52 protein-coding genes and 1 pseudogene (1 of these 53 only partly in view) are annotated in these 57,097 nt (G+C 65.3%); 30 read left to right on the top strand and 23 right to left on the bottom strand.

The features are described from left to right. Nucleotides 1-216: the 5' portion of a hypothetical protein gene (locus tag ACVJ19_RS19285; protein ID WP_453955164.1), read on the bottom strand. Its footprint begins 51 nt before the window's first position; only the first 216 of its 267 coding nucleotides appear in the window; it begins with the start codon at nt 214-216; the stop codon falls past the left edge of the window. Nucleotides 217-429: 213 nt separating this feature from the next. Between ACVJ19_RS19285 and ACVJ19_RS19280 the strand changes: the two genes are divergently transcribed. Next, on the top strand, nt 430-927 hold the full coding sequence (locus ACVJ19_RS19280) for a GNAT family N-acetyltransferase (RefSeq protein ID WP_453950597.1): 498 nt from the start codon (nt 430-432) through the stop codon (nt 925-927). Between the two features lie 8 nt (nt 928-935). Here the strand turns inward: ACVJ19_RS19280 and ACVJ19_RS19275 are convergent, their stop codons facing one another. Continuing rightward, complete coding sequence (locus ACVJ19_RS19275) at nt 936-1,307, bottom strand: cupin domain-containing protein (protein ID WP_456739413.1); 372 nt, start codon at nt 1,305-1,307, stop codon at nt 936-938. A 316-nt stretch (nt 1,308-1,623) separates the two neighbouring features. On the opposite strand from ACVJ19_RS19275, the gene ACVJ19_RS19270 reads away from it, so the two are divergent. Further along, nucleotides 1,624-1,857: a hypothetical protein gene (locus ACVJ19_RS19270; protein ID WP_453950595.1), complete on the top strand. Its 234-nt coding sequence runs from the start codon at nt 1,624-1,626 to the stop codon at nt 1,855-1,857. Nucleotides 1,858-1,997: 140 nt separating this feature from the next. Here ACVJ19_RS19270 and ACVJ19_RS19265 read toward each other — a convergent pair whose 3' ends face one another. Then, nucleotides 1,998-2,225: a hypothetical protein gene (locus tag ACVJ19_RS19265; protein WP_453950594.1), complete on the bottom strand. Its 228-nt coding sequence runs from the start codon at nt 2,223-2,225 to the stop codon at nt 1,998-2,000. Nucleotides 2,226-2,376: 151 nt separating this feature from the next. Continuing rightward, the gene (locus ACVJ19_RS19260) at nt 2,377-3,273 is read right to left on the bottom strand and encodes a LysR family transcriptional regulator (RefSeq protein WP_453950593.1); all 897 of its coding nucleotides are present in this window, start codon (nt 3,271-3,273) and stop codon (nt 2,377-2,379) included. Nucleotides 3,274-3,423: 150 nt separating this feature from the next. Between ACVJ19_RS19260 and ACVJ19_RS19255 the strand changes: the two are divergent. Both ACVJ19_RS19255 and ACVJ19_RS19250 read left to right on the top strand, forming a co-directional pair. After that, nucleotides 3,424-3,892: pseudogene (locus ACVJ19_RS19255) on the top strand (cyclophilin-like fold protein). A gap of 25 nt (nt 3,893-3,917) precedes the next feature. After that, the gene (locus tag ACVJ19_RS19250) at nt 3,918-4,934 is read left to right on the top strand and encodes a zinc-dependent alcohol dehydrogenase family protein (protein ID WP_453950592.1); all 1,017 of its coding nucleotides are present in this window, start codon (nt 3,918-3,920) and stop codon (nt 4,932-4,934) included. A 122-nt stretch (nt 4,935-5,056) separates the two neighbouring features. On the opposite strand, the gene ACVJ19_RS19245 is transcribed toward ACVJ19_RS19250, so the two are convergent. From ACVJ19_RS19245 to ACVJ19_RS19230, 4 genes are all read right to left on the bottom strand, one after another. Then, nucleotides 5,057-5,299, bottom strand: coding sequence for a hypothetical protein (locus ACVJ19_RS19245; protein ID WP_453950591.1), 243 nt, complete (start codon nt 5,297-5,299; stop codon nt 5,057-5,059). Between the two features lie 67 nt (nt 5,300-5,366). After that, on the bottom strand, nt 5,367-6,491 hold the full coding sequence (locus ACVJ19_RS19240; protein WP_453950590.1) for a DUF2336 domain-containing protein: 1,125 nt from the start codon (nt 6,489-6,491) through the stop codon (nt 5,367-5,369). A gap of 357 nt (nt 6,492-6,848) precedes the next feature. Continuing rightward, a complete protein-coding gene (locus ACVJ19_RS19235; RefSeq protein WP_453950589.1) occupies nt 6,849-10,478 on the bottom strand; it encodes an AsmA family protein in 3,630 nt (1,209 codons plus the stop codon). A 290-nt stretch (nt 10,479-10,768) separates the two neighbouring features. Beyond that, nucleotides 10,769-12,001, bottom strand: a complete 1,233-nt coding sequence (locus ACVJ19_RS19230; protein WP_453950588.1) for a cytochrome P450 — start codon at nt 11,999-12,001, stop codon at nt 10,769-10,771. A gap of 130 nt (nt 12,002-12,131) precedes the next feature. Between ACVJ19_RS19230 and ACVJ19_RS19225 the strand changes: the two genes are divergently transcribed. The 3 genes from ACVJ19_RS19225 to ACVJ19_RS19215 all read left to right on the top strand — a co-directional run bounded on the left by ACVJ19_RS19225 (nt 12,132) and on the right by ACVJ19_RS19215 (nt 14,059). After that, nucleotides 12,132-12,743 (top strand): TetR/AcrR family transcriptional regulator, encoded by a 612-nt coding sequence (locus tag ACVJ19_RS19225; RefSeq protein ID WP_453950587.1) that lies wholly within the window; start codon nt 12,132-12,134, stop codon nt 12,741-12,743. A gap of 208 nt (nt 12,744-12,951) precedes the next feature. Continuing rightward, a complete protein-coding gene (locus ACVJ19_RS19220; protein ID WP_453950586.1) occupies nt 12,952-13,584 on the top strand; it encodes a response regulator transcription factor in 633 nt (210 codons plus the stop codon). Nucleotides 13,585-13,801: 217 nt separating this feature from the next. Further along, nucleotides 13,802-14,059: a hypothetical protein gene (locus tag ACVJ19_RS19215; RefSeq protein ID WP_453950585.1), complete on the top strand. Its 258-nt coding sequence runs from the start codon at nt 13,802-13,804 to the stop codon at nt 14,057-14,059. Between the two features lie 37 nt (nt 14,060-14,096). On the opposite strand, the gene ACVJ19_RS19210 is transcribed toward ACVJ19_RS19215, so the two are convergent. Then, nucleotides 14,097-14,276 (bottom strand): hypothetical protein, encoded by a 180-nt coding sequence (locus ACVJ19_RS19210; protein ID WP_453950584.1) that lies wholly within the window; start codon nt 14,274-14,276, stop codon nt 14,097-14,099. A 247-nt stretch (nt 14,277-14,523) separates the two neighbouring features. On the opposite strand from ACVJ19_RS19210, the gene ACVJ19_RS19205 reads away from it, so the two are divergent. Together ACVJ19_RS19205 and ACVJ19_RS19200 are read left to right on the top strand one after the other, a co-directional pair. Next, nucleotides 14,524-14,922 carry a YybH family protein gene (locus ACVJ19_RS19205; RefSeq protein ID WP_453950583.1) on the top strand — a complete coding sequence of 133 codons (399 nt, stop codon included), beginning with the start codon at nt 14,524-14,526 and terminating at the stop codon, nt 14,920-14,922. A gap of 43 nt (nt 14,923-14,965) precedes the next feature. After that, on the top strand, nt 14,966-18,334 hold the full coding sequence (locus ACVJ19_RS19200) for an AAA family ATPase (protein WP_453950582.1): 3,369 nt from the start codon (nt 14,966-14,968) through the stop codon (nt 18,332-18,334). On the opposite strand, the gene ACVJ19_RS19195 is transcribed toward ACVJ19_RS19200, so the two are convergent. Together ACVJ19_RS19195 and ACVJ19_RS19190 are read right to left on the bottom strand one after the other, a co-directional pair. Continuing rightward, nucleotides 18,331-19,632: an MFS transporter gene (locus ACVJ19_RS19195; RefSeq protein ID WP_453950581.1), complete on the bottom strand. Its 1,302-nt coding sequence runs from the start codon at nt 19,630-19,632 to the stop codon at nt 18,331-18,333. The two genes, ACVJ19_RS19200 and ACVJ19_RS19195, sit on opposite strands and share 4 nt — an antisense overlap. Before the next feature lie 259 nt (nt 19,633-19,891). Beyond that, nucleotides 19,892-22,315 (bottom strand): bifunctional diguanylate cyclase/phosphodiesterase, encoded by a 2,424-nt coding sequence (locus ACVJ19_RS19190; RefSeq protein WP_453955163.1) that lies wholly within the window; start codon nt 22,313-22,315, stop codon nt 19,892-19,894. A gap of 284 nt (nt 22,316-22,599) precedes the next feature. On the opposite strand from ACVJ19_RS19190, the gene ACVJ19_RS19185 reads away from it, so the two are divergent. After that, nucleotides 22,600-23,766 (top strand): ABC transporter substrate-binding protein, encoded by a 1,167-nt coding sequence (locus tag ACVJ19_RS19185; protein WP_453950580.1) that lies wholly within the window; start codon nt 22,600-22,602, stop codon nt 23,764-23,766. Nucleotides 23,767-23,773: 7 nt separating this feature from the next. Here the strand turns inward: ACVJ19_RS19185 and ACVJ19_RS19180 are convergent, their stop codons facing one another. The 4 genes from ACVJ19_RS19180 to ACVJ19_RS19165 all read right to left on the bottom strand — a co-directional run bounded on the left by ACVJ19_RS19180 (nt 23,774) and on the right by ACVJ19_RS19165 (nt 28,479). After that, a complete protein-coding gene (locus ACVJ19_RS19180) occupies nt 23,774-24,751 on the bottom strand; it encodes a hydroxyacid dehydrogenase (RefSeq protein WP_453950579.1) in 978 nt (325 codons plus the stop codon). 12 nt (nt 24,752-24,763) lie between these two features. Next, nucleotides 24,764-26,617, bottom strand: a complete 1,854-nt coding sequence (locus ACVJ19_RS19175) for a TRAP transporter large permease (RefSeq protein ID WP_453955162.1) — start codon at nt 26,615-26,617, stop codon at nt 24,764-24,766. A 34-nt stretch (nt 26,618-26,651) separates the two neighbouring features. Continuing rightward, complete coding sequence (locus tag ACVJ19_RS19170) at nt 26,652-27,683, bottom strand: TRAP transporter substrate-binding protein (RefSeq protein WP_453950578.1); 1,032 nt, start codon at nt 27,681-27,683, stop codon at nt 26,652-26,654. 352 nt (nt 27,684-28,035) lie between these two features. After that, complete coding sequence (locus ACVJ19_RS19165; RefSeq protein ID WP_018640888.1) at nt 28,036-28,479, bottom strand: DoxX family protein; 444 nt, start codon at nt 28,477-28,479, stop codon at nt 28,036-28,038. A 95-nt stretch (nt 28,480-28,574) separates the two neighbouring features. On the opposite strand from ACVJ19_RS19165, the gene ACVJ19_RS19160 reads away from it, so the two are divergent. The 8 genes from ACVJ19_RS19160 to ACVJ19_RS19125 all read left to right on the top strand — a co-directional run bounded on the left by ACVJ19_RS19160 (nt 28,575) and on the right by ACVJ19_RS19125 (nt 37,985). Continuing rightward, nucleotides 28,575-29,495 carry a LysR family transcriptional regulator gene (locus ACVJ19_RS19160; protein WP_453950577.1) on the top strand — a complete coding sequence of 307 codons (921 nt, stop codon included), beginning with the start codon at nt 28,575-28,577 and terminating at the stop codon, nt 29,493-29,495. Nucleotides 29,496-29,638: 143 nt separating this feature from the next. Then, complete coding sequence (locus tag ACVJ19_RS19155) at nt 29,639-31,126, top strand: caspase family protein (protein ID WP_453950576.1); 1,488 nt, start codon at nt 29,639-29,641, stop codon at nt 31,124-31,126. A gap of 312 nt (nt 31,127-31,438) precedes the next feature. After that, entirely contained in the window at nt 31,439-33,118 is a 1,680-nt protein-coding gene (locus ACVJ19_RS19150; RefSeq protein WP_453950575.1) for a SulP family inorganic anion transporter, read from the top strand. A gap of 253 nt (nt 33,119-33,371) precedes the next feature. Further along, nucleotides 33,372-33,551 carry a hypothetical protein gene (locus ACVJ19_RS19145; RefSeq protein WP_453950574.1) on the top strand — a complete coding sequence of 60 codons (180 nt, stop codon included), beginning with the start codon at nt 33,372-33,374 and terminating at the stop codon, nt 33,549-33,551. Nucleotides 33,552-33,697: 146 nt separating this feature from the next. Continuing rightward, nucleotides 33,698-34,963: an ABC transporter substrate-binding protein gene (locus tag ACVJ19_RS19140; RefSeq protein ID WP_453950573.1), complete on the top strand. Its 1,266-nt coding sequence runs from the start codon at nt 33,698-33,700 to the stop codon at nt 34,961-34,963. 155 nt (nt 34,964-35,118) lie between these two features. Then, nucleotides 35,119-35,961 carry a carbohydrate ABC transporter permease gene (locus tag ACVJ19_RS19135; RefSeq protein WP_453950572.1) on the top strand — a complete coding sequence of 281 codons (843 nt, stop codon included), beginning with the start codon at nt 35,119-35,121 and terminating at the stop codon, nt 35,959-35,961. Nucleotides 35,962-35,964: 3 nt separating this feature from the next. Then, nucleotides 35,965-37,038, top strand: a complete 1,074-nt coding sequence (locus ACVJ19_RS19130; RefSeq protein WP_456739412.1) for a carbohydrate ABC transporter permease — start codon at nt 35,965-35,967, stop codon at nt 37,036-37,038. Further along, nucleotides 36,939-37,985 carry an ABC transporter ATP-binding protein gene (locus tag ACVJ19_RS19125; RefSeq protein WP_456739527.1) on the top strand — a complete coding sequence of 349 codons (1,047 nt, stop codon included), beginning with the start codon at nt 36,939-36,941 and terminating at the stop codon, nt 37,983-37,985. Before ACVJ19_RS19130 ends, ACVJ19_RS19125 begins: the two co-directional genes overlap by 100 nt. 161 nt (nt 37,986-38,146) lie before the next feature. Here ACVJ19_RS19125 and ACVJ19_RS19120 read toward each other — a convergent pair whose 3' ends face one another. The 3 genes from ACVJ19_RS19120 to ACVJ19_RS19110 all read right to left on the bottom strand — a co-directional run bounded on the left by ACVJ19_RS19120 (nt 38,147) and on the right by ACVJ19_RS19110 (nt 41,470). Then, the gene (locus ACVJ19_RS19120; protein ID WP_453950569.1) at nt 38,147-38,509 is read right to left on the bottom strand and encodes a hypothetical protein; all 363 of its coding nucleotides are present in this window, start codon (nt 38,507-38,509) and stop codon (nt 38,147-38,149) included. Between the two features lie 114 nt (nt 38,510-38,623). After that, entirely contained in the window at nt 38,624-39,955 is a 1,332-nt protein-coding gene (locus ACVJ19_RS19115; protein ID WP_453950568.1) for a Spy/CpxP family protein refolding chaperone, read from the bottom strand. Between the two features lie 90 nt (nt 39,956-40,045). Then, on the bottom strand, nt 40,046-41,470 hold the full coding sequence (locus ACVJ19_RS19110; RefSeq protein WP_453950567.1) for an FAD-binding oxidoreductase: 1,425 nt from the start codon (nt 41,468-41,470) through the stop codon (nt 40,046-40,048). A gap of 88 nt (nt 41,471-41,558) precedes the next feature. On the opposite strand from ACVJ19_RS19110, the gene ACVJ19_RS19105 reads away from it, so the two are divergent. Beyond that, on the top strand, nt 41,559-42,065 hold the full coding sequence (locus ACVJ19_RS19105) for a thioesterase family protein (protein ID WP_453950566.1): 507 nt from the start codon (nt 41,559-41,561) through the stop codon (nt 42,063-42,065). 196 nt (nt 42,066-42,261) lie between these two features. On the opposite strand, the gene ACVJ19_RS19100 is transcribed toward ACVJ19_RS19105, so the two are convergent. Then, a complete protein-coding gene (locus ACVJ19_RS19100; RefSeq protein ID WP_247559015.1) occupies nt 42,262-42,435 on the bottom strand; it encodes a DUF1328 domain-containing protein in 174 nt (57 codons plus the stop codon). Nucleotides 42,436-42,667: 232 nt separating this feature from the next. Between ACVJ19_RS19100 and ACVJ19_RS19095 the strand changes: the two genes are divergently transcribed. From ACVJ19_RS19095 to ACVJ19_RS19055, 9 genes are all read left to right on the top strand, one after another. Then, entirely contained in the window at nt 42,668-45,256 is a 2,589-nt protein-coding gene (locus ACVJ19_RS19095) for an ATP-dependent helicase (RefSeq protein WP_456739411.1), read from the top strand. Between the two features lie 8 nt (nt 45,257-45,264). Beyond that, entirely contained in the window at nt 45,265-45,549 is a 285-nt protein-coding gene (locus ACVJ19_RS19090) for a type II toxin-antitoxin system HicB family antitoxin (RefSeq protein WP_453950565.1), read from the top strand. 88 nt (nt 45,550-45,637) lie between these two features. After that, a complete protein-coding gene (locus ACVJ19_RS19085) occupies nt 45,638-46,054 on the top strand; it encodes a hypothetical protein (RefSeq protein WP_063689208.1) in 417 nt (138 codons plus the stop codon). Then, complete coding sequence (locus tag ACVJ19_RS19080; protein WP_453950564.1) at nt 46,054-46,725, top strand: OmpA family protein; 672 nt, start codon at nt 46,054-46,056, stop codon at nt 46,723-46,725. Before ACVJ19_RS19085 ends, ACVJ19_RS19080 begins: the two co-directional genes overlap by 1 nt. Before the next feature lie 173 nt (nt 46,726-46,898). Further along, on the top strand, nt 46,899-47,417 hold the full coding sequence (locus tag ACVJ19_RS19075; RefSeq protein ID WP_453950563.1) for an Mpo1 family 2-hydroxy fatty acid dioxygenase: 519 nt from the start codon (nt 46,899-46,901) through the stop codon (nt 47,415-47,417). A 29-nt stretch (nt 47,418-47,446) separates the two neighbouring features. Beyond that, entirely contained in the window at nt 47,447-48,478 is a 1,032-nt protein-coding gene (locus ACVJ19_RS19070; RefSeq protein WP_453950562.1) for an NAD-dependent epimerase/dehydratase family protein, read from the top strand. A gap of 27 nt (nt 48,479-48,505) precedes the next feature. Continuing rightward, nucleotides 48,506-49,132 (top strand): methyltransferase family protein, encoded by a 627-nt coding sequence (locus ACVJ19_RS19065; protein WP_453950561.1) that lies wholly within the window; start codon nt 48,506-48,508, stop codon nt 49,130-49,132. 245 nt (nt 49,133-49,377) lie between these two features. Then, nucleotides 49,378-49,587 (top strand): hypothetical protein, encoded by a 210-nt coding sequence (locus ACVJ19_RS19060; RefSeq protein ID WP_453950560.1) that lies wholly within the window; start codon nt 49,378-49,380, stop codon nt 49,585-49,587. A 419-nt stretch (nt 49,588-50,006) separates the two neighbouring features. Then, complete coding sequence (locus ACVJ19_RS19055; protein WP_453950559.1) at nt 50,007-51,311, top strand: PQQ-dependent sugar dehydrogenase; 1,305 nt, start codon at nt 50,007-50,009, stop codon at nt 51,309-51,311. A gap of 3 nt (nt 51,312-51,314) precedes the next feature. Here ACVJ19_RS19055 and ACVJ19_RS19050 read toward each other — a convergent pair whose 3' ends face one another. Continuing rightward, entirely contained in the window at nt 51,315-52,139 is an 825-nt protein-coding gene (locus ACVJ19_RS19050) for an aspartate dehydrogenase (RefSeq protein ID WP_453950558.1), read from the bottom strand. A 37-nt stretch (nt 52,140-52,176) separates the two neighbouring features. Beyond that, nucleotides 52,177-53,094 (bottom strand): LysR substrate-binding domain-containing protein, encoded by a 918-nt coding sequence (locus tag ACVJ19_RS19045; protein WP_453950557.1) that lies wholly within the window; start codon nt 53,092-53,094, stop codon nt 52,177-52,179. A gap of 132 nt (nt 53,095-53,226) precedes the next feature. Between ACVJ19_RS19045 and ACVJ19_RS19040 the strand changes: the two genes are divergently transcribed. Together ACVJ19_RS19040 and ACVJ19_RS19035 are read left to right on the top strand one after the other, a co-directional pair. Next, nucleotides 53,227-54,525: an MFS transporter gene (locus ACVJ19_RS19040; RefSeq protein ID WP_453950556.1), complete on the top strand. Its 1,299-nt coding sequence runs from the start codon at nt 53,227-53,229 to the stop codon at nt 54,523-54,525. 21 nt (nt 54,526-54,546) lie between these two features. Further along, a complete protein-coding gene (locus ACVJ19_RS19035) occupies nt 54,547-55,620 on the top strand; it encodes a tartrate dehydrogenase (RefSeq protein ID WP_453950555.1) in 1,074 nt (357 codons plus the stop codon). Between the two features lie 35 nt (nt 55,621-55,655). Here ACVJ19_RS19035 and ACVJ19_RS19030 read toward each other — a convergent pair whose 3' ends face one another. Together ACVJ19_RS19030 and ACVJ19_RS19025 are read right to left on the bottom strand one after the other, a co-directional pair. After that, nucleotides 55,656-56,510 (bottom strand): tetratricopeptide repeat protein, encoded by an 855-nt coding sequence (locus tag ACVJ19_RS19030; RefSeq protein ID WP_453950554.1) that lies wholly within the window; start codon nt 56,508-56,510, stop codon nt 55,656-55,658. 12 nt (nt 56,511-56,522) lie between these two features. Then, complete coding sequence (locus tag ACVJ19_RS19025; RefSeq protein WP_453950553.1) at nt 56,523-57,050, bottom strand: FecR family protein; 528 nt, start codon at nt 57,048-57,050, stop codon at nt 56,523-56,525. Nucleotides 57,051-57,097 lie beyond the last annotated feature (47 nt).

Here is a 57,097-nt window from a genome sequence, read left to right as displayed (position 1 = left end):
AAGCCAGGCGTTGATGCCGGAGGACGGGATCAGCCGCTTCGGAAGGTGGGGGTTGATCGTGCCTGCAAAGACGGAAAGTCCCTCATCGCGCTTGGCGCGCGCAAACAGCTTCGCCTCATGCTCAGTCGCAAAGGTCTTCGTCTCACGCGGACTTCGTTGTCTCGGCAGAATGCCTCGCTGTCGCACTTCGAAAGTGACGTACCAGGTCGGAATCATTGCGCACACCAACAGATCACCAGCCCTGAAGTCGCGTTGTGGTGTGGCCGTCATCCGCGTGCTTGATTCAGATCAAGCTGCCACTCGACCAAATCCATGCGAACGTTGGACGCGCCGGGATACGAACTGGGCGTCGGTTGACCCGCCGGGCAGAACAAGGGCACGATGGCATCATCAAGATCGCGACCAGCTCCAAAGCGACGAACTGTCTTCATGGACCAATTCAACACCGACAGACTGATCGCCGAGCGACTGCACGCGGATCACCTCGCCGATCTCGTCGCGCTGCATCTCGATGCCGAAGTGTCCCGCTATCTCGGAGGCGTGCGCTCGGCGGAGGCGACCAAGACCTATCTCGACGTCAACATGGCCCATTGGGACCAGCACGGTTTTGGCCTTTGGGCGCTGCGAACGAAGGACGGCGCGTTCGCCGGGCGGGCGGGCATCCGGCACATCCTCGTCGACGGCATCGATGAGATCGAGATCGCCTACACCTTCAAGCAAGATCTCTGGGGCCAGGGACTTGCGAGCGAGATCGCGAGCGCGCTGACGAACATCGGGCTGACGCAACTCGAGCTGCCGTCCCTCATTGGCCTCGTCTTTGTCGGCCACGGCGCATCCCGCCGCGTGCTGGAGAAATCGAACTACGTTCTCGAGAAGAGCACGACGCATCACGGCGAGGACGTCGTGATCTATCGTACTCGACCGTGAGGGCAGCCTCACGGCTCCATCGTGTAGGAGCGACCGGGTTCGAACACATAGATGGTCAGAAAGCGGAGCGGACGGTCCGGGTCACAATTGCGAAACAGGGTGTGTGGAACATCGGCCCGATCCTGCAACGTCTCGCCCGCCCGGTATTGTCGCGGTTCATCGCTGCCATAGGCGGACTCGGCGACACCTTCGACGATGTAGACCGCACCCGCCACGGGATGCCGGTGAAGCGGCGCGACGCCGCCGGGTGGATAGGTGACCTCGACGACCGTGAGCTCTTGGTGATTGCCGGGCAGCGGGAGACGTTCGAGAACCTTGCGCGTGACACCGGCAAACCCGGCTTGTCGAGCGCCTGCCTGACCGTCGGTAGGTTTATCCATTGGGCACCTGTCTCGTTCGAGAGCTGCAGCCGTTGCGCCAGATCGCGGTGAACGACAGTGGAATGTTTTGCGCAAGACGACAAAGTTGAAGGCGGAACCGCTGTCACATCATTCTGCCTCATATGCGACGATCCGTTCAAAACATCGTTTCATGGGGACAGCTTGGAACAGTGGGACCCACGTTCCATCGGGCTGCAATGAAGCTCTTGAATGCAACCGACCTGAACAGTCATTCAAGAAAGTTTCGTCGCTGTTCCCGCAACAGGCGATGGTGGCGGTCGTTGACTCGCGACGGACGCAAACCAAGGAGGAACAGATGAAGAAGCTGACTTACGCTCTCGCAGCGCTAGCGACGCTTGCAATCGGTACCCCCACCATCGCCAACGCGGCCGGCTTCGGCGTCTATATCGGCGGCGACAGGGACTATTATGATGGCCCCCGCGCGCGCATCTACGAGCATGACCGCGGCTGGCATCGTGGCTGGTACCATCACGACCGCGACTACGACCGCGGCGTCGTGATCCGTCGTTATCATCATTGGGACGATTGATGCGAGCCAGCGATCGTACAAGGAGGCCTCGCTTCGGCGGGGCCTTTTTGTGTTTCGCATTCGGACGTCAGGAAGAGGCCGCCCGGCGAGGCGGCCTCTTGATCGGATCACTTCACGCGACCTATCAAATCGCTTTATCGCTACTTCGTGTAACCCTGGCTCGTACACCACCACATGGCGTCGGCAGAGGTCGAGCCATGCACTATGACGTATTTTCGGCACGCTTCGTAATTGACGGCATAACGCTTGGCACACGGGACGGAGGAAATGGTGCCGCCGCTCCAGGAGCACTTGTATTGAGCATTCGCTGCCGGCATCGAAAGGGTTGCGACAGCGAGCCCGACGACGAGAAACGCGAAGGTCTTCATGACTATCTCTCCCAAATCCAGGGAATAGCGAGCGCTATCCCAGGTGGTACGATAGCATGCTTTCGACCGCGCAAGTTCGACGCATGCCTATTCCGGCAAGCTAGCGAAACGCGATCTACGACGTTTCGTCCTCCGCCGGCAATGCCCGCCATCACTCGCCGCGATGGCGCAGCGCATCGACAATGATCTTGAAGGCGGGCGCGTTCTGGCGGCGGCTCGGATAATAGATATGGTAACCGTCGAATGTCGGCGACCAGTCGTCCAGCACCAGCACGAGGTCGCCCGAGGCGATGTGCTGCTCTGCGATGTTCTCCGGCACGTAGGCGATGCCGTATCCCTTCAGGGCTGCATCGACCTGGACGTAGGAATTGTTGAACGTCAATTGTCCGTCGACGCGGACGCGAAGCTCCTGGCCTGCCTTGGCGAACTCCCACGCATACAGCCCGCCCGCCCGTTCCATGCGCAGGTTGATGCAATTGTGCCGCACGAGCTCGTGCGGATGGTTCGGCGCGCCGTGCTCGGCGAAGTAGCCTGGTGAGCCCACGGCCACCAGCCGCCAGTCCGGTCCGATCCGCACCGCGACCATGTCCTTCTCGACGCTCTCGCCGAGACGCACGCCGGCGTCGAATCCCTCCTCGACGATGTTGCGAAATCCACTGTCGAGGCTGACCTCGAGCTTGATGTCCGGATAGTCCTTCAAAACCGGCTGGAGCTTCGGCCACACCACGCTGTGGAACGCGTGGTTTGAGATCGTCATCCGGATCCGCCCCGAGGGCTTGTCGCGGAACGCCATCAGGTCGGCGATGTCCGCCTCGATCTCGGCAATGCGCGGCGCCATCGACAGCCGCAAGCGCTCACCTGCTTCGGTGAGACCGACGCTGCGGGTCGTGCGCGTCAGGAGGCGGATGCCCATCTGGTCTTCCAGCCGCTTGATGGTGTGGCTCAGGGTCGACTGCGCGATGCCGAGCTTGGCGGCCGCCTTGGTGAAACTGCGCTCCCTGGCGACGGTGAGAAACCACAAGAGATCGTTGAAATCGTGCCTGGCCATCGCTGTCCGCCGCTGAAACCCTCCATTTATGCTGTAGGTCGATCAATGCAAGCGGACTAATCCATCTAATCGGGCTGCGCGCGGGGCGCTATTTCAGACGCCACGAATGGCCCCGGCCTTGCCGCCGGCCCGACCACGGGCGCACGCATCATGTCCAGACACTGTCCCACGCGCCGCATAGTTGTCCGCGGTCTTGTGGCCATCGGCGCGGTGCCCGGCTCCGTCGTCGGCCTGATCGCGACGAAGGCCTCCGGTCAGACGGGAGCAGCACACATGCAGATACGATGCGCCTTCGACCGCCACAGTTTTACGGCGACCCTTCTCGACAACCCATCGGCGCGGGACCTTACCGCCCTGCTGCCGCTCGACCTTGCCATCGAGGATTACTCGACCAACGAGAAGATCGCCTATCTGCCGCGTAAGTTGACCGAGAACGGCGGCGGGCCGTTCACGGGCGAGGCGCCGGGCGATCTCCTTCGCGCCCTGGGGCAATCTCGCCTTCTTCCACGGCAACTACCGCTACTCCAGCGGGTTGATCCGTCTCGGCCGTCTCGACGGTGGCGCTCAGCCCCTGCTCACGCGTGGAAAATATCCGCTGCGGCTCGAGCTCCTCTCCTGACAATCGAACCCGAAAGGATACGACCATGCTGGCAACGCTCATGTACGGCCCCGGCGACGTTCGCTGCGAAGCAGTCGACGACCCCAAAATCCTCAAGCCCACCGACGCCATCATCAAGCTGTCGGCGACCTGCATCTGCGGGTCTGATCTCTGGCCCTATCGCGGCCTGCAACCGACCGAGGGCCCTGCGCATATGGGCCACGAATATTGCGGCGTGGTCGTCGAGGTCGGGAGCGAGGTGAAGACGGTGCGGCCCGGGCAGTTCGTCGTCGGCTCCTTCTGCATCTCCGACAACACCTGCCCGCATTGCCGCTTCGGCTTCCATTCCTCCTGCGTGCAGCGCGAGTTCATGTCCGGCGCGCAAGCCCCCTACGCGCGCGTGCCGCTGGCCGACGGCACGCTGGTGGCGACCGCGGAGCCTCCATCGGCCGATCTCATTCCCCATCTGCTCGCGACCTCCGACGTGCTCGGCACCGGCTGGTATGCCGCAGACGCCGCCAACGTCCGCGAAGGGGCGACCGTCGTCGTGGTCGGCGACGGCGCGGTCGGGTTGATGGGCGTGCTGGCGGCCAGCGAGATGGGCGCAGCGCGGATCATCGCCATGAGCCGTCACGCTGCGCGGCAAAAGCTCGCCACCGAATTCGGGGCCACCGACATTGTGGCCGAGCGCGGCGAAGAGGGCATTGCCCGCATCAAGGATCTCACCGGCGGCGTCGGTGCCGATTCCGTCCTGGAATGCGTCGGCACGCAACAATCGATGACGCAGGCGATCGCCTGCTCACGGCCCGGCGGGTCGATCGGCTATGTCGGCGTGCCCCACGGCGTGACCTTCGAAGGCGAGGCGATGTTCTTCGCGCAGCGGCGCATGCTCGGCGGGCCGGCGCCGGTCCGCCGCTTCCTGCCGGACCTGATCGACCGCGTCCTCGCCGGCAGGATCAAGCCGGGCAAGGTGTTCGATCTGAAGCTGCCGCTGTCGGAGGTGGCCGAAGGATACCGCGCCATGGACGAGCGGCGCGCGATCAAGACGCTGATTACCGTGTGAGGATTTCGCTGCGCCCGCAATGACGGCGCGTAGCCCGGATGGAGCGTAGCGTAATCCGGGACCGCCGTGTCCGCGCGAGAAGGACCCGGATTGCGCTTCGCTCCATCCGGGCTACGAAAATCTTACCTGAAATACCCCACGACGAGATCGACATCCGAGCTGCGGGCCACCGTGCCGTTGAGCTCGGCGTCGATGACGCGGCGGCAGGCCTCGATCGCGGCGTGGTCGCCGAGGTCGTTGGCGGCTTCGAGCACGAGCCAGGCGACGTCCACCGAGGCCTTGTCGGGTGCTCCGCCGCCGACGTCTGCGGCAACGACCTTGTTGAGGCCCTTCTTGCGAACTGCGGTGCCGAATTGAGGCAACATCTGCAAATACTCCCTCTCGAATTCCCGCTCAGTGAACCTGTTCAGTGGACCTGTTCAATGGACCCGTTCAGTGGACTTGGAGCTCGGGCTGACGGCCCGAGGCGGAATCGGCACCCGCGCTGTTCTTGCGCGACTGGTAGAATTTCAGGATGCTGCGCGACGTCTCGATCTTGAGCCGGCCGTATTCGCGCTCGTTGTCCTGGAGGTCGCGCGCGGTGATCAGATGATCCTTGGCGCCGAGGAAGAGCAGCGACATGGTGGTGTCCCAGGAGAAGTCGAGCGCCTTGCACAGCACCAGCAGCATCTCGCGGTTGCGGTCCATCAGCGCGCGTTCGATGACGTCGACGGGCAGCGCCGACAGCAGCGACAGGCCGATCTGCACCTCGTCGAAACGGTGCTGGCGCGCATAGCTCGCGATCGAGTCCTGGTTGAGGTTGCCCTGGCGGTACTGCGTCGTCACCACGCGCTTGGCGACGAAATAGCTGCGCGAGGACGGACCGAACTTGGACTGCAGGTCGCCGGTGACCTCGGTCACCGAGCTCTGGATCTGCGCCATCATCTCGGGGCGCTCGGTCTCGAGCCGGCGGCGGACGTCTTCCGACGCCTTCGCGATCAGCTGCTGGAAGATGTGGCGCGGCACGTCCTTGCGCAGGCCGAGCTGCTCGGCAAGGATCGAGTCCCCCTCGGCGCGGCGGACCATGTGCAACAGGCCCGAGCCGGAGAAGCGCGCGCCTTCGTTCTTCGCAACCGACGTCACGACCTCCTGGTTACCGCGCTTGACCAGCACGTCGGTCACGGCCTCGCCGATCGACTGGCGCTGCGAGATCGCGAGCAGATGCGCCTGGCTCTTGGTCATGGCGCTCTCGACCAGCACCTTCTCGGCGATCCGGGTGGAGTCGCGCAGCACGGGGCCGGCGACCTCGATCGCATCGTCGAAGGCGAGCTTCTCGATGACGTTGAGCGGAGCGTGGTCGCAGGCCGACATCAGTTCGGAGAGCTGCACGCGCGCGGCGACCTCGATCTCGTCGGCAAGCCGGCCGATCACCTCGCCGAACATGCTGATCTCGTCGTCGACATAGCGGCCGGTGATCAGAAGATCGGTCGCGTGCCACAACGCGCGTGCCCGGCTTTCGTCGGTGCCGCGCGCGATCGCGTCGTCCAGATCCTGCAGAAGCGATTTCGCCCCGTTCATCTCGATACCCCAGTTCTTGGTCGTCTTTGGCGAGCCGTCGCGCCTGTCTTGGCGCGACGCCGAATTCCTCTGGGATCCAACGCTAGAGATGAAACGCGAGAATTCGGTAAAATCGGCAAATCAGTTTTGCCGACGAAAATTCATTCAAATGCGAGGGAATGGGTTAACCGGCGGGCAAGGGGTTGCGGGGGAGGTGCGCTCCCTCTCCCGCTTGCGGGAGAGGGTTGGGGAGAGGGTGTCTCCGCAACGGGACTATCCCCTAGAGGAGAAAGCCCTCACCCGCGCCTTCGGCGCGACCTCTCCCGCAAGCGGGAGAGGTGAGCCAACCCGCGGCTCAATCCACGCAAGTCAATCCGTTCACGGATTCTGCGGCGTCAGCACCAGCGGCGGCTTCGGCTTGGGTTTGGCGGGCGCGGGGCCCGGCGCCGGCCGCACCTCGATCGGCGGCGGCAATGGCGCGACCTGCTGGCTTGCGATCGGCGGACTTGTAAGTGCAGGACTTGGCGCTGCGGGCGCGGCCTGCGGCGCCTTCGGCGTCGGCGCAGCCTTCGTCTTCGGCGGCGCGCGACGCGGATCCTGGCCCGGCAGCGGCACATTGACCGGCGCCTGCTCGGGCGCCGCATCCGGAGAGACCAGCGTCGGCAGCGCCGCGGTCGCCGGCGGCGGCTCGCCGCGCTCGATCGCATCGAGCCGGCGCGTCTCGCGGTCGATCGTGCGCACTGCAAGCCAGGACGACAGCGGCGCGAGGTCGACGGTGCGGCTTAGTCGATCGGGGGGACCCGCCGCAAACAGCTGGATCTCGGGCGGCGCACCGGAGAGCCCGGTCATGATCGGCGTCAGGCTGGCGCGGATGTCGGCCTGGTCGGCGGGAATGTCGTAGCCGCCGGAGACGATGGCGCGCGCGTTCCTGGCTTCCAGCGGCGTCGCGCCGACACGCAGCCGTCCGTCGCGGATCGTGAACGGGATCTGCGCCGAGGCGACCGCGATGGGACCTGCCGCCAGCGCCGGCTCGACGAGCTGCCGCAGGCGGTTGTCGTCACTGACCTGGCCGCCGTCGCTGGCGCGGATGGCGATCTCGAAGGCGCGCGGATTGAGGCCACCGATCTCGGCGGATTCCAGCGTCACGGTGCCGTTGCCGGCGAGCGCGCCGGTGAGCGCCGCGACGCTGCGGCCCTGGCTTGTCAGCGCCATCTGCACCGAGGCGCGGCCCTTGGGCAGCGCGAGATCGCGATAGCGCAGCACGGTCGCATCGACATTGCCGAGCTCGATCCGCGCATTCAACGCAAGACCATTGGCGCCATTGCGCGCGTCAAAACTCGCCGACATCTCGCCGCCGCCGACGCCGCCCTTGAGGCCATCGAGCGCGAGCGACTGGCCGTCGCTGCGGATCGTGCCGCCGAACGGGCGCACTTCGATGCCGCCGGGCATCGTGCCGCGCAGCGCCTGGAAAGCGATGCGGCCGCGCCAGCCACCGAGCAGCCCCGCACTGAGCGGCTCGCCCGCATCGCGTCCCGCCGCGCCGATCGCCATCGCGAGCGCAGGCCCAAGGTCGAGTGTATCGAGGCCCACCTCGCCCTCGACGCTCTTCTCCTGATCGAGCGTGACCGCGAGACGCCCGCGCAGATGCGAGCCGGCCGCGCTGCCGTCGAGATCATTGAAGGTCAGGCGGTTGCCGGAAAGCGTGAGGCGCGAGGACAGGCTGACACCCTGCACCGACTTGTCGGCCGTGTTGGTCCCGAACAGCGGCGCGAGGTTGACGTTGCGCACGCGCAGATTCACACTGGCCTTGGGCTCCGACAGTTCGACGCTGCCCTGCGCATCCGCGTCCAATCCGCCGCCGCTGATCTTCGTGTTCAATTGCAGCGGCCGCCGCCAGGCACCGCTCAAGCGTCCTTCGAACTGCGAAGCGCCCTCGCCCGCGGCCACCACGCGATCGAGCCCGAGCAGCGCCAGCAGCGCGCCGGCCTGCGGGGACGACACCTTCGAGTCGAGCGTGAAGTCGCTGCTCTGCAATTTGTCGAGATCGATGCCATTGACGGCCGCCACCGGTGTCTGCGCGGCCAGCGTGGCGGTGGCCTTGAGCTGCGGGGCGTCGAGATCGAGCACGGCGCGGGCGTCGCTGCGATCGGCATGCTCGGCGTTCTTGTCGAGGCTGAGGTCGAGCTTCAGCCGGGTTGCGCCCGGCACTGACGGGAGGGCATCGAAGCGCGCGCGCACCGACGGCGCAAACGGCTCGATCAGCGCAGTCAGCTCGCGCAGCGAGTTGGCGGAGGATTTCAGCGCGAGCTTGCCGGCCGCCTTGGCGCGGTCGAAGCTGCCGCTCGCTTCCGTGGTCACGCCGCTGGTCTGGCCGAACCGCAACTGCTCCAGCGACAGCGACGCCGGCGCGTAGCCGAGCTTGGCCGCGAACGGCCGCAGCTCCTGGCCGGCGGAGATGGCGCGGCCGACATCGAGCGAGAGCTTTGCCTCCTCCGGCCATTCGCCTTGCGGCCCCGCAAGCGCGCGGACGAAACTCGCGGCGGCGTCGAGATCGAGCCGGTCGGCCTTCAACTCGGCGTCGATCCGCGAGCCCTTGCTCGCGCCGGTCTGGACGAAGGCAATTCGTCCCTCGATGGCGCCGCCTTCGATATCCGCCTTCAGCCTGTCGATGGCGAGATGGTTGGCGGCGATCGTCACGTCGCCGGCAAGGCGCAGCGGCCGGGTGCTGCGGCGGTTGATCTCGCCGCGGCCCAACAGCCAGGCCACCAGCGTGTCGGGGTCGGAGGATTCGACGTTGAGGCGGCCGCTGAAACTGTCCGCGCCCGGCGTCGCGCCGTTGAGCGAGAGCTGCGTCATGCCCGGCGCGCGCAGCTCGAGCCGCCGGAAGGTCCAGGACCGGCCGTCGGTCGCAAGCTCCGCCGCGATGTTCTGGAGCGGGCGGCCACCGAGCATGATCTGGTCGGAGTTGAACTCGATCTGCGCCGCGATCGGCGCCTGCGGGATCGCGGCGAGGCCTGCGCGCAACGCCGGCAGGATGCGCAGCGGCTCGGAATCGTTTTTGGCCGCCAGCCTGTCGGCATCGATCTGGCGGGCCGACAGCACCGCGCGCAGCAGCGGCGAAGCACCGAACCTGAGATCGCCGACACCGCCAGCTTTCAATGCGTTGTCATCAGTGCCGATGCTCGCATCGATCTGGTCGAACTTGGCGCCGGCCGGGTCGGCCTTGAGTTTTGCGGTGAGCTTCCACGGCGTCGGCCCCGCCTCACCCGGCTTCTTCGCCGCGGGCACGGCGAGCGTCAGCGCGCCGTCGAATTTCGGCTGGCGGTTGTCGAAGGCGAGCACACCGTCGAGATCGGCCAGGATCGCGCGCTCGCCGGGATCGACGTTGAGATGCAGACGGGTCGCGCTGCCGTCGGCGCTCGGGCCGGAGGAGATGCGGAACGGGTAGCGCGTGCCCGACACCTTGAAACTGCCGTCGCCCCGCACCGAGCCGGCGAGCGAGCGGACGTCACCGGAGAAGGCGATGTCGGTCAGCTCCAGCGTCGAACGGCTGGCGGCATCATGCAGCGCGACACGGCCGGTGAGGTTCAGCCGCTCGATGGCGAGCGAGGCCAGGTTGAAGCTGCCGCTCGCGGTGGACGGCAAATCGACCCGCCCGCGCGCATCGAGACCGAGATCGACCGCCATGCCGCCCACCGTGAGCTCGGTGGCGCGCCATTCGCCGCGCATGAGGGAGCCAAGGCTGAACTCGACGTCGAGCTTGTCGGCGCGCAGCCGGCCGAGATCGTTGTTACCGCCGAAGGTCACGGAACGCAGCCGCAAGGTCGGCGCCGGCAGGAGCCGCGCGTCCAGCTCGCCCGCCACCCGCACCGGCACGCCGATGATCCGAGAAGCCTCCGCCTCGAACTGGGGCCTGAACTGGTTCCAGTCGATGAAGTAAGGCCCGATCAGCGCGGCCAGAAGCGCTAAGATGAAGGCAATCGCCAATCCGAGCAGCGTCGTCTGCACGGGTCTCCCCTCGGCCAAACCGGCACCTGGGCCAAACCTTGACCCCTGCAAACCTTGGCCTTGAGGCTTCAGGCGCGCCGGAACAGCCCCTTATATAGAGGGAAGTGTGGCGAAGTCACAGCGACTGTTGCGCGCGGAGGTTAACGCTGGGGAGACCCTCATGGTGAGGAGGCGCGCAGCGCCGTCTCGAACCATGGAGGCCCGGCTCTCGCCCGCGGCCATCCTTCGAGACGCCCGCTTCGCGGGCTCCTCAGGATGAGGGCCTGCGCCCGCAGAGGCGATGCCGACTCCTACCAACTCGCCGGGAGCTGCGTCAGGCCGCGCAGCACGAAGGTCGGTCGCCATTTCGGGTTCTCGACGTCGTCGATGCGCAAGTCAGGCAGCCGCCGCAAGAGCGTCGCAATGGCGATCTCGGCCTCGATGCGCGCCAGCTGGGCCCCGAGGCAGAAATGGATGCCGCCGCCGAACGACAGCGGCTTGACGTTCTGCCTGGTGACGTCGAGCCGGTCCGGGCGATCAGGGTAAACGGCGGGATCGCGGTTGGCCGAGCCGAGCAGGCAGAGCACCGTTTCGCCCTTGGGGATCTGCCTGCCGCCGAGATCCTCGATGTCCTCCAGCGCCACGCGCCCGGTCATCTGCACCGAGGAATCGTAGCGCAGGAACTCCTCGATCGCGTTCGTCATCAGTTCCGGCCGCGCCTTGAGCAGCGCGAGCTGGTCCGGGTTGCGGTGAAGCGCCAACAGGCCATTGCCGATCAGATTGACGGTCGTCTCGTGGCCGGCCACGAACAGCAGCATGATGTTCGCGGTCAATTCCTCGTTGGTGAGCTTGTTGCCGTCCTCCTCGGCCTGCACCAGCTGCGTGGTGAGGTCGTCGCCGGGATTACGGCGGCGCAGTTCGAACAACTGCTGGAAATACATCTGCGCCATCAGGTTGCGCGCGTTGCCCTGCTTGATCTCGTCCGGCGTCAAGGGGACAGGATCCAAGATCCGCACACCATCGCTCGAGCCCTTGTGGAACCCCTCGCGGTGCTCTTCCGGGATACCAAGCATGTCGCAGATGATCGTGACCGGCAGACGGAAGGCGAAATCCCTGATCAGGTCCATCTGGCCTCGATCGATCATCGCATTGAGGGTCTGATCGACGACTTCCTGGATTCGCGGCCGCATGTCCTCCACGCGGCGCGCGGTGAAGGCCTTGACCACGAGGCCACGCAAACGGGTGTGATCCGGCGGATCGGCCTGGAGCATCGTGTGGCCCAGATTCCGAAACACCGGCTCGTCCATGATCTTTTCGCTGTAACGGCGCTTGGAGCGCTCGACGAAATCCTTGCCGAAGCGCTTGTCGCGCATCACCAGACTCACATCCGCATGGCGGCTGGCGACGAACTGGCCGAACGGCGTCACATGGATCGGATCGATCGCGCGCATCCGGTCGTAATGCGGATAGGGATCGCGGATGAAGTCCGGCGACAGCGGATTGAACAGCGGATCACCGCCGGCGTTCTGCACTTGCTCGTTCATGGTGACCTCAACCGGTTGCCGCATGACACGAATACGCCGGCAGCCCCTGCCCGCGCGGCGTAACCATCCCCATTTATTATCAACTCGATACATTGTTGTATCGAGTTGCATTCTGCCCTAAGCTGTGCCGATGTCAAGGGTGAGAACCAGGCCGACCAGGGACGACACGCGCGACAGACTGTTCGAGGCGGCCGCGCGCGTATTCGAGGAGGACGGCATCGGCGGCGCCAGCATCGAGGCGATCGCGGCTGCCGCCGGCTTCACCCGCGGCGCGTTCTATTCCAACTTCAGGAGCAAGGACGAATTGATCATCGCCATGCTCGCCGACCATGTCGAGCAGTCGATCCGCCGCAACATGGACATCCTCGCCCAGCACGACAATCTCGACGATTTCATCGCGGCACTGAAGTCGATGGACCGCAGCAAGCAGGATCCGCTCGGCCGCGCGCCCCTCCTCCACATGGAGATGATCCTCTACGTCGCGCGCGCCGAGAAGCGTCGGCCCGAACTTGCAAAACGCCTGCGCGCGCGGCGCAAGCTGGTCGCCGACATCGTCGAGGCGACATTGAAGGGCAACGGCAAGAACGACACGGTGAACCCGCCCTGGATGGCCTCGGTCGTGCTCGCGCTGGAAGACGGCTTTCGCCTGCACCGGCTGATCGATCCGGAAACGACACCAGCCGACAGCTTTCTGCGCGCAATTACGGATTTGCGGCGCAGGACAGGACTTTCGTCGAACTAGGCTCCGCTCCGCGCGCGCATTTGCGATCAAAAGGTCACACCCGACGCCTGGCGCCGCACGCTGTAGCAGATTTAATTTGCACCTCGCGATTGCAGGACGTAACTGCCGCTCAAGAGCGACGTGATCCGGCAACGACCGGACGAGAAGGCGCTGCACCAACAAGCAAGAAAAGCAAGCATAGCGGCTACTTTTCGTTCAGGAGAATTCATTGCCCGGCATCGTCCATGTCGTGGATGACGACGCATCGTACCTATCGGCCATCCAACAAGTTCTAGAGGCAAGCGGATACCGCGTCGCCACCTATGCATCGGCCCAGCAATTGCTGGAGCAGCCCGACGAAAGCAAGGGCTGCATTCTTCTGGATGTCAGGATGCCGGGCATGAGCGGGCTCGAGTTGCAGAGCCGCCTGGCCGAGCGCGGCTCGACACTGCCCATCATCTTTCTGACCGCTTATCCCGACGTCAGCATCACCGTGAAGGCGATCAAGGCGGGCGCGGACGACTTCTTGATCAAGCCGGTCGGCTCGGATGATCTCCTGAGAGCCGTCGCCCGCGCGATCGCGCGGCATCACAACGTGCGCGAACTCGACGGCGAGCTGGAAGCGCTTCGGGGCCGGCTTTCGACGCTCACCCCGCGCCAGCGGCAGGTCTTCCAGATCATCGTCCAGGGCAAGACGAACAAGCATGCCGCGCGCGAGCTCGGCAGCACCGAGCGGACCATCAAGGCGCATCGGAGTGCGATCATGGACAAGCTTCAGGTCCGATCGGTGGTCGAAATGGTCAGGATCGCCGAGCGGCTCGGCGTGCTCGGCGCAAAGGACGAGCCCGACGCGACCGCATGAGGTGATGCGGGGCCGATGACGCAACGCTTCCGGGCATGCCCCGGCTGGACGCTTACGGGGTGGAAGCGGACGTCGGCCAGCCGACAATCTCCGCTGAAACCGTCGAAAATGACCCAACCCGGACATCGTTTGCGGGCAGTTTGATCGCTTGCATGACACAACAAGGAACCGAAGCGGGACCAGCCTGTTGGTTCGATCAGCCAAGCGGAGTCTCGCAATGCGGATCATTCTGATAACGGCGGTTGGCTGGGCGTTGTCGTGCGGATTTGCGACAGCACAGACCGACCCCAAGGACATGGCAACTGGACGCTCGGCACCAGAGGAAAAAGGTCAATTGCAGCCACAAGGTTGGACCGGACCGGTCGACACGAAATCGGGTGGCGCGCCGCCGGAAAGCCCGCAAGGTCAAAGCCCACCGGGAATGCAGGCAGCGCCGGACGGATCAACCAAAGTGGTGACCGAGCCACGGAAGTAAGTCTAACTCGTTTGTCGTTGAGCGGCGTACAAGCTTGCTACTTGCGGCGCCACGACTCGACCAACGCCGCGAGCTTGCCGTCGAGCGCATCATTGGCCTCTGCGAGGTCGGCCTCGTATCCACGCCAATACTTGCCGATCAGCGCGTTGTGGCTGCAGAACTTCTCGCCGTCCAGCCGACAGACAACAAGCCGCGTGGGCTGTCCATCGGAATTCAAGCGTACGAGATAGTGCAGGATGTGTATACGGAACCTGCTCCGCGGTTCTCGCCAGGAGCTTGCGCAGCCGGCCTGCCACCGCTCGCACTTGCGCGGCGCGGCCAGCGCCCGGCTGAAGGCGCGGGCGGCGTGTCCGCAACTGCGCGAGATGCCCCTTCTTCTGGTTCCGCTACTTTCCAGATTTTCCCGGCGCTCAGTTGGAGTATGATCCGGTGGTTTAGCAGGGTTAATTTTGAGGGAGGGAATTATGACGAACTTGGCCCCCTCGACGAGCTTCGACGTCAGAGCCGAAATCACGGAGGCTTATGCCGCCTGGGATTCGGCATTCAACAAAGCTGACGCCAAAGCGATTGCCGCAGCATATGTTTCGAATGCAAAAGTGCTGCCTCCGACCCATCAAATCATATCGGGTCCAGCAGCGATCGAGACTTTCTTCGGCGGGCTTTTTTCGAGCGGATTCGCCGATCACAAGCTGACAATCATAGATGCGGGCGGAGACGAGAAGGTCGTCTACGGCACGGCGAGATGGAGCGCCAACGGCAAGGGAGCGGATGGGTCCCGCCAAGCTGCCGGCGGGATTGCTACGCACGTGTTTGAGCGTCAGGCGGACGGTTCGCTGAAGCTGAGGTTGCATACCTTCAACTAAGCCGGCCGTACGCGTCGCCTGATACCAAGCGAGGAGGCGTCGCGTGAACATCGCGGAATGGCTTCGTGGTCTTGGGCTGGAGCGTTACTCCCAGGCCTTCCAGGATGCGGAAGTCACGCCTGAGGTCCTGCCAGAGCTGACCGAGGACGACCTGCGGGAGCTTGGTTTACCGCTCGGCCCGCGCAAGACGGTGCTGAAGGCAATTCACTCGCTCGCCCTGCCGAGCGGTCCCATACCTGTGAAGGGCGCTTCGGCCGAGCAGCCAAAACCGCCACTGCCGTCGGAAGCAGACCGGCGACAGCTCACAGTCATGTTCGTCGATCTGGTCGGCTCGACTGCGCTCGCCTCGGGACGTGACCCTGAGGAGGTGCGGGACCTGATACGGGCCTACCACAACACGGTCGCGAGCGAGATCACCCGGTTCGAGGGCCACGTTGCCAAGTTCCTGGGGGACGGCGTTCTCGCCTACTTCGGCTGGCCGCGCGCACATGAAGATGAGGCAGAGCGTGCAGTTCGCGCCGGGCTTCGGATATCCAAGGCGGTCGCGGCCCTTACCGAGCCGACTGGTGCAGCACTTGCGGCTCGCGTTGGCATCGCAACCGGTCTGGTCGTCGTCGGCGAACTGGTTGGCGAGGGAGAAGCCCGCGAGCGGTCGGTCATCGGAGAGACCCCGAACCTGGCCGCCCGCTTGCAAGGGCTCGCCGAGCCCGGCGGCGTTGTCATCGCCGATTCAACGCGCCGCCTGATCGGAGAAGCCTTCATATACCAGGACCTGGGGATGGTGCCTCTCAAGGGTTTCCCTGGACCGTTGCGGGCGTGGCTCGTCACCGGCGAGGGCGCGGCCGAGAGTCGATTTGACGCCCAGCACGGGATGTCGACGACCGCTCTGGTCGGACGCGACCAGGAACTCGCACTTCTCCTGGACCGCTGGGAACAGGCGAAAGGGCGAGAGGGACAGATCGTCCTGCTCGGCGGCGAACCCGGCATCGGCAAATCCCACCTCGTGCGAGCGCTACGCGACCGGCTTTCAGGCGTGCCGCACACACGCCTCAGCCATTTCTGTTCGCCGTTCCATACCAACAGCGCCTTGTATCCTATCGTGGGGCTCCTTGAACGGGCAGCGGGAATACGGCGAGAGGACCCTTCCGAAGAACAGCTCGATAACCTCGAGGCGATGCTCACTCTTGCGACAGACGACGTGCGTGACAGCGCACCGGTTCTCGCGGACCTATTGGCCATCCCGACAGGCAAGCGCTACTCTCCGTTGGAGCTTAGTCCACACCAAAAGAAGGAACGAACGTTCCAGGCTTTGCTGGAGCAGATAAAGGGCTTGGCGGCAAAGCAACCGGTTCTTGCCATTTACGAGGACGTCCACTGGGCCGATCCAACCACGCTCGAACTCATTGATCGTGCTGTTGACGAGGTGCAGCGCCACTCGATCCTGATGGTTGTTACTTTCCGATCGGAATTCGTTCCGCGCTGGACGGCGCATGGACACGTGGCAGCAATCTTTTTGAGCCGGCTGGGGCGCAGGCAAGGCACTGCCGTGGTCGACCGGATAGCCGGCGGCAAGATGCTTCCGCAGGAGGTGCTCGAGCAGATCTTGGCCAAGACGGACGGCGTGCCGTTGTTCGTCGAGGAGCTCACCAAGACCGTCCTCGAATCCGGGCTGCTTAAGGATCGGGGGAGCTGCTATGAGCTTATAGGTCCTTTGCCGCCGCTGGCGATCCCGACAACGCTCCAGGATTCGTTGATGGCCCGTCTTGACCGGTTGGCGCCCGTTAAGGAGGTCGCCCAGATCGCAGCCTGCATTGGGCGTGAGTTTGGACATAACCTTTTGAAGGCCGTAACGCCGCTCGACGAAGATGCCCTCCAGCGCGCCATCAATGAACTCCTGGAGGCGGAACTCATCTTCCGGCGTGGAGTGCCTCCGGATATCGGCTACAGCTTCAAACATGCGCTGGTACAGGACATCGCGCACGAGAGTCTGCTGAAGAGCAAGCGACAGCAGATCCACACTCGTATCGCCGCAGCTCTGAAAGAACATTATCCTGCCCGTGCGGAGATGGAGCCGGAGACGATAGCTTTACATCTTGCAGAGGCCGGCCTGGCGGCCAACGCGGTCGGCTATTGGCTGCAGGCCGGCCGAAATGCGGCCGGGCGCTCCGCCAATCTCGAAGCAATCACTCATCTCACAAGAGGGCTGCAGGCGCTCAACGCCTGTCCCAAAGGGCTGGAGCGGGATCGCCAAGAACTCGCGCTCCAGACGGCGATTGGAGGTCCGCTGATTGCAATTCACGGATACACGGCTCCTCAGCTTGGCACTGCCTTCAGCAGGGCTCATGCGCTCTGCCACGAGCTCGATGACACCGATGCATTGTTCGCCACACTCAGCGGCAAGTTTATTTTTCATTTCGTGAGAGGCGACTACGGCGCCATGCAGAGGCTGGTTGGCGAGGCACGCCTCGCCGCCGAGCGCACCAGGGACGCGGCACTGGAATTGGGTGCGCATCGCATGCGGGCTCTGACAGCCATGCACGCGGGTGACTTTCCTACGGCCCACTCCGAGTTCGAGACGATCTTGAGCCGCTATGACCCGGACACCCATCGGCCGGCGCCGGTGCACTATGTCCATGACCCGAAGGCCTCCGCGTTACCCTACCTGGCCATCGTGCTTTGGATCCTTGGCTATCCCGACCAGGCCCTGAGAACAAGCCGCGCGGCGCTTGAGTACGCTGCGGAGCTGAACCAGACGAACCTTACCGCCCACGTCGCCGTTTATGGCGGAGCGGGACCTGCGGAGCTGATGGGCGACGTGGCGGCGGTGCATGCGCACGCCGACGCCATCATCAACCTCGCCGATCAGCATAGCTTGAACTACTGGCGGTTGAGCGGCCTCATCCTTCGGGGCTGGGTAATGGCGCAGGAAGGTGATGCGGAGGGTGGCCTGGCGCTCATGCGCAAAGGTTTGAACGATCGGGGCGGGCTCGGAGCCAGCTGGTACCAAGTCCGCTACCTGTGCATGCTGGCATCAAACTATTTGCAACTCGGTGATGGCGAGAAAGGGCTCACGGCGCTGGCAGAAGCAAAGGACCTCGCCGCTCGCAATGGCGAACATATGTGGGAGGCAGAAGTTGCACGCATCGATGGCGAACTGCGGCGCATTCGTGGAGCTTCGGCGGATGAGGTCGAGGCTTGTTTGCAAACCGCACTTGATGTGGCACGCAGGCAAGGCGCGAAGTCGTTCGAGCTGCGTGCGGCCATGAGTCTGGCCCGACTTTGGCTCGACGAAGGCAGACTTATCGAGGCGCGAGCCCTCCTTGCCTCAACGTACGGATGGTTTACGGAAGGATTCGAAACGTCAGATCTGCTCGCCGCCAGGGCACTCAGCGCAGAATTGGCTGAACATTAGGGCTTATCTCGTTCAGTGGCGCGATACGGCAGCCGCCCGGCCACGGCGCGCACCTTGCCCGGCGACGCCCGCCAGATCGAGAGCGCCGACAAGCCGCTCACGACCATCGCAATGCCGAAAGCGAGCGTGTAGTCGCCGGCGCGATCGTAGAGGAAGCCGGTTACCCAGGGACCGGCCGCACCGCCCGCCAATGCGGCGAGCATGATGGTGCCGAAGATGCTGCCCTGGTGCCTGCCCTGGAAAATCTCGAACACCACCGCGCCCATGATCGAAGTGAGGCCATAGCCGAGCGCGCCTTGCGTGAACACCATGACGTAGACCAGCCAGAGCGACGGCTGGAACTTGAGCGCGATCAGCGCCGCGAAACAGATCGCAAAACCCGCGCAGCTGATCGCCCAGACCCACTCGCGCCCGATGCGGTCGGAGACATGGCCGAGCAATATCTGGCCGGGAATGCCGAGCAGGCTGACGATGCCGAGCGCCCACACCGCGACACCGGGGCTGAAGCCGATATCGAGCAGGAATTTCGTCTGATGCACCTGCACGGCGTACCAGATGTACAGGCCGGAGAAATAGCCGACCGCGATCCACCAGAACCGCGCGGTCGCGACGGCGCGTTTCAGCGTCCAGTCGGTATTGACCCAGACCGGATCGACCACGTTGGAGATCGGTTTTGCCGTGCCTGCGCTAGGTGCCGCATCGCCGTCCGGCTGAAGGCCGATATCCTCGGGGCGCTTGTGCAGCAGCAGATTGATCGGCGCCAGCGCGATCAGGACGAGCAGGCCCATCGCGGTGCAGGCGGTGCGCCAGCCGGTCTGCTCGATCATGTGCTGCACCCATGGCAGCAGCGTCACCGAGCCGATGCCGACGCCGGCGAAGGCGATGCCGATGGCAAAGCCGCGCTTGCGGATGAACCAGTTCGGCAGGAACAGCGACTGGCCGGAATAGCCGAGACAGACGCTGCCGGCGCCGACCATGACGCCGATGGTGAGATAGAGATGCCAGGGCTGGCTGGTCAGCGGCGCCAGCAGCAGCCCGCCGCCCATCAGCACGACGCCGAGCTCCATCACCGCGCGCGGACCGGCGCGATCCATCAGGCGGCCGATCAGCGGGCTCGCAACGCCGGAGGCCACGAAGCCGAAGGAGAAGGCGCCCGCAGTGATGCCGCGCTCCCAGCCGAATTCGGAGATGATCGGCGGAAAGAACAACGAGAAGGCGGTGCGCGCGTTGACGCCGATGGCCATGGTGACGAACGTCACGGCGACCACGACCCAGCCGTAGAAGAACGGAAGCCGCATTTTTCTATTTCATCCCTAGACGATCCTTCGGACCATCTGAGGGTGTCCGGGTCAAGCGCTTTTCGCGCATGCCCCCAGAGCGGCAGCGCAATCGCAGTTGAGCGTGGTTTCGCTGCCGCCCATCCTTCGAGACGCCCGCTTCGCGGGCTCCTCAGGATGAGGACAGAGTGCGCGGCTACAGTTTCAACAGCCAGCGATGCCGCTTAGCCTCATCCTGAGGAGGCCGCGAAGCGGCCGTCTCGAAGGACGAGGCGAGCGCTCAGGCGGCGTCGAGTTGGGAGGATTCAACACCAAGCTCGATCTCGTCGACCGGCTGCGGACGCCCGAACAGATAGCCCTGGACAAAGTTGACGCCGAGTGCCCTCAGCCGCTCGAACTCCTCAGCTGTCTCGACGCCCTCGGCGGTGACCGACATGTCCAGCCCGCGGGCCAGCGTCACGATCGAGGAGATGATGGCGGATGAGCGCGGCTGGTGCGTGAGGTTGCGGATGAACGACTTGTCGATCTTGATCTTGTCGAACGGGAACGCGGTGAGATAGCTGAGCGACGAATAGCCCGTGCCGAAATCGTCGAGCGCGAGCTCAATGCCGATGCTCTTCAGCCGCTCCATGAAGGCGAGGTTTTCCACGCCGCGCTCCAGCAGCACCGATTCCGTGATCTCGATCTCCAGCCGCTCGGGTGACAGGCCGGAATCCGCCAGCGCCGCGCAGATCATCTCGAACAGCTCGGCTTCCTTGAACTGGATCGGCGAGAGATTCACGGCGACCGCGAGGTCGGAGGGCCAGCCGGCCGCATCCGCGCAGGCGCGCCGCAGCACGAATTCGCCGAGCGGAACGATCAACCCGGTCTCCTCGGCAAGCGGAATGAACTGATCCGGCGGGATCAATCCGCGGCTCGGATGCCGCCAGCGCACCAGCGCCTCGAAGCCGCGCCGCGCGCCGCTCGTGGCATCGAGGAAGGGCTGGTAGTGCACCTCGAGCTGGCAGCGCGCGATGGCGTCGCGCAAGTCTCCTTCCAGCGTGTTGCGCGCCTCGAGCTCGGCCGACATGGCCTCGTCGTAGACGGTGAAGCAGTTGCGGCCCGCCGATTTCGAGCGGTAGAGCGCGAGGTCGGCCTTCTTCAGCAGCTGCTCCTGGTCGCTGCCGTGATCCGGCGCGATCGCGATGCCGATGCTGGTGCCGATCTCGACGCGATGGCCGGGCAGCAGGAACGGCTGCGCCACGAGCTTGGCGATCCGTCCCGCGAGCTCGGTCGAGCAGGCGCGCTGATCCTCGCAAGACTCCTGGATGACGGCGAACTCGTCGCCGCCGAGCCGCGCCAGCACGTCGGTGGCGCGCAGCGCGGATTTCAGCCGCTGCGCCACCTGACGCAGCAGCACGTCGCCGGCGCCGTGACCGAGGGAGTCGTTGACGTTCTTGAAGCGGTCGAGGTCGAGCATCAGGATCGAGAAGGTCGCACCGCTGTCGTTCAGCTGACGGTTGAGCTCGTCGAGCCGGGCGAGGAAGAAGGCGCGGTTCGGCAGGCCGGTCAGGATGTCGGTCTGGGCGAGCTCGAGCACCCGCCGGTTCGCCAGCGACAGCCGCCGCGAATTGCGGCTGGCGAGCATTAGATAGGTCGACAGCGACAGCGTGAGCAGCATGCCGACGGTGAGGACCGCGACCGCGCGATCATAGGCCGTCTCCAGCGCGCCGCCCGCCGTCGGCATGGCGCGCACCTGCCAGTCGGTGTCGCCGATCTTGAGACCGCCCGACCAGTGCAGAACCCGCGCGACATCCCGCATCGACTGCGGCGCGGTGGCGGCGGATGAATAGTCCGGCAGCATGTCCTCGAGGCTGACGATCTGGCCGGTGAAGGGCGGATAGACGTTCACACTGACGGCGGGGCTTGCTCCGGTGGTCACGCGAATGGACTGGATCAGCAGCGGCAGATCGAAGACGCCGACCACGAAGCCGGCCAGATTGCGGCGCCGGTCCGCGACCGTCTCGCGCGACGTTCCCTTGGCATAGACGGGAATGGCGACGAGCACGTCGGGCAGCCGTCCGCCCTCCTTGGGTTCGTAGAGACGGGTACGGACGGCCGCAACCCGATCGCTGTCGCGGGCGCGCTCCAGCACCGCAAGGCGTTCCGGGATGCTCGCGTAATCCATGCCGTAGACCTGTGACGTCTTCGGCTGCGTCGAGTAGAACACCGGGAAATATTCGTCGCTCTGCGGCGCGGCGGCGAAGGCATTGCCCTGGAGCGACTTGATGCGATAGCCGGACACGCCGTCCGTGACCGCGGCGGCCTCGTATTCGGCGCGTTCCTTGCGATTGACGCGCGGCAGCCACGCGATGCGCAACATGCCGGGATGGCGCTCGAACAGGCGCGCGCTGAAGGTCTCGAATTCGCTGCGGGTGATTTCCTCGTTGGTCGATTCGAACAGCGTGCGCAGCGCGACGAGCCTGGAGATGTACTCGCCCATGCCGTTTTGCATGACGATCGCTTCGGTTTCGGCCGCGTTCTCGAACTCGATCCTGTTGACCCGGTTTTCCCATCGCGCGACGGCGGCCGCGCCCACGACCGAGAACAGAAGCCCGACCGCGACCGCCACCAGCGCAGGGCGATAGAGCCCGAGCAGCGGCGCGGCACGCCACCATCCGATCACACGCTTTCGATCCTGATCGTTCTGATCGCGGCCGCCCATCTTGATCCGCAAGTCCCCATTCCGCGGCGGCCCGAACTTCTGGTTGAGCCGCCGGAACCACTATCGGACAAGGATCGAGGTTAAGAACTGCACAATTTCGGAACAGGGGCGCCCCGCAATGCGCGGCTTAGTTAACGACTGCCCTGCAAGTCGCTGCAGACTGGAAATAACTTGCCGGTTTTGCCCGGAGTCTTACGGATCATCGGTGCGACGCCGGTTAGCGACCTGTTCAGCCTGCAGAACTATTGTGCGCGGGCCTCATCCTGCACCCGGCAAGCATCCCCATGATACGATCGCGCTCAGCGACATGCCTCGCCTTGACCATCGCATTGCTGGCAGCAAGCCTGCTGCCGGCGAAAGGCGGCGAGGTCGGCGTCAGCGACGATGCGATCCTGTTCGGCCAAGCGGCCGCGCTCGAGGGCCCCTCCTCCGCGCTCGGACAACGCATGCGGCAAGGCATCGTCGCGGCGTTCACCGAGATCAACGCCAGGGGCGGCGTCCACGGCCGCAAGCTCCAGCTCATAAGCCGTGACGACGGTTACGATCCCGATCGTTCCGTGGCGCAGACGCTGCGATTGATCGAGGACGACAAGGTGTTCGCGCTGATCGGCGCGGTGGGTACGCCGACCGCGATGGCGACGATACCGATCACCAGCGCCCGGAACATCCCCTTCATCGGCCCGTTCACCGGCGCCGAATTCCTGCGCGACCTCGAGCTTGCCAACGTCGTCAACATCCGCGCGAGCTATGGCGCGGAGGCCGAGGCCTGGGTCAAGCACCTCACCGAGGATCGCCAGTTCACCCGCATCGGCATCTTCTATCAGGACGATGCCTTCGGGCGCGACGGCCTTGCCGGCGTGAAGCGCGCGCTCGCCAAGCGCGGCCTCGAGCTCGCCGCCGAAGGCACCTTCGAGCGCAACACCCGCGCGGTCGGCGCAGCCTGGCGCATGATCAAGCGCGCCGAGCCCGAGGCCATCGTCATGGTCGGGACCTACGGCCCCTGCGCCGAATTCATCAAGCTGGCGCACCGCAGCGGCGCCTATCCGACCTTCGTCAACATCTCCTTCGTCGGCGCCAATGCGCTCGCCAAGGAACTCGGCCCCGACGGCGAGGGCGTCATCGTCTCGCAGGTGGTGCCGTTTCCCTGGGATCGTTCGCTCAAGCTCGTCGCCGACTACCAGGCGGCGCAGCAGGCATTCGACCCGACGCTGACACCGGACTTCGTGTCGCTCGAAGGCTATCTCTCCGGCCGCCTCACCGCGGCGGTGCTGGAGAAGGCCGGACCGCAACCGACGCGCGCGAGCCTGCTGCGCGCCATCAACGACGTCGGCCGCTTCGACATCAGCGGCAGCATCGTCACCGTCGGCCTGCGCACGATCGACACGCCGCCGAAGGTGTTTCTGACGGTGATCCAGAAGGACGGGACGTTCAGGGCGGTGGACCGGCTGTAGAGCCGCTTCACGGCCGGCGCGTCCAGCGCTCGGCGTTGACGGCGCCTTGCGGCACCTCGCCCCGCACGATCGCTTCCACCTGCCGTACGGTTTCCAGCGACTGGTATTCGATCGCCTGCGGCGTCAGTCCGCCGACATGCGGGGTCGCGATGACGTTCGGCAGCTTGGCGAGCTCCGGCGTCGGCATCTGGTCGGGCGCGCGGCCGACATCCATCGCGGCGCCGGCGATGCGGTTCTCGCGCAGCGCGCGTGCCAGCGCGGCCTCGTCGACGAGATTGCCGCGGGAGAGATTGATGAAGACGGCGTGCCGCTGCATGCGCGCCAGCGCGGCCTCTCCGATCAGATTCTCGGTCTGCTCGTTGGCGATGGCGAGGCAGACGACATAGTCCGACGCGGCGAGGAGCTCGTCGAGACCGACCTGCCGGATCGCGGCATCGGTAACGGTCGCGAAGGGATCGGAGACCAGCACCTCCATGCGCAGCACTTTTGCGATCTCGGCGAGATAGCGCCCGATGCTGCCATAGCCGATGATGCCGATCCTGCTGCCGGCGAGCTGGCGGCCCATCCGTGCCTCGGGCTTGCGGCCGGCCTGGTAGTCCGCCGTCGTCCGCGACACGCCGCGGGAGAGGTCGACCATGAAGCCGAGCGCGAGCTCGGCGACGGCCTGCACGAAGCCCGGGCCGGCACGGGTCACGAGCACGCCGGCCTGTGAAGCCGCATCCACGTTGACGTTGCGGATGTCGACGGCGCAGCGGACGAACGCGCGCAGGCGCGGCAATTGCGCGAAGATCTCGCCGCGCCCTTCCGTCATGCGATCGGCGACGATGATGTCGGCGTCCTTGGCGGCGCGCACGAGGCTGGCGGCGTCCAGAGTTTCATCGCTCTCGTGCAGGATCACCTCTGCAGCCGCGCGCAGGCCGTTCAGGCTGCGATCGCCGTAGTAATTGCGCCGCATCTCCGGGGTGTGCGCGAGCAGAACCTTCACGACAAAACTCCTTCAGTAGCCGAATGCCCGCGGCAGCGCGGTCGAGAGCCATGGCACGAAGGCGATGACGAGCAGGCAGAGGAACAGCAGGCCAAGATAGCCCATGATCGGCTTCACCGTCTGCTCGATCGGCACGTTGCCGATCAGGCAGGCGCCGTAGAGCCCGAGCCCGAGCGGCGGCGCGAACAGGCCAATGCCCATCGCGATGACCAGCACGACGCCGAAATGCAGGGGATCGACGCCGAGCTGCACGGCGACCGGCAACAGCAGCGGCCCGAAGATGATCAGCGCGGCCGCGCCCTCCAGCACCGAGCCCATCACGATCAGCACGACGATGGCGAGCAATATGAACAGCCAGACGCCCGAGGTCTTGGAGAGCCCCAGCATGAAATCGCCGACCGCATGCGGCACCTGCTGCAAGGTCAGCGTGAAGGCGAGCGACTGCGCGGCGGCGACGATGAACAGCACGAGACCCGCCCTGGTCGCGGCCTGGACAAAACTGTGCGCGGCCGTCTTGAAGCTGAGCTCGCGGAACACGACGCTGCCGACGACCAGCGCATAGGCCACGGCAAAGGCGGAGATTTCGGTCGCGGTGGCAAAGCCGCTCTTGAAGCCGAAGAAGATCATGAAGATCAGGCCGAACGAGGCGATCGCGCCGCTCCACAGGCCTGACACCGGCATCTGCGGCTCGACGTCCTCGGCCGCCGTCGGCCGCTTGCCGAAGATGATGGAGACCGCGATGAGGACAGCCGCCATCAGCGCCGACGGCAACAGGCCCGCGACGAACAGACCGCCGATCGACAGGTTGGCGACGAAGCCGAGAATGATCAGGTTGATGCAGGGCGGAATGGTTTCCGCCATCACCGCGGAGGCCGCGAGCAGCGCCACCGCGCCGCCCGGATTCTGCTTCGAGCGGCGCGCCGCCGGAATCAAGACCGAGCCGACCGCGGCGACATCCGCCATCTTCGAGCCCGAGATGCCGGAGAACAGCACCATCGAGGCCACCATGACGACGTTGAGGCCGCCGCGCATCCGCCCCACCGCGCGCTGCAACAGCTCGATCAGCCGCACCGACATGCCGTTGGCTTCCATGAGGTAGCCGACGAGAATGAAGAACGGGATCGCCAGCAGCACGAAATTGTCGATGCCGCGCGCCATCTGCTGGGCGAAGATCACGCCGGGCAGCGCGCCCTCGACCCAGATGAAGATCAGCGCCGCGAGCGCCAGCGCAAAGCCGATCGGCAAGCCGCCGAACAGGGTCGCAAAGAAGCCGATCAGCATCAACGTGCCCGCCGACGGCACCGAGGACGGCGACAGGTAATCCCAGGCGAGATAGAGGCCGGTGACGACGATGATCGCGACGAGGCCCCTGACGATGTCAGGAAGCGGCCGCGCACAGAGATGGTCGATCGCGAACACCGTCATGAACAGTGCGCCGATGCCCATCGGGTAGAAGGTCAGCTCCAGCGGCAGGCCGGAGCCGGTGGTCTGCCCCGCCGTCAGCGAGCCCAGCTTGACGGCGTGATAGGCGACGTAGCCGGAGATCAGCACGATCAGCAGCGCGCTCGCGGCATCCACCAGCGTACGCAAGCGCAGCGGCAGCAGATCGCGGAAGAAGGACACGCCGACATTCTCGCCGCGCGCGAGCGCGCTCGCCGCGCCGAAGAAGGCCGAGCCGACCATTAGGCCGCGCGCGACGTCGTCCGACCATTCGACCGGCGCGTTGAAGAAGAAGCGCAGCAGCACGGAGGCGCAGACCACGATGAGGTCCGCGGCCAGCAGGACGGCCGCGATCGCGTCGCTGACGCGAAGCAGAAGCGTCATGCTGCCGTGGCGGCCACCCGAAAGCGGCACGGCGGCTGTCATCGCCATTTCGGACTTGGCCATTGGGACTTGGCCATCAGGCTTGCGTCGCGCGGATCATGTCGATGACCGGCTTGGATTCCGGCCGCGCCTTGATGAAGTTCTCGATCTGCGGCGCGACGCGCTTCTTGAAAGCTTCGCGGTCGCATTCGGCCACCGTCACGCCCTTCTCGCCGAGCGCCGCCAGCGCCTCCTTCTCGACCGCAAGGCCATGGGCACGGGTGTCGACCGCAGCCTTCTTCGCGGCATCGAGAAAGCCCTCGCGCAGCTTCGGATCCATGCGGTTGTAGGTCATGTCGCTGAAGTAGATCGCGAGCGGCGAGAAATTGTGCTGCGTCAGCGCGTACAATTTTGCCGTCTCGAAGAACTTGCTGGCGAGGATCGTCGGCGGATCGTGCTCGAGGCCGTCAAGCACGCCGGCCTGCAACGCCGTGTAGATCTCGCCGAAGGCCAGCGGCGTCGCGGCCGCGCCCATCAGGCGCAGGCATTCGGTGATGACGGGATTGGGCAGGGTGCGGATCTTGAGGCCAGCGAGATCCTCCGGCGTCTTCACCGGCTTCTTCGCCAGCACGCTGCGCGAGCCGAAATTATAGGCCCAGGCGATGATGCGGATGTTGCCGCCCTTGAGCAGCGCGTCCTCGATCGGCTTGGCGGCGCCGGAATCGAAAGCCTTGGTCTGCTGCGGGAAGCTCGAGAACAGGAAGCCGAGGTCGAAGGTGCCGACCAGCGGCACCAGATTGGCCGAGATCGACGAGCCCGACACCATGAGGTCGATGACGCCGAGCTTCACGGAATTGATGACGTCGATCTCCTGGCCGAGCTGGTTGTCCGGGAAGAAGGCGACCTCGACCTGCTCGCCGAGCCCGTTGCCCTTCAGGTTCTTGACGAGATTGTCGTAATAGACGCGGCCGTTGGCATATTTGGGATCGTTCGGCAGCGAGGAGGAGCATTTCAGCTTCAGCGTCGCAGCTTCGGCGCGGCCGATGATCCCTGGAGAGAGCACGAGGCCGGCGGTGACCGCCGCCGATGACTTGATGAACGCGCGACGGTTCACGGGCACGATGGTCATGGTGCGGTCTCTCCCCAATTATTCTTCTTGCAGCCGCGATCGTTGTCGCGGCGTGTTGGCTCGACTGTATGGCCAAAGCGACGACACAGGCAAGGGATGCAGCCGGCGGCGTCGCGATCGCGCGAGCAACAGGCGCGCTGCGGAAACCGACGCGGAACGCCTTTATTTATCGGTGTTTTCGCGCATGCCGCACGGCAGCGACAAGGCCTGCCATGCAAGATTGCGGTGGATCGATCCAATTCAGGTATGGATCAATGCCGAACGCATATCGATTGGATCGTACGAAGCAGACGAACGAAAGCCGCGGGATCGTGATCCCGCGGCTCGCAAGGTCTGAGCGAATGCGGTGACGTCAGCGCGAATGCGCGCCGCTGAGCTGGCCGCCCGCCGCCTGCACATCACGCGAGGGACGCAGCGCGTAGGCGCCGTCGCCGAGCAGGGCCTGCGCCGCGAGCGCGATCGCCCAGAAGGCGGGGAATTCCCAGCCGCCCTTCGGATTGGAGAAGAAGAAGCCGGCCGCACCGTGCACCGAGAAGATTGCGCCGAGCAGGATCGGGATTCCGGCCAGCGCCGCATAGCGGGTCCAGACCCCGAGGATCAGGGCGACGCCGCTGAGCACTTCCACGGTCATGATGAGATAGGCGAGCTCGGGCGGGAAGCCGAGGCTGCCGAAGAACTTTGCGGTGCCGGCCGGGGTGAACACGAACAGCTTGAGGCTGGCATGGGCGAGGAACAGCGCGCCCAGGGTCACGCGCAGCACCAGTGCGGCGTAAGGGGCGGTACGGGAATCGATCATGGGGGTCTCCTTTGCGGCGCACCATGATCTATTCTCATTTCGATGATAATCTGCTATTTTCGAAATATACTTCACACCAGTGGAGTGAGATAGCCTTGCTCGACCGCCTGACCAGCCTGGAGGTCTTCGCGAAGGTCGCCGCGGCCGGCAGCCTCTCCGGCGCGGCCCGGGCCATGGGCCTGTCGCAGACCATGGTGACCAAGCATGTGGCTGCGCTGGAGGCGCGGCTCGGCACAAAGCTGTTCCACCGCACCACGCGGCGGCTCTCCATCACCGAGGCCGGACGGAGCTATCTGGAATCCGCCGAGCGCATCCTCGCCGACATGGAGACCGCCGACGCCGCGATCGCGCGCGAACGCGTCGAGCCGCGTGGACTGCTGCGCGTCAACGTCCCCGTCGTGTTCGGCACGAGGCAGATTGCGCCGGCGATCGCGGAATTTTCGACGGCCCATCCCGAGGTCACCGTCGAGCTCGGTCTCAACGATCGCCTCGTCGACCTCGCCGAGGAAGGCTGGGACCTCGCGATCCGCATCGGCAGCTTGCGCGACTCCAGCATGGTGGCGCGAAAGCTCGCGCCGAACCGCCTCGTGGTTTGTGCCGCGCCTTCATATCTCGCCAGGCACGGCACGCCGCGCACCGTCGCCGACCTCGCCGGACACAATTGCCTCGGCTACACGCTCTCGCAGCAGGCGAGCGCGGCGGAATGGCTGTTCGGCGCCGAGGGCGAGATCCGCGTCCAGGTCAGCGGCACCTTGCGTGCCAACAACGGCGATGCGCTGCGCGCGGCGACGCTGGCCGGCCTTGGCCTCGCGCGACAACCCACCTTCATCATCGCCGACGATCTGCGCTCAGGCGCGCTCGTCGCGCTTCCGCTCGACCAGCCGGAGATCCAGACGTCGGCGGTGCATGCGGTCTACCTGCCCGACCGCCGTCCGCCGGCCAAGGTGCGCGCCTTCATCGACTTTCTCGCCGCGCGCTTTGCGCCTGTGACGCCCTGGGACCGCGGACTGCCGTGACGCGCTACGGCCGGACGCGCCGGCCGGGCAGACATCCTGCCCGATTTGTCGCACGCCAAGCGTGAGCCAGCGCACAGACGGCGTCATGGTACGGATCTAGAAAAGGCGGCATCATCGCGCGCATTGCCGATGGAGGTGACATCATGCGCCGTCCAGTCCTTTCCAATTTGCTGCTTGCATCCGGCCTTCTTGCTCTCACACAACTGACGATGCCGACCGATGCCGCGGCCGAAGCGCGGCTTGCGCTGGTGATCGGCCAGTCCGCCTATCGCACCGTGCCGGAACTGCCCAACGCCGCCAACGACGCCAAGGGCATGATCGAGCTGCTCGGCAATGCCGGCTTCACCGTGACGTCGGCGGCCAATCTCGGTCAGAACGAGATGCGCGCGGCGATCTCGGATTTTGCCGGCAAGGTCAGCGCCAGCGGCGCCGACACCGTCGCGCTGGTGTTCTATGCCGGCCACGGCCTGCAGATCGACGGCGAGAACTATCTGGTGCCCGTCGACCTCGACCCCAAGCGGGAGGCCGACATTCCGCTCCAGGGCGTGCGGCTGAACGACATGCTCAACACGCTCGGCGCGCTGCCGACGCGGGCGCGCATCTTCATGCTCGATGCCTGCCGCAACAACCCGTTCCCCGCGCTCAGCGGCGCCGGCCACGGGCTTGCGATCGTCGACACCAAGGCCGGCGCGCCCGGCTCCTTCATTTCCTATTCGACCTCGCCCGGCGCCGAAGCTGAGGACGGCAACGGCATCGACAGCCCCTACACCACGGCCGCGCTGACCATTGCCAAGCAGCCCAATCTGCCGATCGAAGAAGTGTTCAAGCGCATCCGTGTCGCGGTGGCGCAATCGACCGACGGACGGCAGATCCCCTGGGAAAGCTCGTCGCTGACGACCGATTTCAGGTTCTTCGGCGGCGAGAGCGGCGGTCAGCCGGCTCTGCCGGGCGCATCCGCCATGGCGCTCGCCGGCGGCACGCGCAGCGTCGCGGAGTGGCGCCGGGATTTGCAGGGCAAGGAGCCGAAAGCCGCCTATGAGCTCGTGATCACTGAGGACACCGTGGAGGCGTATCAGGCCTATATCGAGCTGTACGCGCAGGACGCCCGCACGCCACGCCTGCGCACGGTGGTGGAGCGCCGGCGCCAGATGCTGGCCTGGGAGCGCGCGGTCGCGATCAACACCCGCGCCTCGTTCGAGGCTTACCTCGCGAACTGGGACAGTAGCGATCTCGCGGCAACCGCGCGCCGGCTGCTGCTCCGCGTGCAGAACCGCAACTATGCGCTGCCCGTGGCCGCGGCGGCCGCGCCCGCTCCGGTCGCCGTCGCGATGGCGCCGACCTGCCCGTGCTCGACGCCCACGCCTCCGGCGAGCCCGGTCAACCCGGCCGTGGCGCCTGTCATCAAGAAGCGCGTCGACGACACCCCGCCGAAGCGCAAGGTGGTCGAGACGCCGCCGAAGCCGCGCCGGCCGCCGCCTGAAGACGTGGTCTACGAGCGCGCACCGCCGCCGGATCGCGGCCCGCCGCCCGGCGCCATCATGCAAGGCATCGGCATCGGGATTGGCATCGGCATGGGCATGGGTGGTGGCGGCCGCGGCGGCGACTATCACAACGACCGCGGCCGGTACTGACGGGGACGCGCGCGATACGGAGGACACTATGTCCTCCGTCATCCTGAGGTGCTCGCATGGGACGCAACGCGTCCCATGCGAGCCTCGAAGGATGAGCGGCCCCGAGACAGCCGGGCCGTCGCCCTTCGAGGCTCGCCGAAGAGGCGAGCACCTCAGGGTGACGGAGATGGATTGGTGCGCAGTTTCGTCACTTCGTTCCTTGAGCGCAGCGGAGCGCATCCGGGGCACGAGAGCCGCGGTTATCATCTGCCCCTCTCCGGAAATGCTGTAGTCTGGACTCACCGACACCAGCCTTTCCGGGATTCCAGATCGATGCCGCACGACGCCGACGCCAATAGTTCAAAAGAGCACGCATGGCCGCTGTTCCGCTCGCTCGCCTCCTATTCACTGCCGGGCGACCTGATGGCGGGGCTGACGCTGGCGGCGATTGCGATCCCCGAGCAGATGGCCACCGCGCGGCTCGGCGGCTTTGCGCCGCAGATCGGCTTCTTCGCGTTCATGGCCGGCTCGCTCGGCTTCGCGCTGCTCGGCGGCAACCGCTTCCTGTCCTGCGGCGCGGACTCCACGATCACGCCGATCTTCGCCGGCGGGCTGGCCGCGCTCGCCGCGGTCGGTTCGCCGGAATATCAGGGGTTTGCGGTCGCGCTGGCGCTGATGGTCGGCGCGATGATGCTCGCCGGCGGCGCCTTCCGCCTTGGCGGCATCGCCAACCTCCTGTCGGTGCCGGTCATGGTCGGCTTCCTCGCCGGCATCTCCGTCCACATTATCGTGTCGCAATTGCCCGGCGTGCTGGGACTGAAGCCGCCGAGCGGGCCGACACTCGATCGCATCGGCGTGCTCGCCGGCGAGCTCGGCCGCAGCAATCCCTTCACGCTGTGCATCGGCCTCGGTGTGCTCGCAACGGTCTTCGTCTCCGAGACAATCAGCGCGAAAATTCCGGGCGCGCTGATCGGGCTCGTCGCCGCGACGCTGGCCGTGATCAGTCTCGGTCTCGAAAGCAAGGGCGTCAGCGTGGTCGGCGTGGTGCCGGGCACGCTGCCGCGGCTCACCCTGCCCGAGCTTGCGCCGGAGCATTGGGTCCACCTAGTGTCGCTCGCCTTCGTGATCACGGTCGTGGTGATGGTGCAGACCGCCGCGACCACGCGCTCGTTCCCGTCCGATCCCGACAAGCCTGCCGATGTCGATCGCGACTTCCTCGGCGCAGGCGCCGGCAGCGTGCTGTCCGGCCTGTTCGGCGCGTTTCCGGTCAATGCCAGCCCGCCGCGCACGGGGATCGTCGCCGAGACCGGCGGACAATCGCAGCTCGCAGGGCTTGCGGCCGCGGCAATCGTGCTGGCGCTGCTCGTATTCGGCACCGGACTGCTGCAACACGTTCCCGACGCGGCGCTCGGCGGCATCCTGCTGTTCGTCGCGCTGCGCATCATCCGCGTCAAGCAGATCGTCACGATCTACCGTCAATCTCGAAGCGAATTCCTGCTGATCGTCGCGACCGCGGCGCTGATCATCGTGCTGCCGATCCAGCAGGGCGCGTTCCTCGGCATCGTGCTGTCGCTGCTGCACGGCATCTGGAGCACGACGCGGGCGCGGCTGGTCGAGTTCGAGCGCGTGCCGGGCACCACGATCTGGTGGCCGGCCCATCCGCACATCAGCGGCGAGCGCATCGATGGTGTTGCCGTGATCGGGCTGCAGGCGCCGCTCTCCTTCCTCAACGCACCGGGTTTCCGCAGCGACGTGGCCAAGGTGCTCGGCACCGCGACGCCGCGACTGCTGGTGCTGGAAGCGAGCGGCATGGTCGAGATCGACTTCACCGCCGCGCAGATCCTGCTCGAAATCTTCAAGGCGTGCAACGAACAGGGCGTCACCGTCGCGCTGGCGCGGCTGGAATCGGTGCGCGCGCAGAACGCGTTCGAGCGCTTCAGATTGTACGACGCCCTGTCCCGCGAGCGCGTCTTCCACAGCGTGGACGAGGCCGTGCGCAAGCTGGCGAAATAGTCGCCTTCACGCGGTCCGCCGCCCAAGGGGGCGATACTTTTGGTCGCCGGCCAGTTCACGGATCGAGACCGTGGCCTCCGCGTCAAAGCTAGCACTTGATTTCCTGCTGCGACGGGCGAGAATGACGTCGCGCCAGCTTCCGGTACCGAACTTCATATAAGACGGGGAAAACCTGCTTGGCCGCGGCTATACCGTCGCTGCGCGGGAGGGATCGTTATGACGGTAGGGCTCAAGCGCTCGCCGCAGCGCCGACATGATCCAGGCCGCCGGTCGTATGGCCGTTACGATTGGGAGCGATGCAATCGTGCCGCTGCACCGCGAAGAACGCCCCCTGGTTCGCGGCGAACTGGCCACCCCGGCGCTGCAAGCGGAACACCACCAAATGATCATCGAGCCAATGCAGTGCGCAGGCATCAACGCGCGCATGTGTTGACCCACGGAGACGTAATCGACTGAAAGGGACTCCAAGCCGGCGCAAGACTGGCCGTAGGGCATCAGCTCGGACACATCGAGGAGGGATGCATGACGACAGTAACCCGACGTAACGTCCTCAAGGGCGGTACCGCGCTTGCCGGCGGCATGGCCGGCATCCTGGCGGTTGGTAGGGCGCCCGCCTATGCGCAAGCCGCCACGGTGCACTGGCTGCGCTGGACCGACTTCGTTCCGGCGTCAGATCAGCTTCTGCGCAACGAAATCGCAAAGGAGTGCGAGAAAGCGCTCGGCATAAAGCTCAATATCGAGACCATCAACGCCAACGACATCCAAGCCCGCGTCACCTCGGCGATCCAGTCGGGGTCAGGCCCCGACCTCGTCTGCGTCCTCAACAATTGGGGGCAACTTTACGGCGAGAGCGTCATAGACGTCAGCGACATCGCTGAGGAACTCGGCAAGGGCCAGGGCGGCTTCTACGAAACATCCCGTGCTGTCGCCAATGACGGCAAGAAATGGATCGCAGTGCCGTGGTGCATCGTTGGCCTGCAGATCGCATACCGAAAATCCTGGTTTGCCGAGATCGGCTACACCGATGGAAAATTTCCCCAGACGTGGGAAGAGTATCGTGAGGCCGGCAAGAAGCTGAAGGCAAAGGGACGGCCCATCGGCCAAACGCTGGGTCACACCTTCGGCGATGCGCCTGCCTTCGCTTACCCCTATCTGTGGTCCTGGGGCGGCAAAGAGGTCGAAGCAGACGGCAAGACGGTTGTGCTGAACAGCCCAGCAACGGTCGAGTCGGTGAAGTTCTTGGTGGCCTTCTGGAAGGATGCCCACGATGAAGGCGGGCTCGCCTGGGACGATTCCAACAACAACCGCGCTTTTCTGTCCGGGACGTGCAGCGCCACGCTCAATGGCGCCTCGATCTACATCGAGTCCCTGCGCAAGCCGGATACCTACAAGACGGAGGCAGGCGGGCAACTGAAGGACGACATCCTGCACGCCGCGCTGCCCAAGGGCCCCGGCGGGCAGTTCAGCTATCACGTCCCGTTCTCGAACCTCCTGATGGGTTATTCGAAGAACCAGGATGCGGCGAAGAAATTCCTTGGCTGGATTCACTCCAAGGACGTCTACGACAAGTGGTTCGTCTCCCAGAAGGGCTTCTCGGTCGGCCCGACCACAGATTGGGAAAAGCACAAGCTGTGGGGCGACGACCCGATCATGCTGCCCTACAAGCAAGCGGCGCGCTCAGGGCGCTTCGCTGGCTACCAAGGGCCCTCTACGCGCAAGGCAGCCGAGGTCGTAACCAAGTACATCATCATTGATATGTACGCAAAGGCCGTCCAAGGCATGCCCGCCGAGGATGCCGTGAAGAGGGCAGAGGTTGAGCTCCAGAAGGTCTACGCCGGAGGTTAAGCCGTCCCCCTCCCCATTTTTCGTGGGGAGCAAGGGGATCTTCCGGCCGACGAGGATCGAACATGGCGATAAGCGCGGTTTCCGCCACCACGCTCCGCGAAGCGCCCCCTCCGCGGCGACAACGGTTGCTCGAGGACGAGCGCTGGCTGGCGTTCGTGCTGCTGGTGCCGACCATCGTGCTGCTCGGCATGTTCATTGCCTATCCCTTCATTCGAGGGATATTGCTGTCGGTCACCAGCTCGCGCGTCGGTATGCCCGGCGACTTCGTCGGCCTCGCTAACTTCTACAAGATCTTCAATGACGGGATCTTTCGCACCTCCGTTTACAACACCTTCGTCTATACGGGCGTGACCACCGTCTTCAAGCTGGCGCTCGGGCTGTGGCTGGCCATGCTGCTCAACCGTAATTTCCGCGGCAAGGCTTTTACCCGTGCTTTCATCCTGCTGCCTTTCATTATCCCGACCGTGCTCTCGACTTTCGCCTGGAAGTGGATGTTCGACCCGACGTTCAGCGTTCTCAATTGGCTTCTCTACCATTTCGGCTTGATCACCGGTCGGATCAACTGGCTGGGCGATCCGGACCTCGCCATGATCTCGATTATCATCGTCAACATCTGGCGCGGGGTGCCGTTCTTCGCCATCAGCCTGCTTGCCGGCCTGCAGACCATCAGTCCCGAACTCAACGAGGCCGCCGCCATCGACGGCGCCAAGCCGTGGCAGCGATTCTGGCACATCACCTGGCCACTGCTGCTGCCCGTGACCATGGTCGTGGTACTGTTCTCGGTGATTCAGACGTTCGCCGACTTTCAGATCGTCTATGTGATGACGGGCGGCGGACCAGCCAACGCGACACACCTGTTCGCCACCTACGCCTATCAGATCGCCATCGGCACCGGCCTGTTGAGCGAGGGCGCCGCCATCGCGCTCGCAATGTTTCCAGTCTTGTTTCTGGTCGTCATCATCCAGCTTCTCTACATCCGCCGCGTGGAGGTCCGCTGAGCCATGATCGAAGGTGCAATCTGGCGAAAGTGGGTGTTCTTCTACGTCCCCATGGCGCTGTTCCTGCTTTTCCTGCTGTTCCCGTTCTACTGGATGGTGATCACTTCGGTGCGGCCGGACGGCGAGCTTTACCGGCCCTGGAATGCGATCAACTACAATCCGTTCTGGACCTGGAAACCGACCTGGGACCATGTCAGGTACCTGTTCGCGGAGACGCTGTTCGCATCGTGGCTGTGGAACACGACGTTCATCGCGCTCGCGTCAACCGCTATCTCGCTCGTGTGCGGCGTGTTCGCCGGCTATGCTCTGTCGCGCCTGAACTTTCCATTTGCCGGCAGCCTGGGTACCGGCATCTTCATCACCTATCTGGTGCCCCAGACGCTGCTGTTCATTCCGCTGGCCGAGATGATCCGCAACTATCGGCTGGGTGATACGCCCTGGGCACTGATTCTGACCTATCCGACCTTCCTTATTCCGTTCTGCACCTGGCTCATGATGGGCTACTTCAAGGCTGTGCCAAGGGAGCTCGAGGAATGCGCGCGCATTGACGGCGCCTCGCGCTGGCAGGCCATGCTCTACATCGTCATCCCAGTGGCGATCCCGGGCATCCTCTCGGCCGGCATCTTCGCTTTCACGCTGTCGTGGAACGAGTTCATCTATGCGCTTGTCTTCCTCTCCTCGCCTGAGCAGAAGACTGTGCCGGTCGGCGTCACATCGGAGCTGATCCGCGGCGATGTATTCTACTGGGGACCGCTGATGGCTGGGGCCCTGCTTGGATCGATACCGGTTGCTATCGCCTATTCGTTTTTCGTCGAACACTACGTCGCAGGATTGACCGGATCGGTGAAGGGGCTGACAGCACCACGGATCAAGGGGATTCGAAAGCGCGCATGCAGACTGCGCATAGGCCGTTGGCAGGCAGGTGGAAGCGAATGGGCCAGGTCGTCCTCAAGGGGATCAACAAGTTCTTTGACAGCGTGCACGCTGTCAAAGACGTCAATCTGCAGATCCGCGACAAGGAGTTCGTGGTGTTCGTCGGACCGTCCGGCTGCGGCAAGACCACGACGCTCAGGATGATCGCCGGGCTTGAAGCGATCAGTTCCGGCGACATTTCCATCGACGGCAACGTGGTCAATGAATTGGCGCCCATGGACCGCGACATCGCCATGGTGTTCCAGAACTACGCGCTCTATCCGCATATGAGCGTATACGAAAACATGGCATTCGGCCTGAAGATGCGCAAATTCGAAAGGCCCGAGATTGAGAAGCGCGTGCGCGAGGCGGCCGACATCCTCGGCATCGGCGAATTGCTAAAGCGCAAGCCGCGGCAGCTCTCTGGCGGCCAGCGCCAGCGGGTGGCTTTGGGCCGTGCCATCGTGCGCCACCCCCGCGTGTTCCTGTTCGACGAGCCGCTGTCGAACCTCGATGCCAAGCTGCGGGTGCAGATGCGCGTTGAGCTCAAGAAGCTGCATCTGCGTCTCGGCACCACCGCCATCTACGTTACCCACGATCAAGTCGAGGCCATGACGCTGGGTGACCGGGTCGTCGTCATGAAGGACGGCGTGGTGCAGCAGGTGGGGGAGCCGCTCGAACTGTATAATCAGCCCGCCAACAAGTTCGTCGCCGGCTTCATCGGCTCCCCGGCCATGAATTTCGCCGCCGTTAGGGTGACCGAGGCGGACGGATCGCTGATCGCCGAGAACTCCGGCCTGCGCATCAAGCTGCCGGACGAGATCGCGCTGCGCCTGCGCGGCCATATCGGGCGCGAGGTCATACTCGGTGTGCGGCCGGAGGACCTCACCGTGGCGGGTGGCGCTGATCTCGACCACCCGTGCTTCGATGCTGTGATTGAGGTGGTCGAGCAACTCGGCTCGGAAATCCTGCTCGATATGAAGGTCGGCGAGAGTATCATGGTGGCGAGCGTCGAGCCGACCGCGAGGGTGAGGGTGGCCGACAAGCTGCGCGTTGCCATGCGGCGTTCCAGGCTTCACGTTTTCGACGCGCAGACCGAGGCGGCCATCTGACGCCAGCAATGCGGGCCTCGCGTACCGGATTTGCGAGTGCACGCCCTTAGAGCCATTTCCGTTCCGATGGAATCGGAACGGGGCTCTGGATTCTTGTTTTGACGCGTTTTCTTTACGCGAACCGGTATCCACTTCGCTCGAAAACGCTCTAGGCCAGCGCCTTACTGCGCCAGTGTCGGATGATCCCGCTGCACCGTCTCGCGAATCCAGCTGGCATGGATCGCGCGAAACAGGATCTGCGCGGTCTTGAGGTCGCCCGCCTCCATGCAGAGATCGACGATGCGATGGACCGCATCATCGCGCATCAGCCCGTCCGAGATCTTCATCGCGATCTCCATCGCGACCTTGGCCGCGCGCTCGTAGCGCGCGCTTTCGCGCTTGTCGTTGCGCGCAGACCCCGCCGCACTCGCGGCCGCCGCCTCGCAGATCGCACGAATGCGCGCCGCGGCCTCGATGTCGCCGAGCGGTCCCTCGATGGCTTCGTCCCAGATGTCCTGTCGCGTCTCGCGCGCGAACCACGTCATCGCACCACCATCCGCGATCTTCGAGCCGTCATATTGCCGTGCTTCAACCTCTCTCCAGCATAGAATGGCCTGCCAAGATCGGCGAGGCGATTTTTTCCGTCGCGCTCCACGCATTCACGACGTCCGACGTGGTCCGATGGCCTCGAACTGCGCCTTCTGTTCGTCATTCAGCGTGGCGTAGAAATCCTCCAGCGCCGCGCGCACCGACTTGACGCCATCGAGCATCATGTCGAGCCGCTTGCGGGCCGCGGCCATCCGCGCCGGCGGCGTCATCACCTCGCTGGGCTGGCAGGCCGCCTTGAGCGATGCGCTGACCTTGGCACTGGTATCCTGGAGCACCTGTAGCGCGGCGCGCTGAGTGTCGTTGGGATGAAGCCGGGCCTCGATGTCGGTGCCGGGCCAATCGAGCGCAGCAGGCGCACCGCAGGTCTGGAGCAGCGATCCCCCGCTGGCGTTGGAAGCCGCTACGCGACGCTGATCTTCCGCCAGCGCGTTGAACCGCGCCTTCTGCTCGTCGGTGAGCGAGCCATAGAATCGATCGAGGGCGGGCTGAACGAGATCGACGGCTTTCACCATCGCCTCGACACGCTGCTGCATCGCCGCCAGCCGGCCGGGTGCCGTCGCCGCGACCTGCGTCGGACAGGAAGTGCGGATCAGCGCTGCAGCGTCGATCGAGGCATTGCCGAGCGCATCGAGCATGGCACCTTGCGCCTCGGTCGGCTGCACCGCCGCGGCGATCTGGTCGATCGGCAGACCGACGATTTCGCGGCGGTCGCTGCCGCATAGCTGATCCAGCGCAACGCCGCGCGCTTGCCGCCGTCCCTGCGGGCGCTGCGGCAGATAGGCCGACAGCCCATCATAGCCGTAAGGGCCGAACAGGCCGGCATAGATGTCCGGATAGCCGTAGCCCCAGAAGCCGAGACCGTCGCCCCAGATCGTGTAGTCGTAGAGATCGTTATAGGCGAACGGCCAGAACAGCGGTCCGACCCAGCCGTAGCCGCCGCCCGGATGCTGCCACCATCCGCTGCTGGCGCCATGCCAGCCCGCGAGCGCGGCCGCCGCCGTGATCTGGGCGCGTGCCGCCGGATTGCTGATCAGACGACCGTTGCGAAAGGCGCTGGAATGGACGTTGAGAGCGTTGCGGAAATTCGCAGGGCGCACGGACGCATTGCGGATCTGACCGAAATTCGCGCCGTGTCGGGCGCCGGTTGCGAACCGCATCGCGCGATGATGACCGCCGCCATGCGCATGCCCGAAGCCGTGGCCACGGAAATGGCCCCCGCCGTGATGACCACCGCCATGGCCGCCGCCGTGATGGCCACCGCCATGCCCGCCGCCGTGACCACCGCCATGGCCGCCACCGTGTCCGCCGCCCTTGCCGAGAGCCGTCCCCGCCAGCAGGCAGGCAAGCGCCATCACGGCAATTCCAATGACCGGTCGCAACATCGCATCCTCCCGCAAAGCCGCGCCATGAGGCATCGGAAATTTGTCGGGAATTGGAACCGCTCCGGCTGCCAAAAGTTCCCGGACCGCGTGCTACGCCTCCGGCACGATCTTGCCGGGGTTGAAGATGTTGAGCGGATCGAGCGCCTTCTTCAGCGCCCGCATCGCGTCCAGCGCCTCTGGGCCGAGCTCGGCCTTGAGGTATTTCTGCTTGCCCTGGCCGATGCCGTGCTCGCCGGTGCAGGTGCCGTCCATCGCCTGCGCGCGCTCAACCAGGCGATGCATGAACTCCTCGCCGCGCGCCATCTCGTCGGCATCGTTGGTGTCGCAGACCAGCGAGCAGTGGAAATTGCCGTCACCGACATGGCCGACGATCGGCGACAGCAAATTGAGGCGCTCGAGGTCTTCCTCGGTCTCGCTGACGCAATCGGCAAGCCGCGAGATCGGCACGCAGACGTCGGTCGCGACCACGCCGATGCTGTCGCCGGGGCGCAGCGCCTTGACCGACCAATAGGCGTCGTGCCGCGCCTGCCACAGCTTCGTGCGGTCTTCCGGCTTGGTGGTCCAGGAGAAATCGCCGCCGCCGCAGTCCCTGGCGATCTCGCCGAAGGCCTTGGACTGCTCGGCAACCTCGATCTCGCTGCCGTGGAATTCCATCAGCAGCAGCGGCGTCTCCGGCAATGTCAGCTTCGAGTACGCGTTGCAGGCCTTCACCTGCGCGGCATTGAGCAGCTCGATGCGCGCCACGGGAATGCCGGTCTGGATCGCCAGGATCACGGCCTGACACGCCCCGTGCACGGTCTCGAACGACACCGCGCCGGCCGCGATCGTTTCGGGAATGCCGCGCAGGCGGATCGTCAGCTCCGAGATAATGCCGAGCGTACCTTCGGCGCCGATGAACAGATGCGTGAGGTCGTAGCCCGCGGACGATTTCTTCGCGCGCGTGCCTGTCGTGATGATCTCGCCGTCGCCGCGCACGACCTTCAGCGCCAGCACGCTGTCGCGCATGGTGCCGTAGCGCACCGCGTTGGTGCCGGAGGCGCGGGTCGAGGCCATGCCGCCGAGGGAGGCGTCCGCGCCGGGATCGATCGGGAAGAACAGACCCTGGTCGCGCAGATGCTCGTTGAGCGCCTTGCGGGTGACGCCGGGCTGGATCACGCAGTCGAGGTCCTCGGCATGCACGGCCAGCACCTTGTTCATGTCGCGCAGGTCGATCGAGATGCCGCCGGCGGGCGCGTTGACCTGGCCCTCCAGCGAGGTGCCGGTGCCGAAGGCGATCACGGGCACGCGGTTCTTCGCGCAGATCCGCACCACGTCCTGGATGTCGGCGGTCTCCTGCGCCATCACCACGCCGTCCGGCGGCTGGTTGACGATCCACGTGGTGGTATGGCCGTGCTGCTCGCGAACGGCCTGCGAGGTGATGAGGCGGTTGCCGAAGCGTGCGGCAAGCTGTTCCAGCGCGCTCGCGAGGGCTTTCGGCTCCGGCCGCGGCGGATTATTGGTGATGGTCGTACCCACGGAAATTCCTCCCGACGAGAAGAGACCGTGGCAAAGGACATATAACCGGTCAAGTCAAGGGACCGGACGCATAGCTTGGGAAGGACACATGCCGGAGACTGCCGCCACAACGCCAAGCGCAGAGCCATTCAGCTCCTCGATCATGCAGGTCGAGCCGCAATGGATCGACTACAACGGCCATCTCAACATGGCCTATTACAACGTCATGTTCGACCGGGCGATCGACGAGTTCTGGCTCGAGCTCGGGATGGGGCCGGCCTACATGAAGGAGCGAGGGGGCTCGAGCTTCACCGCCGAATGCCATGTGCGCTATTTGCGCGAGATCCATCTCGGCGATCCCGTGCAGATCCTGGTGTGGCTCTTGGAAGCCGACGACAAGCGGCTGCACACATTCGAGGAGATGAGGCACGGCACCGAGGGCTGGCTGTCCGCAACCTCGGAGAACATGTCGCTGCACATGGACATGAAGGCGCGGCGCGTTGCGCCGTTTCCGCCCGACGTCCAGCAGCGCATTGCAGGCGTCGCCAGGGCCCACAGCGCCCTGGTGCGGCCCGAGGGCATCGGCCGCAGCGTGGCGATGCCCTCGAAGCGGTAAGTTCAACGCGATCGAGCAGAGAATCTCAGCAGCGGCCTGAGCGCGCGCCTCGTCCTTCGAGACGACCGCTTCCAGCGGTCTCCTCAGGATGAGGCTAAGCAGCATCTGTGTCCGTTGAAACTGCTGTCACACACTCCGCCCTCATCCTGAGGGCCCGCCGGAGGCGGGCGCTCGAAGGATGGCCGCAGGGAAACACCTATATCCTGTTGCGCCCGCGGGCGAAGCCGACCACGGCCGAGACCAGGAACAGGACGACCGCGATGAAGAAGATGATCTTGGCGATCTCGATCGAGGCACCGGCGATGCCGCCGAAGCCCAGGATGCCGGCGATCAGTGCGATAACCAGAAACGTCACAACCCAGCCTAGCATGGTCAAACCCTCGTCTTGATGTCTCTCGGCACGGCTGGCCGCGCCACCTGCCCAGACAATCTCGACGCGGGAACGATGGTTCCGGCACGTAGAACGGCGAAATTCACGCCCACCACAGGAACAAATCGCCCCGTTGCGCACGTGGAAAACCCCTCCCCGCCGCCCCATATAGGGACCAATCCCTGTTAAGAAGGCTCCCTCCCGTCACCCCGCGGTGCCATCGTGGGGCCAAATGATTCGCATGACCGAGCCGAGCAAGATCAACAGCGTACCCGACCACCAGCCCGCAGCCGGCGGCATCGCCGCGCGTGCGCGCGCCTCGGTGGGCCCGAAATATCTGTCCGGGCTCAATCCGGAGCAGCGCGAGGCGGTGGAGACGCTGGACGGCCCGGTCCTGGTGCTGGCCGGCGCCGGCACCGGCAAGACCCGCGTGCTGACGACGCGCATCGCCCATATCCTGAGCCAGGGCCGCGCCCGCCCCGCCGAGATCCTGTCGGTGACCTTCACCAACAAGGCCGCGCGCGAGATGAAGCACCGGCTCGGCCAGATGCTCGGCCACGCCGTGGAAGGCATGCCGTGGCTCGGCACCTTCCACTCCATCGGCGGCCGCATCCTGCGTTTCCATGCCGAGCTGGCGCAGCTCAAATCCAACTTCACCGTGCTCGACGTCGACGACCAGGTCCGGCTGCTCAAGCAGCTGCTGCAGGCCGAGAACATCGACGACAAGCGCTGGCCGGCGCGCATGCTGGCCGGCCTGATCGACGGCTGGAAGAACCGCGGCCTGATGCCGTCGCAGGTGCCCTCGGGCGAAGCCGCGATGTTCGCCAACGGCAAGGGCGGCAAGCTCTATACGAGCTATCAGGAGCGGCTGAAGATCTTGAACGCCGCCGATTTCGGCGATCTCCTGCTGGAGAACATCCGCATCTTCCGCGAGCACCCGGATATCCTCAGGCAGTACCAGCAGCGCTTCAAGTTCATCCTGGTGGACGAGTACCAGGATACGAACGTCGCGCAATATCTGTGGCTGCGGCTGCTGTCGCAGGCGCCGTCGTCTTCCTTCGCCTCTCCCCGCTTGCGGGGAGAGGCCGACGCGCAAAGCGCGGCGGGTGAGGGGGACTCTCCGCACACCGAGCTCGTGGAGGCAGCCCCTCACCCCGACCCTCTCCCCGTGAAGGACGGGGAGAGGGAGAGAACCAAAAACATCTGCTGCGTCGGCGACGACGACCAGTCGATCTATGGCTGGCGCGGCGCGGAGGTCGACAACATCCTGCGCTTCGAGCACGATTTTCCCGGCGCCAAGGTGATCCGCCTCGAGCGCAACTACCGCTCGACCGGCCACATCCTCGCCGCCGCCTCGCATCTGATCGCGCATAATGAGGGCCGGCTCGGCAAGACGCTGCGCACCGAGGACCAGGACGGCGAGAAGGTCACGGTCACGGGCTCCTGGGATTCGGAAGAGGAAGCGCGTGGCATCGGCGAGGAGATCGAGCAGATCCAGCGCCAGGGCGAGAAGCTCAACGAGATCGCCATCCTCGTGCGCGCCTCCTACCAGATGCGCGAGTTCGAAGACCGTTTCGTCACGCTCGGCCTGCCCTATCGCGTCATCGGCGGCCCGCGCTTCTACGAGCGCGCCGAAATCCGCGACGCGCTGGCCTATTTGCGCGTCATCAATTCGCCAGCCGACGATCTCGCCTTCGAGCGCATCGTCAATACGCCGAAGCGCGGCCTCGGCGATGCCACCGTGCAGATGCTGCACGACCACGCCCGCAAGCGCCGAATTCCCTTGTTCGAGGCGGCGCGGGCCGTGGTCGAGACCGACGAGCTGAAGCCGAAGGCGCGCGGGTCACTTCGCGACCTCGTCGCCCAGTTCGACCGCTGGCGCGCCCAGCGCGAGGTCACCGCGCACACTGATCTGGCCCAGATCGTGCTCGACGAGAGCGGCTACACCGAGATGTGGCAGAAGGACCGCTCGGCGGATGCCGCGGGCCGGCTGGAGAATTTGAAAGAACTCGTGCGCTCGATGGAGGAGTTCGAGAACCTGCAAGGATTCCTGGAGCACATCTCGCTGGTGATGGACCGCGACAGCGGTGCCGAGGACGACGCGGTGTCGCTGATGACATTGCATTCGGCCAAGGGCCTCGAATTCGACAACGTGTTCCTGCCGGGCTGGGAGGAAGGCCTGTTCCCGAGCCAGCGCACGCTGGACGAACAGGGCCGCGCCGGCCTCGAGGAAGAGCGTCGGCTCGGCCATGTCGGCCTGACCCGCGCCCGCCGCCGCGCCATGATCTATTTCGCGACCAACCGGCGCATCCACGGCACCTGGTCGACCACGATCCCCTCGCGCTTCCTCGACGAATTGCCCGCGGCCAATGTCGAGATCACGGAATCCAAGGGCGGCTCGGCCTGGGGCGGCACCGGCGGTTATGGCGCCTCGCGCTTCGACGACATGGAGGCGTTCGGCTCGAGCTACTCGACGCCAGGCTGGCAGCGCGCGCAGGCCAACCGCAATCGCGGCGGCGGCCGCAATAGCGGTGGCCGAAGCGGCGGCTTCGAGGAAGAAGCCGCGACGTTCTCGTCCTCCTCGTCATCAGGCCCGGATTTCGGCAGCTTCTCCTCGCGCCGCCGCGGTCCCCTGACGATCGAGGGCGAGCTGGTCGCCAAATCCACCGGCACCACCTCGGAATTCGCGCTTTCCGACCGCGTCTTTCATCAGAAATTCGGCTACGGCCGCGTCACCAAGATCGACGGCAACAAGCTCACCATCGCCTTCGACAAGGCCGGCGAGAAGAAGGTCGTGGACAGTTTTGTGCAGCGGGCGTGAGGCCCGATATGGCTCAGTACGTTGCCATCATCGAGGACGCGGATCCGGACGCCGTCAGCCTGTGGTTTCCCGACCTGCCGGGCTGCATCTCCGGCGGCGACGATGTCGACGAGGCCATGGAGAATGCGCCCGAGGCGCTCGCATTCTATGCGCAGGACCTGATCGAGGACGGCCGCCAGCTTCCCCCGCCGCGGACGTTGGACGAGCTCGAGGCCACCCCGGAATTTGCCGACGACCTCAGGAACCACACCGTCGCCCTGATCGAATGGCCGCCCCTCACCGACGCCGAGTGAGGACTGTTCGCCGCACTCGCCGGACTCTCGACAGTTCTCCCCCGAACAGCCCTTGACCACCGTGAACTTCCCCGTATCAGATAAACCCATGGTCCGGGGCTCCATCACATTGATCGTGCTGGCATTGGTTATGCCGTCGCTTGCGGCGGCGGAGACCATGAGCTTTGGCGATTCGATCGGAAAGCTTGCGGCGAGCTGCGGGGCGGAAATCGTCGCCAATTGCCGCGGCGTCAATCCGGACTCGACCCGGCTGAAGGAGTGCCTGTCGCGCAACCGCGACGTGCTCTCGCCGCAGTGCGCGAGCGACTATTTCGGCGTCTTCGACGCCATCCAGAAGCGCGTCGCCGCGCGCGTCACGGTGGCGAATGCCTGCCAGCGCGAGATCGTCAAGGTCTGCGGCGGCTCGACCAAGGAGACCAGCAAGTCGATCCCCTGCCTGGTCTCGACGCCCAAGGGCATCAGCAACAACTGCCTGAAGGCCGTCGACGACGCGGGGTATCGCTGATGCGCGCGAAGGGGCTCTCCACCGCCGGACTATGCATCGCGCTCGGTCTCGCCTTGCTCGCGGGCACCGCCGCCGCGCAGACGGCCGCGCCGACCCGCGATGACATCGTCGGCAAGCTCAACCATTTCGAACAGGCCGCCGAGGTCGACCTTCCCGCGCTGAAGCAGCAGGTGATGGAGCGCGCCAAGGCCCGGATCAAGAACGATCCCGGTCCGGTCAACCGCCCGCTGATCGCGCCTGACCTCGCGAGCCTGCCCGCCTTCAACGCGCAGATCCAGTTCGACGCCGACACGCCGATCATCCAGCCGGCGTCCTACCAGACCGTCGGCCGCATCGCGGACGCGCTGGTTCATTCCTCGCTGCTGCCCTACACCTTCCTGATCGTCGGCCATGTCGAATCCAATTCGAAGACGCGCGAGGCCAACGCGATCCTGAGCCAGCGCCGCGCCGACGCGATCCGCGACGTGCTGGTGAACACGTTCAAGATCTCGACCAAGCGACTGCATCCGATCGGTCTCGGTGAGGAGCAGTTCCTCGACCGGGCCAAGCCGACCTCGGCCGTCAACGGCCAGCTGCAGATCCTGACCTACGCCAAGCTGCCGGAGGACGCGCCCGCGCATCCGGCTGCGGCACCTGCGCCTGCGGCGAAAAAGCCCGCCAAGAAGCGGTAAGCAGACGCTCCCAAGCGTCCGACGGAACCCTTTGAAGTCCTGACCGTTTTGTGATCTGTCGCACAGCGCGACGGTATGGTCTTGCGCGACAATAGTGCCGGTTTGTGCACCGCCCTATCCGGTGCTATAGGCTTTTTTCGTCCTTCCCCGACCCCGTGCTGCATGAGACCAAGATGGGTGGCTTTTTTCAACGCCAACTTGCCGTTTATGTCGAGTACCATCGCGATCCCCGGAACACGGCGATGCATGTGGTGGGCATCCTCCTGCTGTTCACGGGCGCGGTGATGCCGCTGACGCTGGTGAAGGTCCCGCTGTTCGGGTTCGAGCTCAGCCTGGCGGTGATCCTGGCCCTGCCGGTTCTGATCTACTGGCTGCTGCTCGATGCGGCGCTCGGGGCCGGCATTCTGGCCGTCTCCATCGTGCTGTTCTCGATCGCGTCGACCATTGCGACGCAGGTCAGCACCGTCACGATGTGGGCGATTTTTGCCGCCCTGGTCGCGCTCGGCTTCGCCGCGCAGACCATCGGCCACAAGGTTTTTGAGGGGCGCGAGGCCTCGTTGTTCACGTTTCCCTCGCATCTTTTGCTGGGACCGATGTTTGTCATGGCAAAATTATTCATTGCACTGGGCTTCCGTCGCGACCTTGCCGCGATTCTGGCGCCTCTTCCGACCAATTCACTTTCAACCCGATAGCTCCAGAAGCGAAACAGCAAACTTTCTTCATGGCTCTCGTACTGGTTACCGGTGGCAGCGGTTTCATCGGACATCATCTCGTAGAAGCGCTCCGCGCCCGTGGGCAGCGGGTGCGCGTTCTCGATGTCCGGCCGCCGGCCGCGACGAACGCTGACGTCGACTATGTTCATGGCTCGGTGCTGGATAGCGCCGCGGTCGATGCCGCGGTGGCCGGTGTCGACCAAGTCTATCACCTCGCCGGCCTGCCCGGCATGTGGGTCGCCAACAAGCAGGACTTTCACGACGTGAATTGCCGCGGCACCGAGGTCGTGCTCGCGGCCGCGATGAAGCGCGGCGTGTCGCGCTTCCTGCACTGCTCGACGGAATCGATCCTGTTCCCCTACTCCGACCTCAAAGGCGTTGCCGCCGAAGAGGCGCTGCAGCCGGCCGACGCGATGCCGGGCGCCTATACGCGGTCGAAGTCGCTCGCCGAGCATCATGCCGCCAAGGCCGCGGCCGAAGGCTTTCCGCTGGTGATCGGCACGCCGACCATGCCGATCGGCGCCGCCGACCACAATCTGACGCCGCCGACCGCGATGCTCTGGTACTTCCTGCAGAAGAAGGTGCAGCCGCATCTCAACTTCCTGGTCAATCTCGTCGACGTCCGCGACGTCGCCATGGGCCTCGTGCTGACCATGGAGCGCGGCCGTATCGGCCAGCGCTATATCCTCGGCGGCGACTGCGTCCCGCTGGGGCAAATCCTGCGGATGATGTCGGCGATGAGCGGCCGCCGCCAGTTCCCGGTCGTCGTGCCCGGCAAGATCGCCGAGCTCTCCGGCATCATGCTCGAATACCTCTCCGACAACTTCACGCGCCGGCCGCCCAACGGCACCGCCGAGGGCGTGCGCATCGCGCTTGCCGCGAGCGATCTTTCGATCGGCAAGGCCCGTAACGAGCTCGGCTATGCGCCGCGCCCGATCGAGCCGGTCTTGCGCGAAACCATCACCCATCTGCTCGCCCGCAACGGCCAGCAGCCCTCCGGCGCCATCGAGCATCACGCGCTCTCCTCGCGCGCGGGCTGAAGCCGCCGCCTAACGCAAAGAACCTTCATGTCCTTCGATTTCAGCAAGCTTCTCTCTGTCGCCTGGGGTGGCTGGACCACGACCTGGCCGACGCAACTGCTCGCCCTGATCTGGCTCGCCTGGCTCGCCAGCTGGGTCGGCGCCTCGTTCTGGCAGGGCCGCACCCAGAAGCAGGTGCTGACGCTGGAGTCCGGCCGCTATCGGATCCCGATCCTGGTCGGCGGCATCCTGTTCACACCGTGGACCGCGGAAGTGCTGAACGAGAAGCCGCTCTGGGTGTTCAGCAACCTCGCTGTCTACATCACGGCGCTGATCGTGCTCGCCGGCATCTCCTTCACCTGGTGGGGACGGCTGCATCTCGGCAAGTTCTGGTCCAACACCATCACCCACAAGGAAGATCACCGCGTCATCGACACCGGCCCCTACGGCATCGTGCGCCATCCGATCTACACCGGCCTGATCGCCGGCATGCTCGCGACCGGCATCGCGGTCGGCACGGTGACGGCAATCCTCGGCGCCGTCCTGATCTCGCTCGGCATGTGGCAGAAGGGCCGGATGGAAGAAGTGTTCCTGTCGAAGGAGCTCGGCGAGGACGCCTACGGCGCCTACTGCCGCCGCGTGCCGATGATCATTCCGTTCCTGTCGCCGCGGTGACGTAGCAAGACGCGGCCATCTCCTCCGCTGTCGTCCTGGCGAAAGCCAGGACCCATTACCCCAGGGAGGAGTTTGGCGAAGATTTGTCGCACGGTACTTCTACCGCGCCACACCGAGAGATTCCGCGGTATGGGTCCTGGCTTTCGCCAGGACGACGTTGTGGAGGCAGCGCGCCCTGCAAGGAACCGCCCCTCCGCTCGCCCGTTGTCCCCTCGACACCTGCACCACCCGCAGAGCATCGAGCCATGTCGGACGCCTACGATTATTTTCGCGCGCATGCGGTCGCCGCCGTTCGCAAGGCGCGGGCGATGGCGCCCGGGCGGCCGAAGCAGAAGCAGCGCACGGTGGCGCGGGTCTATCACCTGTTGTCCAGGGAAGCCGCGCTCGCGCCGAACGTCCATCATCTCGAAGATTTCCGCGCGGCACGGCGGCTGGAACGGCAGATCGGCCGCTGACAATTCCATCATCCCCGCGCGAGCGCGTAGCGCTCGTCGCTGGAGGTGCGAAGTTGCGATGCGAACGCATCGCGAACTGAGCCTCGAAGGATGTACGGCCGGGATGCAGCGGGGCCGTGCATCCTTCGAGGCTCTCCACGAGGCGAGCCGCGCCCCGTGGTTCGCACCTCAGGATGAAGGGATCAAGGAGCCGGCATCCTGCCATGCAAATTCGGCGTGCTGCCATTTGCGCCATAAGTGGCCCGATCTGCGTCGGCCTATGTTGACCTTTTTACCGTCAGCCAGTTGGATGCGCGCGCAACTGGGCATGACGACATCCATCGTGGATCTGAAGAGGTCGACGATCAGGCCTGAACCCGCGCGGGGTTTTGGGCGATCCGGCGTTGAAATGTGCCTTGCGGGTTCGACAGGGGCTTCTCATGACCTTTTCCAGCATCTTCGCGCAGTTCGTTGCCCTCCTCGGTGGCATGGCGCTGCAATGGCGCAAGCTCTCGGGCACCGAGCCCGCGCCGGCGTGGGGAGCGAAGCCCGCCATTCCCGAGGCGAAACCGCAGGGCGCCATTCCGACATTGAAGATGCCGACCGCGCGCGGCTGGCGCGAGGGCCAGAATCCGACGGTCGCGCCCGGGCTCAAGGTCAACGCATTCGCGAGCGGCCTCGACCATCCGCGCTGGATCGAGGTGCTGCCGAACGGCGACGTGCTGATCGCGGAGGCGACGCAGGTCGCAGGCGCCCCACGCAGCGTGTTTCACTACGCGATGCAGGCGACGATGCGGCGCGCTGCGGCGCTCGGCGTGTCCGCCAACCGCATCACGCTGCTGCGCGACAAGGATGGTGACGGCGTTGCCGAAGTGCGCGGCGCCTTCATGGAGAATCTCAACCAGCCGTTCGGCATGGCGCTGGTCGGCGACACTTTTTACGTCGGCAACACCGACGGCGTGATGGCCTTCCCTTACGTCGCCAATGCCGACCGCATCACCGCGCCGGGCAAGCGGCTGACAACCTTCAAGCCGGCCGGACATTGGACGCGCAGCCTGCTCGCCAGCCCCGACGGCAAAAAACTCTATGCCGGCGTCGGCTCGCTCAGCAACATCGCCGAGATGGGCATGGAGGTCGAGCAAGGCCGCGCCGCGGTCTACGAGCTCGATCTCGCCGCCGGCACGCATCGCATCTTCGGCGCGGGCCTGCGCAACCCGGTCGGCCTCGCCTGGGAGCCGAACACGGGCGTGCTCTGGACCGTCGTCAACGAGCGCGACGGGCTCGGCGACGAGACCCCGCCCGACTATCTCACCTCGGTGCGCGACGGCGGCTTCTACGGCTGGCCCTATTGCTACTGGGGCAAGACGGTGGACGACCGCGTGCCGCAGGATCCGGCGATGGTCGCCAAGGCGCTTCAACCGGACTATGCGCTCGGCGGCCACACCGCTTCGCTCGGCCTGTGCTGGATGCCCGCAGGGACCCTCCCCGGCTTCCCCGACGGCATGGTGATCGGCCAGCACGGCTCGTGGAATCGCAGCAAGCTGTCCGGCTACAAGCTGGTGTTCATCCCGTTCGAGAACGGAAAGCCCTCCGGCCCCGGTCGCGACATCCTGTCTGGCTTCCTGTCCCCGGACGAGAAGGAATCCTACGGCCGCCCGGTTGGCGTCGTGATCGGCCCCGACAAGAAGTCGCTGCTGATGGCCGACGACGTCGGCAACGTGATCTGGCGCGTCACGGGCGCGTAAAGGTCACGTCCCGACACACAGCGTGGCGCGCTGCTTGCGCAGCAGCGCGATCACCGACAGTGCGGTGATCAGTCCGGTCTTGGGATTCTCGGATGGGATGTTCTCGATGGACATCGAGAAGCGCGCCGAATCCGCCTCGACCTCGACGCGATGAACGTTGCGCGTCACGGTGGGGTCGGCCCAAACCTGCATCTGGGTGCGATCCGGCCCGATGCCGGCCAGCGACAGCGCAACAGCGACATTGACGTTCGCCGGAAAGCCCTTCGCCGCTTCGCGCGCGCTGCCCTCGAACAGTTTGAGCGGCTCGCGCAGATTGTCGATGTCGATGTTGTTCTGGACGATGAACGGCGCGCCCTTCAGCCCGTCGATCGGCTTGCGCGTGACCATCTTGACCGAATGGATGGTGCCGATCGCGGCGGCGTTGACGGCGTCGAGGCCGATCAGCGCGCCGGTCGGCACGATGATGCGGCCGCCATTGGCGCGGGCGAGATCGACCAGATCGAAATTGTCGAGCAGCCCGCCGACGCTGACCACGACCGCGGCCTTGCCACGCTTCACCGCGGGCTCGACGATCGCACGCAGCTGGCTGCTCGGGGCGCATTCGACGACGATGTCGGCGGCGTCACCGAGCTGGTCGAGCGGCACGATTTGCGGCGGGCGGCGCAGACCGCTGATGAACGCCTGATGCTTGGCGGGGTCGCGCACGGCGACGGCAGACAGCGCCAATCCTTCGATGCCCTGATCGAGTGCGGTCGCGATCTTGGTGCCGATCGAGCCCAGCCCCGCGATGGCCACCCGCAATTCGCCCGAGGCTCTCTGTTCAGTCATCGCACCCACCTTCTGTCCGGACTTCAGTCATAGCCGCTCACGCCTCCCGCGCATAGCTTCGCAGGCGGGCCTCCAGCACGGCCAGCATAGCGTCGCGGGCCGGATCGCGCGAGCCGCGCAGCCAGGCCGCGGCGAGCGGCAGGCGGCCGACCGGACCGCTCTGCTTTGGCCGCAGCGACACGAAGCGCACGCCCGAGACCGCCATCCGCGTGGTCCAGCGCGGCACGATCGCGACCCCGAGCTTCGTTGCCACCAGGTTGATGATGGTCTGCTTCTCGTCGGCGACCTGCACGATGCGCGGTGTCAGCCCGGCCTGCTCGAACAGCTTGATGGTGAGGTCGTGGCTGTGCGGCCGCGAGCGGCGGTCCGGCACCAGCATCGCCTCCTCGGCGATCTGCGCCAACGTGACTGACTTGCGTTCAGCCAGCGCATGCCGCTGCGGGAACGCCACGATGGCGGTCTCGTGGAGCAGGTCGCGGAATTCGAGCCGCTTGTCCGCACTGTCGGGCGGGCGGACGAAGGCGAGGTCGAGCGCTCCGGTCAAAATCTTTGGCAGCAGCCGGACCGTCTTGTCCTCGAGCAGCTGCACCGCGATGTCAGGATGCCTGTCGCGGAAGTCTCGGAGCAGCGGCGGCAGCAGTCCCGCCGCCGCGCTGTCGATGGCGCCGACGCGCAGCCGCCGCGCGGCGCCCGCACGCGAGCGATTGCGCAAATTGTTCTCGACGGCCTCGACACGGGCGAGGATGGCACGGGCATCACGCAGCAGCGTGGCGCCATCCTCGGTGAGCGAGACCGCGCGCGTCGTCCGCGCGAACAGCCGCGTGCCGAGATCCTCCTCCAGCAGCCTGATCTGGCGCCCGAGTGCGGAGGGCAGCATCTGGAGCTGCTGCGCCGCATGGCCGAAATGCAGCTGCTCGGCCGCCGCCACGAAGCATCGGAGCTGATGCAATTCCATTCGTCGTCCTCTCGTCTTCCGCGGACGTGATTATATCATTTTTTTGTATAAACCAGGGCCAATTGAGTCCACCTCACAGCTCCGCCTAGGCTCGCGCCGCATAACGAAGAACCGGAACTTGAGGAGGCCAGGGTGGCGAGCGAGATTCAGACGCGCGTGCTGCGCAAGATCACCTTGCGCATCGTTCCCTTCATCATGCTGCTGTACTTCGTGGCCTTCATCGACCGCGTCAATATCGGCTTCGCCTCGCTGACGATGAACAAGGACATCGGCCTGTCGCCGGCGGTCTATGGCTTCGGCGCCGGCATCTTCTTCTGGGGCTATTTCCTGTTCGAGGTGCCCTCCAACATCATCCTGCACAAGATCGGCGCGCGGATCTGGATCGCGCGGGTGATGATCACCTGGGGTCTGGTCTCGGCCGCGATGGCGTTCGTACAAGGGCCGACCAGCTTCTACATCCTGCGCTTCCTGCTCGGCGTCGCCGAGGCCGGCTTCTTTCCCGGCATCATCCTCTATCTCTCCTACTGGTTCCCGGCGCGCCAACGCGCCGCCGTAACGGCGCTATTCATGGCGGCCGCGCCGCTCTCGACCGTGCTGGGATCGCCGATCTCCGGCGCGCTGCTGGAGATGGACGGAATGCTCGGCTTCAAGGGCTGGCAATGGCTGTTCGTGCTGGAGGCGCTGCCGGCCGTGCTGCTCGGCTTCGTCGTGCTCGGCTTCCTCACCGACCGCCCGGAGAAGGCAAAGTGGCTTGCTGAAGACGAGCGGCGCTGGCTAGTCGAGACCATGAACGTCGAGACCACCAGCAAGGCCGCGACCGCGAGCCACAGCATCTGGCACGGGCTCGCCGATCCGCGCGTGCTGGCGCTGTCGCTGATCTATTTCGGCACCTCGGCCGGCCTCTACACGCTGGGCGTGTGGGCGCCGCAGATCATCAAGCAGTTCGGCCTGTCCTCGCTCCAGGTCGGCTTCCTCAATGCATTGCCGGCGACGGCCGCCGTCGTCGCCATGATCCTGTGGGCGCGGCATTCGGACCGCACCGGCGAGCGCACCTGGCACGTCGTGTGGGCCTGCCTGATCGCAGCCGCGGGCCTTGCCTATGCCGGACTTGCGGCCGGCGTCGTCGCCGTGCTGGTCGCGCTGACGCTCGTCAACATCGGCATCTCCTCGGCAAAACCGCCGCTGTGGAGCATGCCGACACTGTTCCTGTCCGGTCCCGCGGCCGCGGCCGGCATTGCGACCATCAACTCGATCGGCAATCTCGGCGGCTTCGCAGGTCCCGCCATGATCGGCTGGATCAAGGACCAGACCGGCAGCTTCGTCGGCGGACTTTACTTCGTCGCCGGCCTGCTCGTTCTCTCCGCGGTCCTGACCCTGCTATTGTCGCGCGCGAAAACCGCGCCAGTCGAAGCCGTCCCACAATCCCACTGATCTCTCAAACGGAGCTTTCCCATGCGCACCCATTCGATCGCAGCCATTCCCGCCGACGGCATCGGCCCCGAGGTCATCTCGGCCGGCGTCCGCGTGCTGGAGGCTCTCGCAAAACGCAGCGGCGACCTCGCCTTCAACGTGAGGACGTTCGACTGGGGCTCGGACTATTACAAGAAGCACGGCGTGATGATGCCGGCCGACGGCCTCGCAGAGCTGAAGAAGTTCGATGCGATCTATTTCGGCGCGGTCGGCGCCCCCGATGTGCCCGACCACATCACGCTGTGGGGCCTGCGCCTGCCGATCTGCCAGGGCTTTGATCAATACGCCAACGTGCGGCCGACCAAGATTTTGCCGGGCGTCGCCTCGCCGCTGCGCAATGTCGGCGTCGGCGATCTCGACTGGGTGATCGTGCGCGAGAACTCGGAAGGCGAATATGCCGGCATGGGCGGCCGTGCCCACAGGGGCCTGCCGGAAGAGGTCGGCACGGAAGTCGCGGTCTTCACCCGCGTCGGCGTGACCCGCATCATGCGCTATGCATTCCAGCTCGCGCAGTCGCGTCCGCGCAAATTCCTGACCGTCGTGACCAAGTCGAACGCGCAGCGCCATGGCATGGTGATGTGGGACGAGATCGCCGCGGAGGTCGCCGGCGAATTCCCCGACGTGACCTGGGACAAGATGCTGGTCGACGCCATGACGGTGCGCATGACGCTGCACCCGAAGAGCCTCGACACCATCGTTGCGACCAATCTGCATGCCGACATCCTCTCGGATCTTGCCGGCGCGCTGGCGGGAAGCCTCGGCGTCGCGCCGACCGGCAACATCGATCCGCAGCGCCGCTTCCCCTCGATGTTCGAGCCGATCCACGGCTCGGCCTTCGACATCACCGGCAAGGGCATCGCCAACCCGGTCGCGACGTTCTGGACCGGCGCGCAGATGCTCGAGCATCTCGGCGAGAAGGATGCGGCCAGCCGATTGATGGCGGCGGTCGAGCGCGTCTGCGCGGCGGGCGTGCTGACACCCGATGTCGGCGGCAAGGCGACAACGAAGGACGTGACCGACGCCGTGATCGACGCGATCCACGGGTCGAACGTCTAGCTGGACCGCCAATCTTCGGTGAGCCAGTCCTGACGTCACTGCACGCCGTAGCGGGCGAACTCGTCGGCGACCTTGACGTTGAGGAGCTTTGCTGCCGAGACGTCGCGATCGCCGCCGGCCCTGTCGCCCTGCCTGAGCCTGGCAAGTCCGCGTCCATAGAGCGCGCTTGCCAGGTTTGGCGCCAGCCGCAGCGCGGAGCTGTAGTCGTCGATGGCCGCGGCGAACTGGCCCATCTTCAGATGGATCAGCGCGCGTGAATCGTATGTCGCGGCATCGTTCGATCCCGACTGTATCGCCCTGTCGCAGTCGTCGAGCCCGGCCTGCAGATCGCCGATGACCGCTCGGGTCCAGCAGCGTCCGCTCCGTGCCCACGTCAAATTCGGATCGAGGCGGATGGCCTCGTCGAAATCCCGCGCGGCCCGATCATACTGGTTCAGCTTCAGGTGGGCTTCGGCGCGGTTGGCGAAGGCGCTGCCATAGTCCGGGTTGAGCCTGATTGCCTCGTCGAAGGACTTGACCGCGTCCTCATATGCCCCCTTCCTCAAATAGGCGACGCCGCGATTATTCACCGGTTTGACATAGCCTGCGGCGAGCTCGATCGCCCGATCGAAATCGCTGATCGCGCGGTCGTACTCCGCCGCTGCGGCATAGGCGTTGCCGCGATTGTTGTAAGCCATAGCCAGCGACTCCGGCTTGGCATCGCCCGAATTGATGAGCGCCGTGCAGCCGGCGATCCGGGCTTGGGCCGGAATGCGGTCCGTACCGTTGCACTGCTGAATGTTCTGGAGGTGACTCTTCTTCTGCGGCTGCTGCGCGACCGCCGGCGAACCGAGCAACAGCAGGACGAGAACGGGCGCGACGCTGTCGATGATGGCGGCCCTGATCGTCATGTCCCTGTCGCTTCAGCATCCTCTGCAGATGTTCGGCCTGGGACCGCTCCCCTGCTCGGGCGCTGCAGCGGTCGTGCGCTTCTTCAGCAATTTGCTCTTGCCCTCTTCGATGAGAGTCGAGAACTTGACCGCGCCGTCATCCGCGATTTCGATATGCGGCGTGGTGCCCCGGATTCCCATCGTTGCAACGGGCGTATCGACTTTCATATCGCCGCTCTTCGCGATCTGGCCGGCGACAAAGGTCGCCGTTCCCTTGGCCAGATTGAAGAACGTTGCGTTGGACTTGCCGTCCGGCTCGTACACGTACTCGTCCAGCGTCATGCGCGCATTGCTCGACAGATTGAACGACGAGCCATCGCTGAAGTTGATGCTGACCCGGCTGTCCGCCCCGGTTCGCACGACGTCGCGCAGGTAGACGACATCGCCGACCTTGGTTTGCGCAGCCGGATCGCCGAGGTTGGCCTGGACGACGACCGCGCCTGCGTGCTCGATCGAGACCGAACCTGCAACGGCGACGATCTTGCCGATGGGTTTTGGCACAACGTTCTCAGCGCCGCGTGTCACGGGATTGACTTGAGCCTGCGCTG

The sequence above is a fragment of the Bradyrhizobium sp. USDA 376 genome (assembly GCF_054063675.1).
This window is presented reverse-complemented; position numbering and strand designations above follow the sequence as displayed.

Bases quoted from the DNA above. Each gene is read 5' to 3' on its own strand.
- ACVJ19_RS19185 (WP_453950580.1), top strand. From the start codon at position 22,600: ATGATACGATCGCGCTCAGCGACATGCCTCGCCTTGACCATCGCATTG.
- ACVJ19_RS19175 (WP_453955162.1), bottom strand. From the start codon at position 26,617: ATGACAGCCGCCGTGCCGCTTTCGGGTGGCCGCCACGGCAGCATGACG.
- ACVJ19_RS19035 (WP_453950555.1), top strand. From the start codon at position 54,547: ATGCGCACCCATTCGATCGCAGCCATTCCCGCCGACGGCATCGGCCCC.
- ACVJ19_RS19085 (WP_063689208.1), top strand. From the start codon at position 45,638: ATGGTCCGGGGCTCCATCACATTGATCGTGCTGGCATTGGTTATGCCG.
- ACVJ19_RS19225 (WP_453950587.1), top strand. From the start codon at position 12,132: ATGTCAAGGGTGAGAACCAGGCCGACCAGGGACGACACGCGCGACAGA.
- ACVJ19_RS19230 (WP_453950588.1), bottom strand. From the start codon at position 12,001: ATGAACGAGCAAGTGCAGAACGCCGGCGGTGATCCGCTGTTCAATCCG.
- ACVJ19_RS19105 (WP_453950566.1), top strand. From the start codon at position 41,559: ATGCCGGAGACTGCCGCCACAACGCCAAGCGCAGAGCCATTCAGCTCC.
- ACVJ19_RS19095 (WP_456739411.1), top strand. From the start codon at position 42,668: ATGATTCGCATGACCGAGCCGAGCAAGATCAACAGCGTACCCGACCAC.
- ACVJ19_RS19265 (WP_453950594.1), bottom strand. From the start codon at position 2,225: ATGAAGACCTTCGCGTTTCTCGTCGTCGGGCTCGCTGTCGCAACCCTT.
- ACVJ19_RS19055 (WP_453950559.1), top strand. From the start codon at position 50,007: ATGACCTTTTCCAGCATCTTCGCGCAGTTCGTTGCCCTCCTCGGTGGC.
- ACVJ19_RS19030 (WP_453950554.1), bottom strand. From the start codon at position 56,510: ATGACGATCAGGGCCGCCATCATCGACAGCGTCGCGCCCGTTCTCGTC.
- ACVJ19_RS19090 (WP_453950565.1), top strand. From the start codon at position 45,265: ATGGCTCAGTACGTTGCCATCATCGAGGACGCGGATCCGGACGCCGTC.
- ACVJ19_RS19145 (WP_453950574.1), top strand. From the start codon at position 33,372: ATGATCCAGGCCGCCGGTCGTATGGCCGTTACGATTGGGAGCGATGCA.
- ACVJ19_RS19190 (WP_453955163.1), bottom strand. From the start codon at position 22,315: ATGGGCGGCCGCGATCAGAACGATCAGGATCGAAAGCGTGTGATCGGA.
- ACVJ19_RS19075 (WP_453950563.1), top strand. From the start codon at position 46,899: ATGGGTGGCTTTTTTCAACGCCAACTTGCCGTTTATGTCGAGTACCAT.
- ACVJ19_RS19205 (WP_453950583.1), top strand. From the start codon at position 14,524: ATGACGAACTTGGCCCCCTCGACGAGCTTCGACGTCAGAGCCGAAATC.
- ACVJ19_RS19115 (WP_453950568.1), bottom strand. From the start codon at position 39,955: ATGTTGCGACCGGTCATTGGAATTGCCGTGATGGCGCTTGCCTGCCTG.
- ACVJ19_RS19120 (WP_453950569.1), bottom strand. From the start codon at position 38,509: ATGACGTGGTTCGCGCGCGAGACGCGACAGGACATCTGGGACGAAGCC.
- ACVJ19_RS19065 (WP_453950561.1), top strand. From the start codon at position 48,506: ATGTCCTTCGATTTCAGCAAGCTTCTCTCTGTCGCCTGGGGTGGCTGG.
- ACVJ19_RS19170 (WP_453950578.1), bottom strand. From the start codon at position 27,683: ATGACCATCGTGCCCGTGAACCGTCGCGCGTTCATCAAGTCATCGGCG.
- ACVJ19_RS19270 (WP_453950595.1), top strand. From the start codon at position 1,624: ATGAAGAAGCTGACTTACGCTCTCGCAGCGCTAGCGACGCTTGCAATC.
- ACVJ19_RS19130 (WP_456739412.1), top strand. From the start codon at position 35,965: ATGATCGAAGGTGCAATCTGGCGAAAGTGGGTGTTCTTCTACGTCCCC.
- ACVJ19_RS19150 (WP_453950575.1), top strand. From the start codon at position 31,439: ATGCCGCACGACGCCGACGCCAATAGTTCAAAAGAGCACGCATGGCCG.
- ACVJ19_RS19070 (WP_453950562.1), top strand. From the start codon at position 47,447: ATGGCTCTCGTACTGGTTACCGGTGGCAGCGGTTTCATCGGACATCAT.
- ACVJ19_RS19100 (WP_247559015.1), bottom strand. From the start codon at position 42,435: ATGCTAGGCTGGGTTGTGACGTTTCTGGTTATCGCACTGATCGCCGGC.
- ACVJ19_RS19280 (WP_453950597.1), top strand. From the start codon at position 430: ATGGACCAATTCAACACCGACAGACTGATCGCCGAGCGACTGCACGCG.
- ACVJ19_RS19240 (WP_453950590.1), bottom strand. From the start codon at position 6,491: ATGAACGGGGCGAAATCGCTTCTGCAGGATCTGGACGACGCGATCGCG.
- ACVJ19_RS19050 (WP_453950558.1), bottom strand. From the start codon at position 52,139: ATGACTGAACAGAGAGCCTCGGGCGAATTGCGGGTGGCCATCGCGGGG.
- ACVJ19_RS19245 (WP_453950591.1), bottom strand. From the start codon at position 5,299: ATGTTGCCTCAATTCGGCACCGCAGTTCGCAAGAAGGGCCTCAACAAG.
- ACVJ19_RS19060 (WP_453950560.1), top strand. From the start codon at position 49,378: ATGTCGGACGCCTACGATTATTTTCGCGCGCATGCGGTCGCCGCCGTT.
- ACVJ19_RS19195 (WP_453950581.1), bottom strand. From the start codon at position 19,632: ATGCGGCTTCCGTTCTTCTACGGCTGGGTCGTGGTCGCCGTGACGTTC.
- ACVJ19_RS19260 (WP_453950593.1), bottom strand. From the start codon at position 3,273: ATGGCCAGGCACGATTTCAACGATCTCTTGTGGTTTCTCACCGTCGCC.
- ACVJ19_RS19275 (WP_456739413.1), bottom strand. From the start codon at position 1,307: ATGGATAAACCTACCGACGGTCAGGCAGGCGCTCGACAAGCCGGGTTT.
- ACVJ19_RS19165 (WP_018640888.1), bottom strand. From the start codon at position 28,479: ATGATCGATTCCCGTACCGCCCCTTACGCCGCACTGGTGCTGCGCGTG.
- ACVJ19_RS19080 (WP_453950564.1), top strand. From the start codon at position 46,054: ATGCGCGCGAAGGGGCTCTCCACCGCCGGACTATGCATCGCGCTCGGT.
- ACVJ19_RS19215 (WP_453950585.1), top strand. From the start codon at position 13,802: ATGCGGATCATTCTGATAACGGCGGTTGGCTGGGCGTTGTCGTGCGGA.
- ACVJ19_RS19155 (WP_453950576.1), top strand. From the start codon at position 29,639: ATGCGCCGTCCAGTCCTTTCCAATTTGCTGCTTGCATCCGGCCTTCTT.
- ACVJ19_RS19045 (WP_453950557.1), bottom strand. From the start codon at position 53,094: ATGGAATTGCATCAGCTCCGATGCTTCGTGGCGGCGGCCGAGCAGCTG.
- ACVJ19_RS19140 (WP_453950573.1), top strand. From the start codon at position 33,698: ATGGCCGGCATCCTGGCGGTTGGTAGGGCGCCCGCCTATGCGCAAGCC.
- ACVJ19_RS19250 (WP_453950592.1), top strand. From the start codon at position 3,918: ATGCTGGCAACGCTCATGTACGGCCCCGGCGACGTTCGCTGCGAAGCA.